We start from the raw sequence: 56,218 nt of genomic DNA on the forward strand, positions 1-56,218 counted from the left end.
TGATCGGGCTTATAGACCCCCTCCCTCAGCATAGTCAACACCCCAGTTGTAAAAATTCTGACATTTTTATACGTCATTGGTTTTAAAAGAGAATTTGTGATCCGTAGGGAAAAGGCGCCTCGACTTTCCCCAAAAGACCGCAAAATATTGTCCGATTGGTCAAAATTTTCGATTTGAAATGACAGACGCCCCGTTCCGGATCGGCAGGGATCGTGCCATTCCGTCATTCCGAAGCCAATTCATGGTCAATGAATCGTCTCTGTCAGCACCCGTCCTTAACCTTTTTACCTAGGCCAGGCCTCATAAAAGCCGATACTTTATATTAGATTTCTGCTATATAAAAAGACTGGGAGGACAGTATGGAAACAACAAGACCAGAGAGCATCATCGAAGTCAGCGTCGACAGCGCGACCGGACGCAGGGCACTCGGCATCATGAATATGCGCCAGGCATTGGATCTGCCTGACCTGCCGAGCTTCACCTATACGCATCCGGACCCGCAAAAGGCCGCCGCAGGCATCGTTGTTAGCCGGGAGGAACTGAAGCGCTTCCTCACTCGTCATTGAGCGGCAACGCGACAGATGGCATGCATCGCGCATTCGAGCGCGAACCCTTTGGCATGCCCAATTTCAGGCGGCGACACGAGTGCTCGTCGCAAGCGGCAGAAGCACGATCGCGTTAAGCCCGCCACCGTCGCGATCCTCCAGACAAAGTGCGCCATTATGCGCATCGAGGATCTGCCGGACGATCGTCAATCCCAACCCACTCCCCCCAAGATCGCGATTGCGCGATTCCTCCAGGCGGACGAAAGGTTCGAGCACATCCTTGCGCCGCTCCATCGGAATGCCCGGGCCGCGATCGCCGATGATGACGGCAGCACGATCGCCGCGGCGCTCAATGCAAATATCGGCCCTGCCGCCGTAGCGCAGTGCATTGTCGATCAGATTGTCCAGCACCCGAGCCAGCGCCGTCTGCGGCACCGTCACCGCCAATTCTTTTGCTCGCGACAGGAACGAGACGACGTCCGGCCTGTCCTGGCGCTCGGCAACAAGCGCGCAAACAGCGGCATCGAGATCGGCGATATCCCGCCCTCCGGAAACGACGGTGCTACGAGCAAAGCCCAGCGCATCCTCGACGAGGTGCTGCATGGCCTCGATATCGGCGATCGCCCGTTCGCGATGCGGCGTGTCCGGCATCATCTCCATGCGCAGGCGGAAGCGGGTGAGGTAGGTTCTGAGATCGTGGGATATCGCCCCGAGTATCAGGGTGCGATTGTTGATCAATGCGGCAATGCGCAACTGCATACCGTTAATGGCGCGGATCAGCATGCGCAGCTCGCAGGCGCCCCGTTCCGGAATTTCGATCGGCTGCAGGCCCTTGCCGATGGAATTGACCGTGCGGGACAACCGCGTCAACGGCCGGGTCTCCCGCGCCACGGCGACAATGGCGATCACCGCCACCAGCATGCCGAGAAGTCCGGCCATGAAGCCCACGGGAACGCCACGCAGCCGCACTGTCGGTGTATCGGCCAGGTTGAAGACGGCAATCTTGCCGCCGGCAATGCCGATCGACACTTCGATCGTGCGGTCGGGAGCGCCGACCGAAAACCAGTTCTGTGGCTGTTCCGGGAGCAAGCGCAGGCGGAAATAGTGATCGCCGAGCGCGATGCCGGCAAATTCATGGGCCAGCCGATGACCGAGAATCGGGTCGGCCGCGTCATTGTTTTGCGACGGCGGCGGAGCATCGACCAGGCGCAGGTCCAGACCGGCCGCAATCAGCGCGCGCACGGCCTGCTCCTGTGCCTCGGGTGGAACGGCATCAAGGAGGCGCACCGCCGACATAACCTGCATCGCCGGCGACAGCCGGTGGCCGAGCGGCGAATCCGGTTTCAAACTGGCGGCAACGAAGGCGGCAAGCTGGATGATGAACAGCGCGACCGCGACGATCATGATGATGCGGGAAACGAGACCGAGTTTCAGCATGGCTCAGACATCCCTCACGTCGACGGTCAGGAGATAGCCGGCATTGCGCACGGTGGTGATGACCTGAGCGCCATCCGGCAAATAGTGCGCAAGTTTGGTGCGCAGGCGCGAGACGGTAACGTCGATCGTACGATCGAAGGGGTCTGCACCGCGCCCGCGTGTCCAGTCGAGCAATTGGTCGCGCGACAGCACCCGGCGCGGACGCTCTAGAAAGCAGACGAGCAGATCGAACTCCGCGGTCGTCAGGCGCACCGGGCCTTCGCCTTCGATCTCGATCGCCCTTCCCTCAAGATCGACGATCAGGCCGGCAAAGCTCTTGCGCCGCCGCGGGCCACCGCCCTCCTCGGGGCGTTCGGGACCGGAACGGCGCAGGATGGCGCGGATGCGCGCTAGGAGCTCACGCGGATTGAAGGGTTTGCCGAGATAATCATCCGCGCCCATCTCCAGGCCGAGGATGCGATCGATATCATCGGATTTCGCCGTCAGCATCAGTATCGGCACCTGGTTGCGCGCCCGGATGCGGCGGCAGGCCGAAAGACCATCCTCGCCCGGCAGCATCAGATCGAGAATGATGAGATCGGGAAAACCCCTGGCGAGCGCACGATCCATGGCGGCCGCGCTTTCGACCGCCTCGACCGCAAAACCCTCACGGCTCAGGAACTCCTCCAGGAGCGCCCTAATTTCGCGGTCGTCCTCGACCAGAAGAAGCGATGCAGAAACCATGGCTATCCATGCGAGGCGAAGGGCGATTTTGACAACAGGGAAACGGCCGGCGTTACAAACTGTAACAAATTTCCGCTGTTCTGAAAAATCCCGGCAACAGATGCCATGCAGGTTTGCCGCGACGGCGCCCCCCTCCGGAGTGGCCCCTACCGGCGTAAACGGCAACAACGACCCCGGCGTCGCCGCACCCGACCCATCGCTGCTCCGGACCGCCGGCAGGGCTCGCGTTGAAAAAGCGCGGGCCCTGTCTGTCCTGTGTGTTTCCCTTGCCGCGATTTGCCTCGCAAGGTTCCTCGTGCGAAAGGATTGGCATTGTCAGCACCAGGATGAGGCAACAGGTGAGCCAAAGGCGTGCACCGCAGAGATCGGGCAAAGGGGCGAAAGGCCGGCAAGAGGCGGAGGGCAAACGCGTGACCCTGCCGCGGGCGCTGTCGAAGCTCGGTTATTGCTCGCGCGCCCAGGCGGAAGCGCTGATTGCCTCCGGCCGTGTCGCGGTCGATGGCCGCAAGATCACCGATCCGGCCGCCTGGATCGATCTCGATCGAGCGCGGATTGCCGTCGATGGCACAGAGATATCCGCGGAGAAAAAGCTCTGGTTCATGCTGAACAAGCCGCGCGGGCTGGTGACGACGCGCGACGATCCCGAGGGCCGGCCGACGGTCTATGACTGTCTGAGGGATATCGACGCCCGGCATCTGGCGCCGGTCGGACGGCTGGACAAGGCGAGCGAAGGGCTGCTTCTCTTCACCAATGACACGGTGATGGCCCAGGCGCTGCTCGATCCAGTAACCCATGTCGGCAAGATTTATCATGTCCAGGTCAATCGCATCATGGACGAGGAACTCCTGCACCGCATGGAACGCGGTATCGTCGACGACGGCGAGCTTCTGACCGCCATTTCCGCCCGCCTGCTGCGCAGCGGCGACCGCAATGGCTGGATCGAGGTCGAGCTCAAGGAGGGCCGCAACCGTCAAATCCGGCGAATGCTGGAGGCGCTCGACATCGAATGCCTGCGGCTGGTGCGCGTCTCATTCGGCAACATCACACTCGGCGATCTTCCGAAAGGCGCGGTCCGGGCACTGACGGAGGCGGAGATACTTGGGCTTCAGCGACAAGCGGGGATGGAAAAGAACGGACGAAATGGGCTGAAGGCGGGACGCAATGCAGCCTCATGATTTCTGGCAGGAGATTCATCCGCCGCAAAGCTTTTGCGCCACGGACGAATTCGGCGATTTCTTTGTGGCGGAACTGCCCGACGGACGGCAATTGCGCCTGCCGATCCGCGTGTTGGCCGATGGCGACCATGCACTGGCGTCACTGATCATCAATCAGGCAAGTTTTTCCGTGCAGGAGGCACTGGCCGAAGCACTCGCCGCGCGCATTGCCCCGTATGAGGTCGATGTCGTCGCCGGGCTGCCGACGCTTGGATTGACGCTGGCAAGTGCGGTCGCCCGGGCGCTCGGCCACCAGCGTTATGTTCCGCTCGGAACCTCCCGCAAATTCTGGTATCGCGAGGATCTGTCGGTTTCGCTTTCCTCCATCACCACGCCGAACCAGGAAAAAAGGCTCTACATAGACCCGCGAATGCTGCCGCTGCTGCAAGGAAAACGGGTCGCGCTGATCGATGACGTGATCTCGAGCGGTGCTTCAATCGTCTCCGGCCTGGAGCTTTTGGCCGCTTGTGATATCGAACCTGCCGTGATCGGGGCGGCCATGCTGCAATCCGAGCGCTGGCGCCAGCGGGTCGATGTCGCCGGCAAGCCATGGAGCGAGCGGATCGTCGCCGTGTTTTCGACGCCGATCCTTGAAAGGGATGGAAACGGCCGCTGGAAGAGGCCTGCCTGATGGTTGTTTTCTGCGGGACTGTACAGAAGCGGCGGGCTGGTTCATTCTAGATCCCGACGAATCTCCGGGGCCCACCCATGACATTCGAACAGGCATCCCTGCTGATCCTTTTGGGCCTGATGCTGGCGCTGTTTTGTCTTGACCGGTTCCGGATTGAGGTCGTTTCGATTGCCGGGGTGCTTGCCGGGTATATTCTCGGCCTCTATCCGGCGGAGGGCGTCTTTTCCGGCCTCGCGAGCCCGGTGGTGATCACCGTCATCGAAATCCTGCTGATCGTGCAGGTGCTGGCGCGATCGCAGCTTTTCGGCGCGCTGGTCGACCGCCTCCTTGCCGCAGACCCGCCGTCCTTTGTAACCATCGGAGCGCTGTCCGGGCTGACGGCCTTCATCTCGATCTTCATGAACAATATCGGCGCCTATGCCATTGCGCTGCCTGTGGCGCTGCGCATTGCCGATGTCACGGCCATCCCGCGGCGCCAATTGCTGATTCCGATTTCCTTTTCGGCCCTTCTCGGCGGATTGGTATCGCTGATCGGTACGCCGGCCAATCTTCTGGTCAGCGACGCCCTGCGCCGAGCGACCGGAAGCGGCTTCCATTTCTTCGATTTCGCCTATGTCGGCTTGCCGGTCGCCGTGGTCGGCGTGATTCTGATTGTCCCAACCGTACGGCGGCTATTTCCCAAATCAGGAGAAGAGGACGCGGCGCCGGGACTGGTCATGGACCGGCAGATGATTGCCGAACGCCGGGTGCCGCACGGCTCGCCTTTGATCGGACAAGGACTGGCGGATTGCCGGCGGGCTTTCGGTATCCAACCGCACGCCCTGATCCGCGGCAGCCGTTTCGTCTCATTGACCGAAGGTACCGTGATCGAGGCTGGTGATATTCTGCTCGCAGAAGGCTCGGACGTGGTATTCGACAGGCTGTCGGCAAAAGGCGTGCTGGTGCTCGAATCCCATTCCGACCCTTATGGATCGGATCTCATCCGCAGCGAAGCGGTCGTCATGCCGCAAAGCACGCTGATCGGTTCGCACATAGAATCGCTTGACGTTTTTCGCTCTCGCGGGATCGCGGTCACCGGGCTTTCCATGCGCTCGCCGCGCATCGAAGGGCGATTCGACGATCTCACTCTTTCGATCGGCGATATCCTCAAGCTCGAAGGGCCGAAACACGCGATCGCCGAGGCGCTGGAGGAATGCGAATGCCTGCCGCTGGCGGCAAGTCACGATCATACGCCGCCATTGCGCTCTTTCTGGCCTCTCTTGATTTTTGCCTGCGGCGTGTTCGCCGCCGCCACCGGCCTGCTGCGCCCCGAGATCGCTTTTGCCGGCGTCATTCTGGCGATGGCGCTGTTGGATTTCATAAACTTGCGCGCTGCCATCGCCGATCTCAACTGGCCGATCATCATCATGCTGGCGGCGATGATCCCGCTCGGCACGGCAGTGGCGACATCCGGGACGGCGGAAATGCTGGCGGGCGGGCTCGGCGCCGTCGTGCCGATCGCGCAGCCCGTTTTCGGCGTCGCACTTATCCTGTTTTTGGCGATGGCGATCACCCCCTTCGTCAACAACGCCACCGTCGCCATCGTGCTCACGCCGATCGCCTTTGAGCTGGCAGCCAAGGCCGGGCATTCCGCCAATGCCTATCTGCTTGCGGTGGCCGCCGGCGCATCGCTCGACTTCATCACGCCGTTCGGTCATCACAACAATACGCTGACCATGAGCATCGGCAATTATCGTTTCATCGATTTCCTGCGCGCCGGCTGGCTATTGACCATCGTCAGCTACGGCGCGGCGCTGGCCTTGATCGGCTGGTTCTGGATTTGAGAGCACAGCCGCTCTCAAGAGACGACGCGCAATCCCGCCCGAAAATCGATTCCGATTTCCGGTGTTATGCGTTAAGGGTCCAACAAGAAGCATCCGTCGGGCGGATGCACGAGCCTGCTGGTGACCATATTGCGAATTCTCGACGAAGCCCATTTTCCGGAACTGCCCAAATACTACCGCGGCAAGGTGCGCGAGAATTACGACCTGCCGGATGGCAGCCGCATCATCATCAGCACCGATCGGTTGAGCGCCTTCGATCGCATTCTCACCTGCATTCCCTATAAGGGCCAAGTGCTCACAGAGACGGCGCGCTACTGGTTCGAGGCGACGAAGGACATCTGTCCAAATCACGTGATCGCCTATCCCGATCCGAATGTCGTCGTCGGCAAGCGGCTGAACATCCTGCCGGTCGAGATTGTCGTGCGCGGCTATCTCGCCGGCACGACCGGCACATCGATCCTGACACTTTACAAGAAGGGTCAACGAGAGATGTACGGCATCACGCTGCCGGACGGCATGCGCGACAACCAGATCCTGCCGGCGCCGATCATCACGCCGACCAGCAAGGAATTCGACGGCGGCCATGATGAACCGCTGACACCGGCCGAGATCATCGAACGCGGGCTTCTGACTGAGAAGCAGTGGCAGACATTGTCGGATTACGCCTTGGCCTTGTTCGCGCGTGGCCAGGAAATTGCTCGCAACCGGGGCCTGATCCTCGTCGATACGAAATATGAGTTCGGCACCGACGAAAACGGCGCCATCACTCTTGCCGATGAAATTCATACCCCGGACAGCAGCCGCTACTGGTTGGCCGACAGTTACCAAGACAGCTTCGAAAAGGGTGTGCGGCCGGCAAGTTTCGACAAGGATTTCGTCCGGGCCTGGGTGACCGAGCGGTGCGATCCTTACAAGGACGAGATACCCGAAATTCCGCTCGAACTGATCGAACAGACGTCGAAGGTGTACATCCGCGCTTACGAAGCGATCACGGCTACGCCTTTCGTTCCCGACGACCGCGGTGCAACACCGCGCGACCGGGTTCGCGCAAGCCTCTCCCACTATTTCCCATAGGAAACCGTCCGAATGGTCATTCAGCTCATGCTACTCTGCTGGATGGCCGCCCTCAAGTTGCGCCAAAAATCGAATCGATTGGCACCTACTGCTTAAAGTAGCATGAGGGAGGGTATGTTTTTTGCAACACTTTATAATTTTTTTACTGAAACCCCTCTATTTGTCATGATCCCACACGTGTTCTGCCGCGAGAAATCGCAAAAGGCACTGTGCTATTGCAAAACTCGTTGCTAGATTGGCGCCGACTGCTTCGGGTCGTTAGTTGGTAATGCGTAGACAGGAGCACCGACACATATGGGGTCACGTTGACCCCATAAGATAGTGATCATGTAAATTGAATTGTGGGATAATCTGATGGTATCCATTCGTACTGCCGCCCCCGCCCTGCTGCTAGTTTTGGCAGGTTGTGTCAGCGGCCCCGATCATAAGCCACCGGAAATGCCGCTCGCGGCCAAATTCTCGGAGGGCGGTACGAAGGTCAACGGCGACGTCTCCGGTTCGCAATGGTGGACCGCTTTCGGCGACAGGAAGCTGAACGCGTTGGCTGAGCAAGGACTTGCAGAAAACCTTAGCATCCAGCAGGCGCTGGAACGCATCAATCAGTCGCAGGCTGAAGTCGTGACCGCCGGCGCCGGCGGACTGCCGAGCCTCCTTGCCTCCGGCGCGAATACGACCAGCGGCCAGAAGGGCAAGCTGCGCACGGAAACCGAAACGAGAAATACCACCAGCGGCGATCTCACCGCGTCATGGTTGCTCGACCTCTGGGGCCAATACCGCCGCGCAACGGAAAGCGCGAATGCATCGCTCGATGCAGCCTACTCCAGCGTCGACGTCTCTCGCCTGGCCTTTCTGCAGGACTTGGCTACCAGCTATGTCAACGTCCGCCTTTATCAGGCCCGCATTTCTATCGCACAGGATAACCTGAAGTCTCGCCGCGAGACGCTCGCGTTGACCAAGTTCCAGCTCGATGCCGGTGCTGCTTCCCGACTTGATGTTGTCCAGGCCGAAGGTCTCGTCAACCAGACGCTTTCGACAATTCCGAGCCTCGAAATTGCCTACCGTCAGGCAGTGCATCATATTGCAACCCTGCTCAGCGTACCGTCGGCGACCATTATCGCTCAGTTGGGCGGCGGCGGTAACCAGCCGGTGTTCCGGGGCCGCGTCGACACGGGCGTCCCCGCTGATCTCATCCGCAACCGGCCCGACATTCGTGTCGCGGAGCGGAACCTCGCTGCCGCGACCGCCCAGATCGGCGTGGCGGAAGCCCAGCTCTTCCCGACGATCACACTCAGCGGTGCGATCTCGCCGTCCTACATCCACACGTCGTCGGTTCATGGTAGCCTGACGACCTGGTCCTTCGGTCCGACGCTGTCGCTGCCGATCTTCGACGGTGGTCTGCTGCGGGCTAACGTGAAGATCGCCGAATCCACAAGCCGTCAACAGTATATCGCCTGGAAGCAGACCGTACTGTCCGGTGTCGAACAGGTCGAAAACGCCCTGTCGGCCGTCAGCCGCGATGCTCAGACTGTCGCCGCGCTGCGCGCGCAGGTGAAGTCCTATCAGGAAGCCCTCGAACTTTCGACGGCAAGCTATAAGGACGGTGCCTCCTCGCTGCTCGACGTTCTCGATGCACAGCGCAACGTTTCGGATGCGCAGAATAGTCTTGCCCAGGCCGTCTCACAGAGCGCCATTGACTACATCTCTCTGAACGTCAATATCGGCGCCGGTTATGTCCCGGCCAGAGCGCAAGTCGCCGAAAAGCCGGCCAAGGTCATCAAGGTGGCCGACAAGAAGGCCGCCAACTAAAAGACACCGCCCGGCTCTGCCGGGCGTTTCTTCGTGCAAAACCGCCGCAAGTGACTGCGGCGGTTTTTCTTTTGTCAAAGGCAAAAGGGACAAAATAAAAATGGCGCGCTCCGCTTCCGCAAAGCACGCCACCAGACAGTCAATAAACAAAAAAGGCCGGAACAAACCGGCCTTTCCTCATCCGTCCTCGCATCAGTGCCAGTACATCCGTGGTCAAGGGCAAGGCGGATACTGCAGCCAGATTGATCGCGAAAGGTTAACACTTGGTCAACGCCACTCCGCAATCTCCTGCGAATGAAACTAGCTCGCTATCAAGCGCGCCAAGCATTCTCCGACTGCATGACTGCAGGGTATATCGGCAGGGAGTGCGGCGATTTCAAGGCCGCGATAATTTTTCTTTCAACTAGCTTAGTGCGCGCGCCTCACTAAAACTGCAGTAACCCCGATATAGTAAGCAAGTCTTCCTAAAAATTTAGGCGCGTCCTGAGGGTTTTGCCGGTATCCGTTCAACCTGCATTCATGCAAACTCTCATAAAACTGCTGAAAAGATTGAAAGAATGGCCGCTGGATCCTACCAAATCCCGCGAATGCGCTATTTTTCACCTTATCGAAACTGGAAACGGTCTGCCGGGTCCTGTAATCAGGCCGCATGTCCCTTGCCGGTATGTCAAGCAAGTGGACAACAGCAATCAGCGCAGCCGCCGGGTGCCATGTCATGCCGGCGACGCGCAATGGGAGAGCATTTATGAGACATAAGCTTCTTGCCGCCATCACACTGACCGCACTTGTTGCGATCCCGGCGATTGCGGAAGCCGCAGAGGGTTTTGCCACCGCCAACGTCAACATGCGGTCCGGCCCGAGCACGCAATATCCCGCAGTGACCATGATCCCGGTCGGCACGCCGCTGGAAATCAATGGCTGCCTGAACGAAACGCCCTGGTGCGACGTCTCCTTCTTTGGTGGCCGCGGCTGGGTCGCCGGTCAGTACATTCAGGCAACCTATCAATCGCGCCGTATTTATGTCGGCCCGCAATATTACCGGCCGCTCGGCATTCCGACCGTCACCTTCAACTTGGACGACTACTGGGATCGCTATTATCGCGGCCGCGACTTTTACCACGACCGCGACCGTTGGCGGCGCGGGCCGGGCTGGGGTTACGGCCGCCCGGATGCGAATTGGGACCGCCGCCCCTACCGCAACCAGGATTGGAACAACGAACAGGACGGGAATTGGGATCGGCGCCCGGATCGTAACCGCGATTGGGGGCAGCAGGACGACAACCAGGATTGGGGCCGGCAACAGAATAACAATCGGGATTGGGGCCGGCAGCAGCCGGGCGACAACCAGAGTTGGGGCAACCAGCAGGACCGCCGGCGTGACAACAACCGCCAGGACAGCCAGCAGCGTCGTCCCCAACCGCAGCAGCCGCAGCCGCAGCCGCAGCAAACCCAAAACAATCCGCGGCCGAATGCCGGTTCCTCTGGACCATACAGTCCTGGCCATGTCGATCCGTGCCCGGCCGACCAGCCGAATTGCCTCATGACGCCTAGAGGCTCAAACCGGTAATATCGCCTTCATCAAGCAAAAAGAGTAAAAGCCAGCGACCTTCGTCGCTGGCTTTTTTCATAGGTTCATTCGCGCTTGGGCAATCGCTCATGCATCAGGAGACGGGGCAAAACCGGAATTGGTGATGTCGGAGAAGAGCGCTGCGCAAAGGCGCCCGGCATCCGCCGGTTCGGAAGGCTTGAACGATCAGACGGCGTCGGAGCGCCGCGCTGCCTCAATGGGTTTTTAAATGCGCTTCGCGGGTCGCCGAAATGAACATCTCGCGGGCTTCTTCAGCGGATTTCCGCCCGTCGATCGCGGCTCGGCAAACGCTTCTCGCAGCCACATAAAGCGGACCGCGCCGATCGGGCCAGAGATTGGCCATGCAATTCAGCGCCTCGGAGGGGCCGGTCACCGTCTGAGAACTGCCATGAGCGAAGCCGATCTCGATCGGATTGCTCCATTTGATATGTCGCATGAATACTCCTCCTCGCACGCTGCCACCCGATTGGGACCGTCCGCCAAGACGGTCACACAATGTCACTATATCCTCGATCAGAGCATTCGAAAATACGCAACATTACAAAGACCGCCCATGGAATTGAAGCAACCCAAAGAGGGTAAAACTGCCGGCCGAATGAAGCAGCCGGAGTTCAAGAGTCACACATAAGGATAAGTTTTCAGCGGCTGTAAGGTTCCAACGCGATTGCAGCAAATGTCATTTTGTCGCGGATATGGACATTTGGCCTTGGGGAAAAAATGGCCCGCGAAGCTGTCCGCCATCTGCGATCTCGACGACCGGAAGCCGGAACCCTCGGCCGGTTCGACAAGCCTTTGAGATCGCCGAAATGTTTCGGAAAGGCATGCGGCGATTTGGGCAACGGATCAATCAAGCTGTCGGAAGACTCCTGATCCAGGCCACTGAGAGCTCTTATTTCTCCTGCGCGATCCGCTTCGCATCGTCGGCTGAGAAACCAGCTCGGCGAGCGAGCCATTCCAGTCCGAAAATCCGATCAAGCTGATGGATCAGCCATAACTCAAAGCGCTTCCACATGATGAAGCCTCCCGGCGGTGGACCGACTGGTCGCCGCGGAACATCGCATCCGGCTTGCCCACCCCGCTTTAGCGAAACAGCAGCGGCCTCTGCGCGTTCGATAACAATTCCTGCTTGGTTGCGAAGTTGCCGAACAGCTTTTTCAGCCGGGCTTCCTCCTCCTTGCAAATCCTATGGCGCCGCACGAAATCCTCGACACTCCAGACTTCCTGCAGCTTATTCCCACCGACTTTCTCGATGTCGATATGTGAACTCATCTGCTCGCCCCTTATTTTTTGTCATGAGACAATGCGCGAGAGGATGAAAAGTTCCTGGAACAATTCTACCGTAGATGGACGAATGTTACTTTGTCGGTGCCGCACGCGGCCGTCTCTATCGCAGTTCTTTGTAGAAGGGGATTTCGGCCTCTTCGGCGGCAGCCACAAAGGCCCGAAGCGCATAATCGACTGAGACCCTCCCCTCATGAGCGTCGATCAATGCCTGCTTGGCAGCGTCGAAAGCCTCGCCGCGTTGCTCTGCCGGCCACTCGTTGAGCATGTATTCGGCCGCTCTTTCGGTACTGCTGATCGTGACGTATCGGCCGACGATTCGGCTCTCTATCGTGACATCCTCACTCCACCATTGGCGCGCCATGGTAAATCCTCTCGTCATGCAATGAAAATAAGAGCGGCCGGTTTCAGCTATGGGAGAAGGCAAAAAGGGCCCGCCACCCGAATTGGATGACGGGAAACTTGGTCCAACAGTGCCGCTCAGCGAACTAAGCCGAAATGAGCGACGGGCTGTCCAAGACAGTGGCTTAGCGTACTTGACATGAATAACACCGAATACGCTTTTAGGTTCCCGTCTAGGTAACGTGTCCTGCACCTTCCGCCCTAGGGGCCGGCTCTCCTTCAAGCGACGGCAAACTAAAATTTAATCCCTCCTTAAATCGCCGCATTTACAGTTCAACCCGGCACTTTGACGCCGAAGCGATTGCGTGCGACAGGCGGGCGTGTGGCGGCCCCGGCATGAGACATTGAAATATGGAACCATCGGGGGTACGACCGGTCCGCAATGGCAGGCAAAAGCAGATCACCCCAGAGGATAGAGCCCTCCTTTTCTAGCGGTCAGGAACGCGGCGATGATGGATTCAGCGCCGGCGAACGGATTGCCGGCGGCGGGCGCTCTTCCGGACGCGGTGGCGAGGATCCCCAGGAGGACAGGCCGCGCCGCGCCAAGAGCCGTCGCAAGCAGCCGCGGCGCGCGCGTGGCGGCGGCTTCTTCGGCTTCGTCCGCTCGGTGATCTATTGGGGCATCGTGCTCTGCATCTGGGCCGGCATCGGCGCCGCCGGCCTCGTGGTCTATTACGGATCGCGCATGCCAAACGCCAGCACCTGGGCCATTCCCGCCCGGCCGCCAAACGTGAAAATCGCCGATCTCGACGGCAGCATCATCGCCAATCGCGGCGCGACCGGCGGCGAGGCTTTGACGCTGAACGACATGTCCCCCTACATTCCCGAGGCGATCATCGCCATCGAGGACCGCCGCTTCTATTCGCATTTCGGCTTCGATCCGATCGGCCTCGGCCGTGCGGTGGTGACGAACGTGCTGACCGGCCATGCCGTCCAGGGCGGCTCGACGCTGACGCAGCAACTCGCCAAGAATCTCTTCCTGTCGCCGGAGCGCACGCTGGAGCGTAAGGTGCAGGAAGTCCTGCTTGCCATCTGGCTGGAGCACAAGTTCACCAAGGACCAGATCTTGGCGATGTACCTGAACCGCGTCTACTTCGGCGCGAACGCCTATGGCGTCGAGGCGGCGGCGCAGCGCTATTTCAACAAATCGGCCCGCGACGTGAATCTCGGCGAAGCGGCCATGCTCGCCGGCCTCGTCAAGGCGCCGTCGAAGCTGTCGCCGGCCCGCGATCCGGCGGCCGCCGAGGCCCGCGCCCAGCTCGTGCTGCAAGCGATGCGCGACCAGGGCTACATCAGCGAGGCCGACATCAAAACGGCGATGTCGCAGCCGCCGACGCGGTCGAAAAGCTATTGGAGCGGCGCGCAGAACTATATCGCGGACATGGTCATGGACCAGCTTCCCGGCCTGATCGGCGGCGATGTCAAAGAGGATGTGACCGTCGACACCACGATCGACATGCCGCTGGAACAGAAGGCCGAACAAGCGCTGAACGACGTTCTCGCCAAGGACGGCAAGAAACTCAATGCCTCGCAGGCCTCGCTCGTCTCCGTGGACGGGACAGGCGCCATCCGCGCGCTGGTGGGCGGCCGGGACTATGCGCAGAGTCAGTTCAACCGCGCCGTCACGGCCAAGCGCCAGCCGGGCTCCGCCTTCAAGCCTTTCGTCTATACCGCCGCGCTGGAGATGGGCCTGACGCCGAACTCGATCCGCAACGACGCGCCGGTGAAGATCGGCAATTGGGCGCCGGAGAATTACGAGCAGAAATATAACGGGCCGGTGACGCTCGCCACTGCCGTGGCCCATTCGCTGAACACAGTTGCCGCCCAACTTGCTATGGAAGTCGGACCGGAGCAGGTGGTCAAAGTCGCACATCGCCTTGGCATCGAATCCGACCTGCAGGCCAATGCCTCGATCGCGCTCGGCACATCGGAAGTCTCGCTGCTGGAGCTGACTTCAGCCTATGCCTCTTTCATGAACGGCGGCTACAAGGCGACGCCGCACGTCATCACCAAGGTGACGACTGCCTCCGGCAAGGTGCTCTACCAGGCGAATTTCGAAAGTCCGCCGCGGGTCCTGAACCCTGATGTCGTTACCAACATGAATAGCATGATGACCGGCGTCATCAATTTCGGTACCGGCAAGGCTGCGCGTATTCCCGGCTGGCAAGCGGCCGGCAAGAGCGGCACGACGCAATCCTTCCGCGATGCGCTGTTCGTCGGTTTCACCAGCCATCTGACAACCGGCGTCTGGTTCGGCAATGACGATGGCAAATCGATGAAAAAGGTGACCGGCGGTGGGCTACCGGCCAGGGCCTGGAAGGAATTCATGGTTGCCGCCCATAAGGGCCTGACGCCGACCCCGATCTTCGGCGGCGGCCAGGTTATCGACAATGGCGTGCCGGTGGCAGCATCCGCGCCGAATGCCCAACAGCCAACGACGATCGGCGCCATCATCTCCGGTGCGATCGGCGGCAACGGCGGGCAGGCTGCGCAACAGCAGAGCCAGCCGATGATCCAGCAACGGCCGGCGCAGCAACCGATCCGGCAGCAGCAACAGCCAGTCAATCAGGCAGCAGTGAACGACGAACCCGAAGACTTGCCGCCCGCGGGCCTCGCAGACAACAGCAATCCCTATAGCTCGAACACTTACGACACCGGGGATATCCCGCCTGCCGATATCGGCGATCCCGGCCCGACGACGGCGACGGTGCGGCGGCACCGCTCCTCGCTTCTGGATGTCATTCTCGGACAATAAGCAGCGATTCTTAGCATTGCCGCTTGCATGGCCGCGGCAAGGCTGATCTGATAGATGGTCGCGCGAATTCCACAGGCTCACAACCTGATTGTGACACTGTGGAATTTGCGCGACAAACCATTCGTTTTGCTGGATTCCGGATGATTTCCTGCCTTGCAGTCAGTAAAACCGCTACTTATATACGCGGCATCACCGCAGTCATGGCTGCGCAATCCTCAAGACCATCCCGTAAGGGGCTGTCAATGGAATGCCTGACAGGGGTTCCGATAGCTTGCTTCAAGGAGAGAATGACATGGCAAAAGTAATTGGTATCGACCTTGGAACCACGAATTCCTGCGTCGCCGTCATGGACGGCAAGGACGCGAAAGTGATCGAGAATGCCGAAGGCGCCCGCACCACCCCTTCCATGGTAGCCTTCACGGACGATAGCGAACGCCTCGTTGGCCAGCCGGCCAAGCGCCAGGCGGTCACCAACCCCACCAACACCCTCTTCGCTGTCAAGCGCCTCATCGGCCGCCGCTACGAAGATCCGACCGTCGAGAAGGACAAGCACCTCGTTCCCTTCAAGATCGTCCGCGGTGACAACGGCGACGCCTGGGTCGAGGCACAGGGCAAGGGCTATTCGCCCGCACAAGTTTCCGCAATGATCCTTCAGAAGATGAAGGAAACCGCCGAATCCTATCTCGGCGAAAAGGTCGAAAAGGCCGTTATTACCGTCCCCGCCTACTTCAACGACGCGCAGCGCCAGGCAACCAAGGATGCCGGCAAGATCGCTGGTCTTGAAGTCCTGCGCATCATCAACGAGCCGACCGCTGCCGCGCTCGCCTACGGCCTCGACAAGAAGGATGGCAAGACGATCGCCGTTTACGACCTTGGCGGCGGCACCTTCGATATCTCCATCCTGGAAATCGGCGACGGCGTCTTCGAAGTGAAGTCGACCAACGGCGATACCTTCCTCGGCGGTGAAGACTTCGACATGCGTCTCGTCGAATATCTCGTTGCCGAGTTCAAGAAGGACAACGGCATCGACCTCAAGGGCGACAAACTCGCTCTGCAGCGCCTGAAGGAAGCTGCTGAAAAGGCCAAGATCGAGCTGTCCTCTTCGCAGCAGACCGAAATCAACCTGCCCTTCATCACGGCAGACGCCACCGGTCCGAAGCACCTGACGCTGAAGCTGACCCGCGCCAAGCTGGAAAGCCTGGTCGACGACCTCGTTCAGCGCACCATCGCGCCTTGCAAGGCCGCTCTCAAGGATGCTGGCGTTACAGCTGCCGAGATCGATGAAGTCGTTCTCGTCGGCGGCATGAGCCGCATGCCGAAGGTTCAGGAAGTCGTCAAGCAGCTGTTCGGCAAGGATCCGCACAAGGGCGTCAACCCGGATGAAGTCGTCGCTCTCGGCGCTGCCATCCAGGCCGGCGTTCTGCAGGGCGACGTCAAGGACGTCCTGCTGCTCGACGTGACCCCGCTGTCTCTCGGCATCGAAACGCTGGGTGGCGTCTTCACCCGTCTGATCGAGCGTAACACGACGATCCCGACGAAGAAGTCGCAGACCTTCTCGACCGCCGACGACAACCAGTCGGCCGTGACCATCCGCGTTTCGCAGGGCGAGCGCGAAATGGCTGCCGACAACAAGCTGCTCGGCCAGTTCGACCTCGTCGGCCTGCCGCCGGCTCCGCGTGGCGTACCGCAGATCGAAGTCACCTTCGATATCGACGCCAACGGCATCGTCCAGGTTTCGGCCAAGGACAAGGGCACCGGCAAGGAACAGCAGATTCGCATTCAGGCTTCCGGCGGCCTCTCTGACGCCGACATCGAAAAGATGGTCAAGGACGCCGAGGCACACGCTGCCGAGGACAAGAAGCGCCGCGAAGGCGTGGAAGCCAAGAACCAGGCCGAAAGCCTGATCCACTCCAGCGAAAAGTCGCTGAAGGATTATGGCGACAAGGTCACCGAAGCCGACCGTAACGCGATCTCCGAGGCGATCGCAGCGCTGAAGGCCGCGACCGAAGCTTCCGAGCCGGACGCCGAAGACATCAAGGCCAAGACCCAGACGCTCATGGAAGTGTCCATGAAGCTCGGCCAGGCGATTTATGAAGCCCAGCAGGCGGAAGGCTCTACCGCTGATGCCTCGGCAGGCGGCCATGACGACGTCGTCGATGCCGACTACGAGGAAATCAAGGACGAGGACGACCGCAAGCGGTCTGCATAAAGCGAGCCTTAAGTGGTTTTGCTGAAACTTAGCTCCGGCTGCCTTCGGGCAGCCGGAAATACATTTCCGGGGTCGATTCCTTAATGGCAAAAGCGGACTTTTACGACACGTTGGGTGTCGCCAGAACGGCGGACGAAAAAGAGCTCAAGAGCGCTTTCCGCAAGTTAGCGATGAAATTTCATCCGGACAAGAATCCGGAGGATAAGGACGCCGAGCGAAAGTTCAAGGAAATCAACGAAGCCTACGAGACGCTCAAGGATCCGCAGAAGCGCGCGGCCTATGATCGTTATGGCCATGCGGCCTTCGAGCATGGTGGCATGGGCGGTGGCGGCGGTTTTGGCGGCGGCGGCTTCGGCGGCGGTGGCTTCTCCGACATTTTCGAAGATATTTTCGGCGAGATGATGGGTGGCGGACGCTCGCGCGGACGCTCCTCCGGCGGTCGCGAACGCGGCGCCGATCTTCGCTACAACATGGAAATCTCGCTGGAAGAGGCCTTTGCCGGCAAGACCGCGCAGATTCGCGTGCCGACCTCGATCACCTGCGACGTCTGTTCCGGCTCCGGCGCCAAGCCGGGCACGCAGCCGAAGACCTGCGGCACCTGCCAGGGTTCGGGCCGGGTACGCGCCGCGCAGGGTTTCTTCTCGGTCGAGCGCACCTGCCCGACCTGCCATGGCCGCGGCCAAATCATTCCCGATCCCTGCACCAAATGTCATGGCCAGGGCCGCGTAACCGAAGAGCGTTCGCTCTCGGTCAACATCCCGGCCGGCATCGAAGATGGCACGCGCATCCGCCTGCAGGGCGAAGGCGAGGCCGGATTGCGCGGCGGGCCTTCGGGCGATCTCTATATCTTCCTCTCCGTAAAGCCGCATGAGTTCTTCCAGCGCGATGGCGCAGATCTCTATTGCGCCGTGCCAATCTCAATGACGACCGCCGCTCTTGGGGGCACTTTCGATGTTGCCACGCTCGACGGCACGAAATCGCGCGTCACCGTTCCCGAAGGTACGCAGGTCGGCAAGCAATTCCGCCTCAAGGCGAAGGGCATGCCGGTGTTGCGCTCCAGCCAGGTCGGTGATCTGTACATCCAGATCCAGATCGAAACGCCACAAAAGCTCACCAAGCGCCAGCGCGAGCTGCTGCAGGAATTCGAACAGATCTCCTCGAAGGACAACAATCCCGAATCAACGGGCTTTTTCGCCCGCATGAAGGATTTCTTCGATACGTTCAGCGACTGAGCGGCGAATCAAATTGTTTCACATGAATCCGGCCGATGATTCGGCCGGATTTTTTGGGGGGCGAATCACCCGCCCTCGTGGTTCGAGACGGCCCTTTGGGCCTCCTCACCATGAGGGCTGATCCTCGCGCTCAGCTTGCGGTCCACTCCACCTTCAGCCTTGCAGGTTCGCTATGGTGTAAATTGTCGGCGTGACGAAGCTAAACCCACCCTCATCCTGAGCCTGTCGAAGGACGAGGGTGGCCCCTACAGTCGCTCCACCTGTCTTAGCCTTCGGCAAAAACCTTGCACTAAGGCAGGGTTCGGCATACCCCTCCCCTTCGACACGAATCCGGATGCCCGATGCCGCACAAGGTTTTCATCTCGCGCCTGAAGCTGACCGACTTCCGCAATTATGCGGCGGCGGCGCTTGCGCTTGACGAGCGGCATGTCGTGCTGACCGGCGACAATGGCGCCGGCAAGACCAACCTGATGGAGGCGGTCTCCTTCCTCTCGCCGGGGCGCGGCCTCCGGCGCGCAGCCTATACGGATGTCATTCGAGTCGGCGCATCCGGCGGCTTTTCGATCTTCGCGGAGCTGGAGGGTATGGACGGCGGGGTCGAAATCGGTACCGGCGTCGACGCGACCGACGAGGCGACGGCGCGCAAGCTCAGGATCAACGGCACGCCGGCCAAGACGGTGGACGAGTTGACCGACCATCTGCGCGTGCTTTGGCTGACACCGGCCATGGATGGGCTATTCACTGGCGGCTCTTCCGACCGGCGCCGTTTCCTCGACCGGCTGGTATTGTCGCTCGATCCGGCGCATGGCCGTCGCGCCAGCGATTTCGAGCGCGCCATGCGCAGCCGCAACAAATTGCTCGCCGAAGGCCGATTCGATCCGTCCTGGCTTGCCGCCATCGAGGAGCAGATGGCGAGCCTCGGCATCGCCATGGCGCTCGCCCGGCAGGAGATGCTCGGCCTTCTCTCGCGGCTGATCGCCGAAACACGTGAAGCGACGCCCTTTCCATCCGCCGCGCTCGAGCTCTCCGGCTTCCTCGACGGGCAATTCGATCGCCCGGCCGTCGATCTCGAGGACAGTTATGCGGAGATGCTGCGCGAGGGACGCTATCGCGACGCGGCCGCCGGACGCACGCTTGACGGTCCGCACCGGGCCGATCTCCTGGTGCTTCATCGAGAGAAACATATGGAGGCCGAGCGCTGCTCGACGGGCGAACAGAAGGCCCTGCTCGTCGGCCTTATCCTCGCCCATGCCCGCCTCGTCGGCAACTTGACTGGCCACGCGCCAATCCTGCTGCTGGACGAAATCGCCGCGCATTTGGACGAGGGCCGGCGCGCCGCTCTGTTTGACCTGATCGACGGGCTCGGCGGCCAGGCCTTCATGACCGGCACCGACAAGGCGATGTTTTCAGCGCTCGGCGAACGGGCGCAATTCTTTACTGTCGCGCATGGCGGTATTTCGAAGTCATAAGCGGAGAATTTTCCGCAGAGCGTGATAATATCATCGCCATGGATCCTTTGACCTCAGACGAAATCGCCCGCTATCAGCGCCACATCCTGCTCCCCGAAGTGGGTGGCGCTGGGCAGCAGAAACTTAAAGCGGCACGAGTTTTGGTGATCGGCGCCGGCGGGCTCGGTACACCGGTCTTGCAATATCTCGCCGCCGCCGGCGTCGGTACGCTTGGAATTGCCGATGACGACCGCGTCTCGCTCTCCAACCTGCAGCGGCAGGTGATCCACGATACCGGCACGATCGGCGAGCTGAAGACGCAAAGTGCGGCAGGCGCCATTGCGCGGCTGAACCCGCATGTGCGCACTATCCGATTCGAGGAACGTTTTTCCATCGAGACCGCCGCGCGACACCTCGCCGGGTTCGATCTGATCATCGACGGCTCCGACAATTTCGACACACGCTATGCCGCAGCCGACGCAGCCGAGTTGGCGCGCCTGCCGTTGGTGACCGGCGCAGTCGGCCGGTTCGACGGCTCGCTGACGACGTTGAAGCCTTACGAGACCAATTCCGACGGCACACCGAACCCTGGTTATCGCGACCTCTTCCCGACGCTTCCGCCCGAAGGCCTTATTCCCGCCTGCTCCGAGGCCGGTATCATCGGCGCGCTGACTGGCGTCATCGGCACGCTGATGGCGATGGAGGCAATCAAGCTCATCACCAGGATCGGCGAGCCGCTGATCGGACGCCTTCTGCTCTATGACGGGCTTGCCGCCCGCTTCGAGACCATCCGCTACCGTCGCAAACGCGCCCGAACCGCGGCCGAATGACCGATATCAGCTTTCAGCGTCTCGACGACAGCTTCGACCGCTGGGAGGAACTGCTTGAGCTCATTCTCGCTTCCTTCGCCTATATGACCGGATTGATCGATCCGCCCTCCTCGGCGCTGTCGCTGACCCCGCAATTCCTCAGAGAAAAAACGAGGAACGAAATTGCCTATGTCGCACTCGACGGAGACCGATTAGCCGGCTGTATATTTTGCCGTCTAGAGCCGAGCAGCCTTTATATCGGCAAGCTCGCTGTTTTGCCGGCCGCGCAGGGCAAGGGAATTGGCAGGCGCTTGCTGAAACTTGCGGAGACAACGGCACAGGAGCTCGGACTTGATGTGCTGCAACTGGAAACGCGGATCGAGCTCGTCGGCAACCATGCGACCTTTGCCAAGTGGGGATTCGCCAAAACCGCCGAGAGCCGCCATGCGGGTTTCGATCGCACGACGTCGATCGAGATGCGCAAGGTCCTGACTTAATTCAGCGAAACGGCAGGACGCGATTCGGCGGGCGATGGCCGTCGATGAAGGCGCGGATATTGATGATGACCTTGTCGCCCATATCGATCCGGCTTTCGAGGGTGGCCGAGCTCATATGCGGCAGTATCACGACTTTGCCCTCGTTGGCGAGCTTCACCAGCTTCGGATTGACGGCCGGTTCGTTTTCGAAGACGTCGAGGCCGGCGCCGGCGATCTTGCCCTCGCGCAGAATCTTGATCAGCGCCGTCTCGTCGATGACATCGCCACGCGCCGTGTTGACGATGTAGCTGGTCGGCTGCAGCAGCGCCAGACGGCGCGCCGAGATCAGATGAAAGGTCGCCGGCGTTGACGGGCAGTTGACTGACACGATGTCGACGCGGGCAAGCATCTGATCGAGGCTGTCCCAATATGTCGCCTCAAGCTCGTCTTCGGTCGTCATGCTGACGCGCTTGCGGTTGTGGTAGTGAATGGATAGGCCAAAGGCCTTGGCGCGGCGGGCGACAGCAGTGCCGATGCGGCCCATGCCGACGATGCCGATACGCTTGCCGTGAATGCGGCGGCCGAGCATCCAGGTGGGTGACCAGCCGGCCCATTCGCCGGGCTTGTCCGTCAGCACCCGCGCACCTTCGGCGAGGCGGCGAGGCACGGCGAGGATCAATGCCATGGTCATGTCGGCCGTGTCTTCGGTCAGAACATTCGGCGTATTGGTCACCGTGATTCCCCTGCGGGCAGCGGCTTCGACGTCGATATGATCCGTGCCGTTCGAAAAGCTGGCAATCAGCTTCATCTGCGGCCCGGCTTCCTCGATCAATGCGGCATCGATGCGATCCGTGACGGTCGGCACCAGCACATCGGCGGACCGGACGGCCTCGACAAGCTCGGCATGCGTGCGCGGCGTATCGTCAATGTTGAGTTCGGCATCGAAGAGTTCGCGCATCCGCGTCTCCACTGCATCCGGCAGTTTACGCGTGATATAGACCTTCGGTTTTTTCTTCGTCGTCATGGCGACCGGCGATGCCTTGTTCAGATGTTCTTAACCAAGAAGCAGGATAATTTTCCCGTTCCGAGCATTTCTACCAGACCCGCAGGCGAAGACAAATAAAACTCGTGGGCGCGGCGCAGGGATTTGCCGATAAACCGGAACGATACGCCGCCTTGGTCATGATGAGCGAACGGAAATCCCTATGCGTGGCAAAGTACTGAAGTCCTGCGCTGTTTTCGCGATCGGCCTGATGATGGCCGTCGCCACCGCCGATATTGCCGCGGCGCAGGCCGCCAAGGGCCCGAGCGGACTGCCGCTGCCGCGGTTCGTCACCCTGAAGTCGAAGCGCGTCAACCTGCGTGTCGGCCCGAGCGCGGATTATGCGGTGTCATGGCTCTATCTCAAGCAGGGATTGCCGGTCGAGATCATCCAGGAATACGACAATTGGCGCCGCGTGCGTGATGCCGACGGCACCGAAGGCTGGGTCAACCAATCGTTGTTGTCCGGCCAGCGCTCGGCCATCGCCGCGCCGTGGATGAAGGGCAAGGGCAAAGCAGTCTTCGTCAACATGCGCCGCGACGCGCAGCCGTCGAGCACCGTCATTGCCAAGCTCCAGCCGGGCGTGATGATGAATATCCGCGAATGCACCGGCGACTGGTGCCTGGCGACCGCCGACGGTACTGAAGGCTGGGTGGCGCAATCCGAAATCTGGGGCGCTTATCCCGGTGAAGCTTTCAAGTAAAAAGATAGTCCTCAAAATTCTATGGTAGCCGCGACTGCGTGACTTTTCCGACGCGACGATGCATCGGAGCATCAAAAGCGGAAAGCGGTGATCATGGATTATTTGTTCAGAACCCTCGGCATAGCCGTCGTCCTTTTTGCATCGACGAATGTCGATGATATTTTTGTGCTGCTCGGATTTTTTGCGGACCCCAAATTCCGCCCACGGCAGGTCGTCATCGGCCAGTATCTGGGCATTGCCGCCCTTTACGGCGCGAGCGTGCTGGCCTCTTTGATCTCTCTCATCATTCCCGCTGCCTATATGGGTCTCCTTGGCTTGATACCGATCTTTCTCGGCCTGCAGAAGCTGTGGACATTGCGGAAAGGCTCCGAAGCCGATGATGATCCTGAAGATCATGAAAAGGCGTCCGCCGGGCACGGCAAGATCGCCGCTGTCGCCGCGGTGACGATTGCGAACGGTGGCGATAACATCGGCATTTATACTCCAGTATTCGCCACGCGAACGATCGATCAGATTGCCATCGTCGGTATCGTCTTCACCCTGCTGACGGCTTTATGGCTCGGCGCAGCACACTTCCTGGTCAACCATCGCACGATAGGCGCACCGATCAGACGATTTGGACATCGGATCGTGCCGTTCATCCTCGTCGGCCTTGGAATACTCATCCTGCATGAGGCTGGAACCATCGAGCTCCTTAGCCGGCTTTGATTATCCAATAAAAAAGCCGCCCGCAACGGACTGCAGCGGGCGGCTTTCGATTCCAGCGTGGGCTAAGAGGTGGGCCTATTAAAGAAGCCCGAATTCCTTCGCGGCTTCCGAGAGTGACCGCATCGGCCGAGGGCCGATCTGCTCGATGACGATAGCTGCGGCGAGGTTGCCAAGCTTGCCGCAGTCTTCGAGGGTACGACCCTGCGTATAGCCGAACAGGAAACCAGCGGCGAAAAGATCGCCGGCGCCGGTAGTATCGACACGCTCCTCGATCGGATGGGCATCGACGACATAGCGTTCGCTGCCGCGCACGATGACGGCGCCATCCTTGCCCGTTGTCACGGCTGCGATCTTGCAATCGGCTGCAATCAGCTTCAATGCCTTCTCGAAATCATGCGTCTCATAGAGCGATAATGCCTCGTCGCGGTTGGCAAAGACGATATCGACGGTGCCGGAGCGCATGAGATCGAGGAATTCCTCGCGATAACGGCCGACGCAGAAGCTGTCGGACAGGGTCATCGACATTTCCCGGCCATTGGCGTGGGAAATGCGGGCGCATTCGCGAATCGCTTCCTTGGCGCGCGGCGGGTCCCAGAGATAGCCTTCGAAATAGGTGACCTTCGCGTCGGCAACGATATCGGCCTCGACGTCCTCCGGACCAAGCTCGACGCAAGCACCGAGATAGGTGTTCATCGAACGCTCGCCGTCCTCGGTGACGAAGATCATGGAACGGGCGGTCGGCGGGAACGTGCCCTTCGGCTTGGTTTCGTAGCGCACGCCCTGGGCGCGGATGTCGTGGGCGAAGATTTCCCCCAGCTGGTCTTCTGCCACCTTGCCGAAATAGGCCGCCCTGCCGCCGAAATTCGCAACGCCTGCTGCCGTATTGCCGGCGCTGCCGCCGGAGGCTTCGAGTGCCGGACCCATGCGCGAATAGAGTAACTCGGCCCGCTCGGCATCGATGAGGTTCATCGCGGCTTTGGTGATCTTATTATCGATCAGAAATTGATCATTGCAGCGGGAGATAATGTCGACGATAGCATTGCCAACAGTCAGTACATCGAAACGAGTCATCAAAAAGGGGGTCCCGGTATTGGTGATAGCCGGTATCCGGTATTAGCGGTTTTTCCGAAGTTTGGAAGGAAAATCGGCGTTCCATGCGGTAACTAAATCTCAACCAGTCATTTGGCTGTCACTTTCCATCTGTAAATACTTATCAAGTGATCTGGCATGGGATGCGGACAAGGCATCCACGCCAGTCCTGGGAAGGTATGATACCTTCCGCCTCACCGGTACGCGCGCCGACCACGGATGAACTGGCGGCTTGTGCACCGGGAGGACGTCGGCGGGAGCCGGGTGCGGAAAAGCGGGCGAGCCCCGCTTTTTTTGTTTTTGCCCGCTTTTCGGCTTCTCATGATGCGGCAAGCTGCTACAACTTCGGGATCACATCCCAAGTTCCCGCCAGTTTGCAGCTCCCTCGCCCGGCATGTCCGAAATCCTCTCCGATGTCCTGCCAATTTTCGTGCTGATCCTCATTGGCTGGGTAATCGTGCGCGCCGGCATATTGTCAGCCAGCGTCGGCGAGGCGATGAGCGAGTTCGTCTTCAAGGTCGCGGTGCCGCTGCTGTTGTTTCAGACTATTGCTGAAGCGGATTTTCATGGAGCCTCGCCGTTTCGGCTGTGGATCGCCTATTTTGCCGGCGTGACGGTCGCCTGGACAGCCGGCCACCTCGCGGCGACGCGGCTGTTCGGGCGCGACGCGCGAATCGGGGTGCTCGCCGGTGTCTCGTCCGCCTTCGCCAACAATATCTTCATTGGCCTGCCGCTGGTGGGCCGCGCCGTCGGTCCTGACGGTATCGTGGCAATGTCGATCCTGCTTGCCGTGCATCTGCCGGTCATGATGATCGCCGGTACGATGCTGATGGAGCAGGCCGAGCGGAAGCAGAACGGCGGTTCCGGGCGGAGCATAGCGGAGGTCCTGCAGCAGGTCGGCAGAAACCTGGTGCGCAATCCATTGGTCGTCGGGCTGTTCGCCGGCCTTGTCGTGCACCTTATCGGCATTTCATTGCCGACGACGCTCGGCACCGTGGTCGGTGACATCGCCAAAATCGCGGGCCCGGCTGCGTTGATTTCACTCGGCATGGCGCTGAGGCAATACGGACTTTCCGGCAATCTCGGCATTGCCAGCGTCACGTCCGCCTTCAAGCTCCTGTTGCTGCCGGCCTGCGTGCTTGCGGCCGGCTACCTTCTCGGCCTTAGCCCGGAATGGCGAAAGGCGCTCGTGCTCACCTCTTCGGTTCCAACAGGTGTGAACGCCTGGCTCATTGCCAATCGCTTCGGCGTCGGTCACAGTCTCGCTGCATCGACGATTACGCTGACGACAGCGCTCGGTGCACTCACAGTGTCACTTTGGGCCTATATGCTCGGCTAGGATATGATTTCCAAAAAGGCGCAAAGCGATCTTGCATGAGTTCGCCGCCCAAGCACCGCGACGATATATCTCCGCTCTTGGAGTAACAGGCAGGAAAATGGTCATATATTCGCGCAGTCCCGCCCTTAAGGTTGGAGCGCAGCAAAGGATGGCACCATGAATATTGCAGCTCCAGTCACCACCAATCCCGCTTCGGCCTATGCGCAAAGGGTCTTCGTCCTGCAGGGCGGCGGCGCTTTGGGCTCCTATCAAGCCGGCGCTTTCGAGGCGTTGAGGGAAGTCGACATCGAGCCGGATTGGATCGCCGGTATCTCGATCGGCGCGATCAACGCCTCGATTATGGCGGGCAACGTGCCAGGCCAGCGGCTGGAGAAGCTGCGTTCCTTCTGGAACAAGGTCAGCGTGCAGTTGCCAGTCGACCTCTTCATGGAAAGGCAGCGGGAAACCAACCATTTCTATCGCACGGTCAGCAGTTGGTGGGTGTCGACGTTCGGCGTACCCGGCTTCTTTTCTCCCTGGCAGATCCCTTCGTGGTTTCAGTCGCGGGGTTCGGCGGGCGCGACCAGCGTTTACGACACCGAGCAGCTGCGCCAGACCCTGCTCGACCATGTCGATTTCGACCGCATCAACCACGGCCCGGTGCGACTGAGCCTCGGTGCCGTCAATGTCCGAACGGGCAATTTCGCCTACTTCGACAACAGGGACATCAAGATCAAGCCCGAACACGTCATGGCAAGCGGTGCGCTACCGCCCGGCTTTCCGGCGATCAAGATCGGCAACGAATACTACTGGGACGGCGGACTGGTTTCGAACACGCCGCTGACCTATGTGCTGAGGAACGGCGCCGGTGTCGACACGGTCGTTTTCCAGGTCGATCTTTTCAGCGCTACCGGCCCGTTGCCGCAGGACCTCGAGGAAGTGGAGGAGCGGCGCAAGGACATTACCTATTCAAGCCGCACCCGACTCAACACCGATCTTTTTCTCGAACGGCACCAGCTGCGCCGCACGATCTCGGAGCTCTACGCGCGACTGCCCGAAGAGGCGAAGGCTGACCCGGAAATCCAGAAGCTGCAGGAAAATTGCTCCGACTACGGCGTCACGATCATCCACCTGATCTACCGCAACAAGCAGTTCCGCTCCCATTCGAAGGACTACGAATTTTCGGCTTTATCGATGCACGAGCATTGGCAGGCCGGCCTGCGCGACTGCCGCAAAGCGCTGATCTCCGAGGACTGGCGCATGCCGCCGAGCGTCGAGGACGGGCTCAAAGTCTTCGACCTCGATCAGAAGATGCGCACGCGCAAGCACGTCGCTTGAGTGGCTGAAATGCATGCAAAAGCCCGGCCGAGACGACCGGGCTTTTGCACGTGTTCTCTTGAGGCAGCTTAGTTCGTCGCTGCCGGCGCCGGGGCGTTCGCGTCAGGCAGCGGCTCGGGCGTGTCGGCCAGGGTGCGCAGATAGGCGATGACATTGGCGCGATCTTCTTCTTTCGGCAGACCGGCAAAGCCCATCGCCGTTCCTGGGATGAATTTCTTCGGAGCTTCGAGGAAATGGTAAAGATGATCGTAGGTCCACTTCTCGCTGCTGCCCTTGGAGAAATCCTTCATGGCAGAGGAATAGCCAAAACCTTCATGCGAGGCGACCGGACGATCGACCACACCAAAGAGATTCGGGCCGACCTTGTTCGGCCCACCCTTTGTGCCGTCATGACAGGCCTGACACTTCTTGAAGATCGATTCGCCGGCCTTGGCGTCGGCCTTTTGCAGCAATTGCGCGATCGGCGTTTCCTGCTTGGCGGCGGCTGCCTTGCCGCCTGCTGCAGCGGACGTATCTTCAGCGACGACAATTGCGAAGCCCGGCTTTTCCGGCGCTTCAGAATGGAAAATAAATCCCGACGCGAGCGACACGGACTTCAGCACAAAAAGTGTGGCTAGAAGTGCCCCGACACCCATGTTCACGTAGGATGAATTCATCTGCTATGCTCCCCTCGCCCCGGCAGCGGCTGCCGGCCCATCTTGAATTCGCGCGAAACCTATGTCTTTTGGCGGTTTGTTGCAACTCTCTATACGGTCTCCACCGTGAGACTTTTTGACACTTTTCCGGCGGGAATAGAAGGCCCAACAATGACAGATCCCAAGTTAGACAAGACGCTGGTGCTCATTCCTGCCCGGATGGCCTCCACCCGCCTGCCGGGCAAACCGCTCGCCGATATCTGCGGTCTGCCCATGATCGTACAGGTTGCCAAACGCGCACGCGAGGCGGCGATCGGTCGCATCGTTGTCGCCGTCGACCACGACGATACTTTCGCCGCGGTGGCCAAAGCCGGGTTTGAAGTCGTCATGACCCGCCAGGACCATCAATCCGGCTCCGACCGCATCTACGAGGCGCTGAAAGCCGTCGATCCCGATGGTCGCGCCGAGATCGTCATCAATGTCCAGGGCGATCTGCCGACCATCGATCCCGAGACTATCCGCGCTTCGCTGCGCCCGCTCGAAAATCCTGCCGTCGACATCGCGACACTTACCGTCGAGATCGCCGATGAAGAAGAGAAGACCAAGCCGAGCGTCGTCAAGGTGGTCGGCTCCGCTCTTTCGGACAAACGCATGCGCGCGCTTTATTTTACCCGTGCTACGGCGCCTTACGGCGCGGGGCCGCTTTATCATCACATCGGCCTTTACACCTATCGCCGCGCAGCGCTGGAGAAATTCGTCAGCCTCGGCCCTTCGCCGCTGGAAAAGCGCGAATCACTGGAGCAATTGCGGGCGCTCGAAGCGGGCATGCGCATCGATGTCGAGATCGTTGACACGATACCGCTCGGTGTCGATACTCCCGGCGACCTCGAAAAGGCCCGCCGCATCCTTTCCGGCGCCTCTCTCTGACGGAATTTCCCCCAAAGGCAGTCCCAATGATCACCAAGACCAACAGAATCTCTTTTCAGGGCGACTATGGCGCCAATTCCCATATGGCCAGCCTCGACATGTTCCCGACGATGGAGCCGCTGCCCTGCCAGACCTTTGAGGACGCCTTCACCGCCGTCGACAATGGCGAGGCCGATCTCGGCATGATCCCGATCGAAAACACGATCGCCGGCCGCGTCGCCGATATCCACCATCTGCTGCCCGAATCGCGGCTGCACATCGTCGGCGAATATTTCATGCCGATCCACTTCCAGCTCATGGTCCTGCCCGGCGTGAAGAAGGAAGAGATCCGCACGGTGCACAGCCACATCCATGCGCTTGGCCAATGCCGCAAGATCGTGCGCGCCAATGGCTGGAAGCCCATCATCGCCGGCGATACGGCGGGCGCGGCCAAGCTCGTGCAGGAAACCGGCGACCGCACCATGGCCGCCCTCGCGCCGCGGCTGGCGGCCGACCTCTACGGGCTCGAAATCGTTGCCGAAAATGTCGAGGACACCGAAAGCAACGTGACGCGCTTCGTCGTGCTGTCGCGAGACGAAAACTGGGCGCAGCGCGGCTCGCCCGAGGAAAAGATCGTCACCACCTTCGTCTTCAATGTACGCAACATTCCGGCTGCGCTCTACAAGGCGCTCGGCGGCTTCGCGACCAACGGCATCAACATGACGAAGCTCGAAAGCTATCAGCTCGGCGGCCGTTTTGTAGCGACGCAGTTCTATGCCGACATCGAGGGCCATCCGTCCGATCCGAATGTGCGCCGTGCGCTGGAGGAATTGCGGTTCTTTTCCGAAAAAGTCCGCATTCTGGGCGTCTACAGAGGTCATCCGATGCGGGGCGATCTTTAAGCCGGACTGTCTCGGAGGCCACCTCGTCCTTCGAGGCTTCCCTCTTCGAACTCCGCGCCTCAGGATGAGGCGGAGCAAACTATTTGGTGGGCGCATAAGATCAGCCCTCATGGTGAGGTGCGAAAGCCCAAAGGGCTGCAGCCTCGAACCACGAGGGCGGATGGCTAGGCCGCATTCACTTATCCGGCTCACAAACCCTCAACCGATGGCCGTCGGGATCGAGTACGACGAAGGTCGGGCCGAAATCGAGCGTCGTGAGCTCCTGCGCGATCGGCAGGCCGCGGGATTTCCAGTCCTTGTAATGCTCCGCGACTGCGCCTTCGCCCTCGACCATGAATGCGAGTTCGCCGCGGCTGCCGATGGCGGACGGCTGCGGCTCGACGCTGCTGCGGCGCCAGAGGCCGAGGGTGAAACCATTGTCAAGCGGGAAGGCAGCGAAATTCGGCGAGGCAACGGCTGGTTCGCAGCCGAGCAGGTCGCGATAGAAAGGCACGCTTTCAGCCGGATCTTTGACGTAGAAGATGATGAGATTCGGGCTTGTCATTTGGATATTCCTCTCGTTTCACAGGGATATAAGAGCATGAAGGATGCGGTCCGGCAGGCCAGGCGGAGCCTGCCGGTGATGGCATTGTCAGCGGATTGAATGCTTATGAGGATGCGTTTAGTGCATCCGTTCTTCCTCACGGTACGGCACACAGCCGTCCAGAAAGCCCAGATCGCGCTTCATAGCATCCGGCGCACCCTCGATATCGAGGCGATTCCGGCTGCCGGCAAAATAGTGAAGTGCGCCCCGCAGAAGGCGGAGCGGCCATGCCGACATTGAAAGATCTTTGCCTTTGCGCACCTCGTTGATGCCGCGATGCGCTTGTTTCGTGACGATGAAAGCGTGGCTTGCCATGATCGGTCCTCCTTCCTGTTTGGGATGGTGCCCATCATAGTCGTAGCTACTGACAGTTTCTGGCAGTAGCATTGCTCTTGAGGATCAATCGTGAAGCATGCCCTCCCGGGCATGCCATTCCCTTGCGAGCGTAACACGGCGGCGTGGGTAGCGCGCCTCGAGCACTGCAAAATCGATGATGCGGTCGGCGCGGAAATGGCGAAAATCCTGGCGCAGCTCGCACCAGGCCATGATGATGCGCGCATTGTCGAAATAACCGAGCGCGAAGGGCCAGATGCGCCTTGTCGAAATGGCGCCGTTCACGTCGCCATAGGTCAATTGCACCATGCGCTCGGTGCGGATTGCCTTGCGCATCAGAGAAAGATCGGCCTTATCCTCCGTTATGCGGCGTGTGGCGACGACCACGGCCGCCTGATCGACCGCCTCGCGCATTTCGGCGGGCAGCACGGCGGCGATCTTGGCAAGAGCGTCGGCTCCGGCTGCTGCCAGTCGCGAATCGGTTGCCCTTGCCACCCATCGCGACCCCAGCACCAGCGCCTCGATCTCGTCCTGCGAAAACATCATCGGCGGCAGCATGAAGCCGGGCTTCAGAACATAGCCGATGCCAGGCTCGCCTTCGATCATGGCGCCCTGCGTCTGCAGGCTGGCGATATCACGGTAAAGAGTGCGCAGGCTGACGCCGGTTTCGTCGGCGAGGGTCGCGCCGCTGACGGGACGTCGGTAGCGCCTGAGCGTCTGCAATAGGGTCAGCAGCCGTTCCGAGCGCGCCATGACGAGCGCCTATCGCTTCCATTCCACCCAGTCGCGCATCAGGCGATGTGCGATGGCGCCCTTGGGTGGAGACGTGTTGCCGGAAGCCGCGACGCGGTCGAGCATGGCGAGCGTCTCTTCCGGCGTAAACCAGCGGCAGTCATCAAGCTCAGCGACATCCATATGAATCTCTGTCGACTTCGCCTCGGCATAGCAGCCGATCATCAAGGAATGCGGCATCGGCCAGGGCTGCGAGGCATGATAGCGTACGCGGCCGATGTGAATGCCGGACTCCTCATGCGTTTCGCGGCGCACGGCATTCTCGATGGTTTCGCCCGGCTCGACGAAACCGGCGAGGCAGGAATACATGCCCGGCGCGAAATGATGGCTGCGGCCAAGCAGGCAGAGGTTTCTCTCCTCGTCGATCGTCAGCATGATGACGACCGGATCGGTGCGCGGGAAGATAATGTGTTCGCAGGCCGTGCAGACGCGCTTATAGCCGCCGATGCGGAGTTCCATGACCGAGCCACAGCGGCCGCAGAAGCGGTTGTCGCTGTTCCAGCGGATAAGGCTCATGCCTTGTGCCGCTTCCCCGAGGATTTCGCCTTCGAGCAGGAGATCGCGCCAAAGCGAGCGCATGTCGGCGGGCTTATAGTGGCTGGCGAGTTCGTCGGCATTAATGCGTACCGGAACGGCCAGCCGCGGCTCGCCGGTCTTGCGGTAGCCGAGCAGCACCGCCGCTTCCCAGTCCGGATCCAGCTCCTGCAGCTCGTAGCGCGCAAACAGCGGGTCGAGCACCTGGCCGTCATGTTTCAGGACCAGCTTGTCCTTGGCAAAGGCCAGGATATGCGTGCCTTCCTTGGCGAGCGCATGCACGATCGATTCCTCGTCGCGGTGCTCGGCATCCCGATCAAGCTGATTTTCCGCAAAGGCGGTGAGGCTGCTGGCTTCCGGGTGGGGGGCATCCGAAGAGAAGATGGAATGGTTCATTGTGAAAGCGTTTCCCGCAACTTGGCTATGAAGCTGTTCATGTCTTCGTCCGCATAGGGTTCTGCCCTGCCGTGACCCCATATCGGGCCGGGCCAGTTCGTGTCCCCTTCGAACCGCGCAATCACATGAACATGAAGCTGTCGGACGATATTTCCAAGAGCCCCGATGTTGATTTTTGTCGCTCCCGTCACCGTCTTCAAGGCAGCGCCGACCTTGTTGGTTTCGAAGGTCAGCAGAACCTGATCGAGCGGCGTCAGGTCGAAAATCTCCGATATGCCGGGCCGGCGGGGCACCAACAACAGCCATGGCCAGCGGCAATCCTTCATCAGCCGCACGTCGCAAAGGCCGGTAATCGTAACGGAAACGCTGTCATTCGCCAGACGATCGTCGAGCGCAAAATCCTGCAATGGGCTGTCCTCCAGTGTTTTATCAAATGTTTAGCAGTTTTTTTTGACCTTGGCTTGCTTTTGATGCCGATATTGCCGATATGTGCATCCGGGAGGTTGGTGGTGGACGAGCCACTCGCCAACCGGGTCAGGTCCGGAAGGAAGCAGCCCTAACGAGCCCCGGCACGGGTCATCGTGCCAGCCTCCCACCCTTTCCGAAAGCAAGGCCCGGCTTTCTGCGGGCAATAAGCAGGGCAATGAGCGACACCGAGCGACAAGCAAAAGATGCCGCTTCGACCGGCACCGGTTACCGGGTTCTGGCTCGCAAATACCGACCCAAGGATTTCACCGACCTGATGGTCGGTCAGGAGCCGATGGTTCGCACGCTGACCAATGCGTTCGAGACCGGCCGTATTGCCCAGGCCTATATGCTGACCGGCGTGCGCGGCGTTGGCAAGACGACCACGGCCCGCATCTTGGCGCGCGCCCTCAACTACAAGACCGCCGCGGTCGATCGGCCCACCATCGACCTGCGCGAACCCGGCGAACATTGCCAGGCGATCATGGAAGGCCGGCATGTCGATGTCATCGAGATGGACGCCGCCTCGCACACCGGCATCGACGATATCCGCGAAATCATCGAACAGGTGCGTTACCGTCCGGTCTCGGCACGCTACAAGGTCTATATCATCGACGAAGTGCACATGCTGTCGACTGCCGCCTTCAACGGGCTGCTGAAGACGCTGGAAGAGCCGCCGGAGCATGTGAAGTTCATCTTCGCCACCACCGAAATCCGCAAGGTACCAATCACGGTACTGTCGCGTTGCCAGCGTTTCGACCTGCGCCGCATCAGCGCTTCCGATCTCGTCGGCCTGTTTACCACCATCGCCGCAAAGGAAGGCATCGAGGCCGAGCCGCAAGCGCTCGCCATGATCGCCCGTGCCGCCGAAGGTTCGGCCCGTGACGGGCTGTCGCTGCTCGACCAGGCAATCGCCCATGGCAGCGGTGTGGTTGCGGCGGAAGCTGTGCGCTCGATGCTGGGACTCGCCGACCGCGCCCGCATCGTCGATCTCTTTCACCATATCATCAGGGGCGATGTCGCCGCCGCCTTGGCGGAGTTCAACAGCCAGTACGAAGCCGGCGCCAATCCCGTCGTCGTGCTGACCGACCTTGCCGATTTCACCCATCTCGTCACCCGCTTGAAATATGTGCCCGATGCCGCCAACGATCCGTCGCTGAGCGAGGTCGAGCGTACCAAGGCGGCCGAATTCGCGCAGGGCGTGGCGGTGACCACGCTATCGCGCTTCTGGCAGATGCTGCTGAAGGGTATTCCGGAGACTGAAAGCGCTGCCCGCACGGCCGGTGCCGCCGAAATGGTGCTGATCCGTCTGGCCCACGCCGCCCATCTGCCGGCTCCGGAAGATGCGGCGCGGCGGCTTGCCGAGCTTTCTGATGGCAATGGTGGCGCGCGTCCGTCGCCCGCTCCGTCAGCCGGCAACGGCGTTGGAACGCCGGTCTCCTACCAGGGCAATGTCATGGCACGCGCGGTCGAAACCGCGCAACCGCGGCCTGCGCCCACGCCACCGGCGCCGGTCGCCATGCTGCGATCAGTTCCGAATACTCAGCCGCAAACCACCCCGGCAGTCGGCCGCATAGAGTCAAAACCCGCCGAAGCGCCGAAGCCGCTGGTTCCCGTCAATTCGATGGCCGATATCGCCGAACTCGCCGGCCAGAAGCGCGATCCGAAACTGAAGGCGCTGGTGCGCAGCTTCGTTCGCCCGGTGCGGCTGGAGCCCGGCCGGCTCGACGTCAACCTGACGCCCGGCGCACCGGGAACGCTGCTGAACGAACTCGCCGTCAAGCTGAAGGAATGGACCGGCATCCATTGGATCGTCAGCCTCAGCCGCGACGAAGGCGAACCGACCCTGGTGGAAGCCGAGGTAAACGCGCAGCAGCAGCGGGTCGCCGATGCCCGCCAGGACCCCGATGTGGCGGCGATCCTATCGCAATTTCCGGGTGCCAAGATCATCGACGTGCGCGTTCGCGCGCCCGATGCGGAAGAAGAGGAACAAACCGCGGCTCCGGCAGCCGCCGAATCCGATGACGGCGACATCCTGCCGGGCGATGATATCGAATTCTAGAGCGACCTTTGTGCGTTCAAATGGACGCACGGCGCCCTAGGGATATGATACCGATCGACAGGCCGCATAAAGCGGTTTTCGAATTGGATTGTATCCAAGAAGACAAAGAGACGAGAAGAAGGACGAACGACGATGCGCGACATCATGGGCATGATGGGCAAAGTGAAGGAAATGCAGGCCAAGATGGAGAAGATGCAGGCGGAAATCGCCGACATCCGGGCCGAGGGTAAGGCCGGCGGCGGCCTCGTTACCGTCACTGTGAACGGCAAGGCCCAGATGCTGGCCATCAAGATCGATCCGTCGCTCTTCAAGGAAGACGACGTCGAAATCCTCGAGGACCTGATCGTCGCTGCAAGCAAGGACGCCCAGGAAAAGGCCGAGGCGCTGGCCGCCGAAAAGACCCGGGAACTGACGGCCGGCCTGCCGATCCCGCCCGGCTTCAAGCTGCCTTTCTGAGAAGCACTTCCTTCAAGCGCGCGGTCAACGCACCATCGTCTTGCGGATGAGTTCGCGGCCGATCAGTTTCGCCGGCTCGTTCCGCAACACCAGCGACGTGGTCACCGCGCCGTGGCGAGCGATGGAATCGACGATGGTTTCAAGGTCCGATGGTGTCGGCACCAGGACCTTGAGCAGGAAACAATCTTCACCGGTCAGCCGCAGGACCTCGATGATCTGCGGCATCTCCGAAAATTGCTTCAGGCAGGGGCGTATGTGCTCATGGGTCGTCCGCAGCCGGACGACGGCCATCATGCCGAGACCGACGGCAGCGGGATCGACGACGGCGCGATAGCCTGCGATAATGCCCCGCTCCTCCAGCCGTTTCAGGCGTTCCGAAGCGGCAGGCTGCGAAAGCCCTACCCGGCGGCCGAGTTCCGATACGGAAATCCGCCCATCCTCCTGCAGAATCTCGATCATCGACAGATCAGTCGGGTCCAAGTCTTTCTCAAAGCTTTCCATTCTTGCACCTTGAATTCATCGGCGTGCGCAAGTTTTGCCCGATGGATTGCAATGTCAATCTGCCACGCGACATGCCAGTTTCGATCGGTCAACGGACTGCGGAAGGATAATCATGAGCGATATCATCACCCTGCCCGGCCTCGGTGGGTCGGGCGAAGGCCACTGGCAAACTCTGTGGGAACGACGGGATTCGCAGATGCGCCGTTTCCAGCCGGCGAGCTGGAACAAGCCCGAATTGGCGGATTGGATCGCGGCGCTCGATCGGGAAATCAGCCGCGCGAAGACGCCGCCGATCCTCGTCGCCCATAGCCTCGCCTGCCAGTTGGTCGCGCATTGGGCCGCCTCCACCGCGGCAAGAATCCTCGGCGCCTTCCTCGTCGCGGCACCCGATCCGACAGGCGAGGTCTATCTGGCCGAGGCCCCGAGCTTCGCCAATCCGCCGCGCCGGAGACTGTCCTTTCCATCGCTCCTCGTTGCCAGCACCGATGATCCCTTCGGCTCGTTCGACTATGCGAAGGAAAGCGCCGCGGTCTGGGGCAGTAAATTGATCGATGTCGGTGCGCTCGGCCACATCAATGCGAATTCCGGAATCGGCGAATGGCCGGAAGGCTACGCACTTTTCGGAGATTTCCGCGTCGGACTTACCTGAGGCGATGCAGCGCGTTTGGAAAATGCGCGACAGGATGGTATGTGGGGAACACATCGGACTGCCTTTTTCGTCCGCGACTATCCGAACATCCGAGAGAACGTCATGAGCCTGACGACATTGCTTGTTTTTGCCGGCGCGCTGTTTGTCGCTGCCGGTTCGCCGGGGCCAAGCGTTGCCGCGCTTGTCGCCCGCGTGCTGACCAAGGGCGCGCGCGACGTGCTGCCGTTCCTTGCCGCCATGTGGATCGGCGAAGGGATCTGGCTGACCTGTGCGGTCGCGGGACTGGCGGCCATCGCCGAGACCTTCCATTGGGCATTCGTCGCCATCAAATGGGCCGGCGTGGCCTATCTGCTCTATCTCGCCTGGAAAATGTGGTTCGCCGCTGCCGATGCGACCGAGGAAAAGCTGCCGGACGCGCAATCGCCGCTCCGCCTCTTCTTCGCCGGCCTGACGGTGACGATGGGCAATCCCAAGATCATGATGTTCTATGTGGCGCTGCTGCCGTCGATCATCGACATCCATGCCGTCACCCTGACCGGCTGGGTCGAGCTGGTGGCGACGATGTTCGTCGTGCTGGCAGTTATTGATCTGAGCTGGGCCTTTTTTGCCGCCAAGGCCCGTGGCTTCCTGAAAAGCCGCCGCGCCGTGCGGATGGCCAATCGCGCCAGCGCCGGCACCATGGCGGGAGCGGCCGTCGCCATCGCCATGCGGTAGCTTCAGGCATCGACGGATTCGTCGTCGAGCAGTGCACGGAGCTTGTAATGAATGGGTGCGGAGAGATAACGCGCCCGGTCCTCAGGCGACAATCGTCTGCCGAAGGTCGCCATCATTTCCGGCATGGTGACCTTGGCGCCGGCATAGGGAATATAGCTCACCGGTGTTCCGGCGGTGGCGGTGCCGTTTTTGATGACGCGGCAATAGATGCCTGGGCGGCCCGCTTTCGTATAGCGCTTGACGAATTTCGGATCGCCCATTTTCGCCGCAAAAGTCGAGCAGGGAATGCGGGCAGAAGTCACCTCCAGAACTAAATCGTCGGCTATGAATCTGTCGCCAACGGCGACCTCGCGATTGTCGAGCCCTTCGATGACGATATTTTCGCCAAATGTCCCGGGCTCCAGCCTGCGCCCCAGCTCGTTCGACCACCAGTCCAGAGTCAGCGACCCTTCGACATAAACGGCCTGATCGCGTCCGCCGTGATATTCGCTGTTGCAGACGGCATCACCGATAACGCCCTCGGCGTCGATCATGACCGTACCGCCGACCGCACGCTTGTTGATGCCGGTCCTGTAGCTCTTGCCGGGCAGTGTTTCGGCATCGCCGATGCAGACGGCCAGAATTTTCATAGGGCGATCATCCTTCCGCGATTTCGTTCCTGCAGCATATGAGCTAAAAGCCTCCCATGGCAAAGCGAGTTACCGGTCCCGAAATTGAAAAACTCATCCAGCTTCTGGCAAAAGTGCCGGGCCTCGGCCCGCGCTCGGCGCGCCGTGCTGCATTGCATCTGATCAAGAAGAAGGACCAACTGCTCGGCCCGCTCTCCCATGCCATGGGCGATGCCTATGACAAGGTGAAGATCTGCTCGCGCTGCGGCAATGTCGATACCGTCGACCCCTGCACCGTCTGCACGGACGATCGGCGCGATCAATCCGTTATCATCGTTGTCGAGGATGTCGCCGACCTCTGGGCGCTGGAGCGTGCCGGCGCGATGAATGCCGCTTATCATGTACTCGGCGGCGTGCTGTCGCCGCTCGACGGCGTCGGTCCTGACGACCTCAATATCCGCGGCCTGATCGAGCGCGTCAGCGAAGGCGGCGTCCGCGAAACCATCATCGCGGTCAACGCCACAGTCGAGGGGCAGACCACAGCACACTATATAACCGACCAGCTCGCCGGCCTGGACGTAAAGATCACCCGCCTCGCCCACGGCGTACCGGTCGGCGGCGAACTCGATTATCTCGATGAAGGCACGCTGACGGCGGCGTTGCGGGCGCGGACGGCGATTTGAGGGAGGAAAACGAATTGGCGCAAGGATATTGCCTTTCGCTCGTGCTCAAGGCGCTCGTCGCACGCTCTCCTCGCAACCCCCCTCTGCCCTTTCGGGCATCTCCCCCGCAAGGGGGGAGATTGGTAACCTGGGGCACGGCCAATCCTCAAACTGAGATTATCTCCGTAGATGCTGAAGCGTATCGGGCCGGCGAAAGGTGCGGCCAACTCCCAACAATCTCCCCCCTTGTGGGGGAGATGTCGCGAAAGCGGCAGAGGGGGGTATCGCAGGTGCGGCACTTGCTTTCCTTGCTCTTCATCGTCCTCCTCACTCTCCTTCCCTTCCCCGCCCTCGCCGCCTCCAAGGCCGATGTCGAGGCGCAATTCCAGACCTGGGTCCAACAGAACCTCTGGCCGGAAGCGAAGAAGGACGGCATTTCAGAAAAGACCTTCAAGGCGGCTTTTTCCGGCGTAATGCTGAATTGGGACTTGCCCGATCTCGTCCCGCCGGGTTTTCCAAAGCCCAAGGAACAGCCGCAGACGCAGGCGGAATTTTCCTCGCCCGCGCCCTATTTCAACGAAGCACGACTGCAGAAGCTTGCGGCGACCGGGCGCAGCTTTGCTTCGCAATATGGCCCGACGCTGAAGAGGATCGAAAAGGTCTATGGTGTGCCCGGCCCGATCGTTCTTGCCATCTGGGGCCGCGAGACCGGCTTCGGAGCGGCGAAACTGCCGAATTCCGCGATCCAGGTACTGGCGACCAAAGCCTTCATGTCGACGCGCAAGGAGATGTTCCGCACCGAACTCATCGCCGCACTCGGCATTCTGGAACACGGTGATGTAACGCCCGACCAGTTCCTGGGCTCTGTGGCCGGCGCGCTCGGCCAGCCGCAGTTCATGCCAACCAGTTACCTGAAATATGCGGTCGATTTCGATGGCGACGGTCATCGCAACATCTGGAATTCGGTGCCGGATACGCTCGCTTCCATAGCCAACTATCTGGTTCAGAAGGGCTGGCAGCGCGGCCGCGGCTGGGGTTACGAAGTGACGATCCCGGAAAGCGTTTCCTGCGCGCAGGAAGGACCGGATCTCGTCAAGCCGATTTCGCAATGGAGCTCGCTCGGGATCGCCAGGATTTCCGGCAAGGCTTTTCCGTCCGACGAGCTGCGCGCCGACGGCATGATGCTGGTGCCGGCCGGCCGTGACGGCCCGGAATTCATCGTCACGCCGAATTTCTACGTCATCAAGGAATATAATAATTCCGACCTCTACGGCCTCTATATCGGCAATCTCGCCGACCGCATCGCTAATGGTTCCGGCGCCTTCAAGGGCCAATGGGGCGATGTCGGCAAAATGCTGCGCTCCGACGTCGCCGGCATGCAGGTGACACTGGAGCGCAAGGGATACGATGTCGGCGGCACGGACGGATTACCGGGCTACAAGACCCGGCGGTCGATCGGCCAATGGCAGGAAAAGAGCGGCCGCAAGCCCACCTGCTATCCCGACAGCTCTATGCTCGGCCTGCTGAAATAGGTGGATTTCGATAGCGCTGCCGCGTTTGGGCCGAAGCGGACATACGCCTACTCGCCGTCACGGTACGCGTAAGGAACTCGAATCTTCTCCAAAGCCGTCTAAACCCGTTTGACCCCGGCGATATGATGACAAAATTCAATACCAGCCGTCAGCCATCGACGCCTTGCGCCTAGCCATGAAATCGCACAGGGCTTCGTCGACTGCGATATCGAGCGGCGGTTCCTCGTAATTTTCGAGCGTTCTTTTCCACTGCCCGTTGGCGCGGGTTGCAATGTCGGTGGAACCACCTTCCTCGCTCCATTTTTCGAAGGGCTCGTTGTCCGAAAGCGTCGAATCCCAGAATGCGGTCTGATAGTTCCGCATCGTATGGGCCGAGCCCAGGAAATGGCTGCCGGGGCCGACCTCTTCGAAGGCGTCGAAAGCGAGCGTATTGTCGTCGACCGTGACGCCCGCGAGGTAGGAGTGCAATGCCCCACATAGGTCGGCGTCCATCACAAACTTCTCGTAGGACATGGCGAGCAATCCATCCAGGAAACCGGCCGAATGCAGGATGAAGTTCGCCCCGCAATGGATGGCCGACAACATGGACATCAGCCCCTCCTGCATGGCCTGCCCGTCCGGCAGCTTGGAATTGGAGAAGTTGCCGGCACATCTCAGTGGAAGATTAAGCCGCCGCGCGAGCTGCCCGACGACCATCGAGCCGATGGCGGGCTCTGGCGTGCCGAAGGTGGGCGACCCTGAACGCAGCGACATGGAGGATAGGAAATTTCCGAAGATGACCGGAGCGCCCTTGCGCTCGAGCTGCGTAAGGGCGCAGCCGGCCAGCGTTTCGGCATAGGACTGGGCAATTGCTCCCGCATTGGTAACGGGACCCATGGCGCCACCGAGGATGAAGGGCACGATGACGGCAGCCTGATTGGCGCGTGCATAGGCTCGCAACGACTTCGTCATCGTTCCATCCCAGACGAGCGGAGAATTGACGTTGACGTTGCCGAGAATAACGCAGTTTCGGTCGACGAAATCGGCACCGAACAGAATTCGCGTCATCTCAATCGAATCCTCGGCGCGCTCCTCGGCCGTTACCGAGCCCATGAATGCACGGTCGGAATACTTGATGTGGCTGTAGACCATGTCGAGATGGCGCTTGTTAACGGGCACGTCGACCGGCTCGCAGATCGTGCCGCCGGAATGATGCAGCCAAGGGCTTGCCTGGGCTAGCTTGATGAAGTTTCGAAAGTCTTCGATCGTGCCGTAGCGGCGCCCCTTGTCGAGGTCCATGACGAAAGGCGAGCCGTAGGCGGGCGAGAAGACGACCTTCGCTCCGCCGATCTGCACGTTGTTCGCAGGATTGCGGGCGTGCTGGGTGAATTCACGCGGTGCGGAAGCGACGATCTCCTGCAGCATGCCGGGTTCGAACCGGACGCGAACGCCGTCGACGCGGGCTCCGGCCCGCTTCCAGTGATCCACGGACACGGGGTCGTCGCGGAACTCGATGCCGATCTCGGCGAGGATACGATCGGCTGTCCGCTCGATCTTCTGGAGGTTTTCCTCAGAGAGGATGTCGTAGGTGGGTATGTTGCGGACGATATAGGGAACGCCGCGCGGCTTGGTGGTCCCTTCTCGACGAGCGGAACGGCCTCCGCGTCCCCGTCTGCCAGACTTTTCGTCGACCATTGCCTCGCTCATACCGACCTCCCTGATCCCGATGAAGGCTAAGACGACTTCGGGTTTCTGTAACGCTGGAAAAAACTTGGTATCTGTATAAGCTGAGCTTATGGAAACCTTTCGAAGGCTACTGCCATCTGCCTCGGCACTCATCATCTTCGAGGCTGCCGGACGGCATCAGAATTTTAGTCGTGCCGCCGAGGAGCTGGGCATGAGCCAGGCTGCTGTTTCATTGGCCGTTCGAAAGCTCGAAGATCAGCTTGGCGTGCCGCTCTTCCACCGCGAGCGTCGAAATGTTGAACTGACCGACGTCGGGGAGCGCTTCCACGCGGACGTTACTGTAGGCTTGTCGCGCATCCAGAAGTCGGCAGAGGACATTCGAACGAAGGGTCGGGAATCCAATGTTACGCTGGCAGCTTCGACTGCCTTCGGTTCCATGTGGATGCTGCCGCGCCTCGCGCGTCTGCGGGCAGACCTTCCGGATATCGATCTGCGCATCCAGACGAGCGTGCGTGATCTCGACCTGGACGAGGAACCAATTCCACTTGGGGTTCGAGGTGGCGATCCCGCGAATTGGCCGCGTTATCATTCCGCGATGCTGGCGCCGGAGATCGTGTTTCCCGTGGCCAGCCCGCGTTTCATAGAAAAGCGACGGCGCCCGGACCGTCCTGAAGACCTGCTGGGGCTGCCATTGATCCATCTCGAAGAGCCGGTCCGGGCTGCGTGCGACTGGTCCGAATGGTTTGCGAACGCCGGAGTACGGTATGTCCCGCAGCCCCGGCGGCTGACGATCAATGACTATGTCCTCGTCATGCAGGCCGTTTTGGCAGGCGAAGGCATCGCGCTTGGCTGGCAACATCTTATCGAAGAACAGCTTCGATCTGGGGCGCTGGTCGCTGTCGGCGGGCATGTCCTGAATACCAATATGGCGTTCCATGTCGTTTGGCCGCGATCGAGGGAACTCAACACACAGGCGCAGCGTGTACGCGATTGGCTTATCGAAGAAGGAAGACGGAGTCGCGAAGAGGACAAGGCGCTTCGGTCCGCCTAACCGCTCGCGGCGATATGTCCGCTTCTGATGCAAAGTTCCCTTCAATGATGCTGCGCTCCGACGTCACCGGCATGCAGGTGACCTTGGAGCGCAAGGGATGCGATGTCGGCGGCATCGACGGACTGCCGGGCTACAAGACCCGGCGATCGATCGGCCAATGGCAGGAAAAGAGCGGCCGCAAACCCACCTCCTATCCCGACAGTTCAATGCTCGCCGACCGGACTGAAAGAACTGACCCAAACGCGCGGTCTGCTTTGTCCACATCCCGTAAGCGAATGGCCGAAGCGCAAACAGCCAGATATTTCCCTAAGCTTTAACGTCTTTTCGGTGATATTCTGACGCGCCGGAGGCCCCACCATGAAAATGCAAAAGCGGGAGGATGAAATGACGACACTGTTTGTGAGGCACGATGTTTCAGACTACGCGGCCTGGCGTAAAGTATACGATGAGTTTCGGCCCGTGCAGAAGGCAAACGGGGTTACAGCAGAGGCGGTCTATCAAGCCACCGACAATCCCAACGACGTTACCGTCATCCATGAGTTCGCCACGATTGAAGCAGCTCAAGCCTTCGGTAAGCTGGAAGAGCTAAAGGCGGCGATGCGCAGGGGAGGCGTGTTGGGCGCGCCGACGGTGTGGTTCACCAACAAGGCCTGAAAACCTGTTAAGATGACTTTCGCAGGGCAAGGCTTTGCTGCTTTGCTGCCTGTCGTTTGGTGCGACGCCGGTTACGTCCGCTATCGGGCGTGAAGCTATCATTGTGGTCGGCCGTGCAACACCGTACCGCCGCGGGGAAATGGCGACAAGAATCGGCCCCGCCGGCGCCGCTCCAGCTTGGAAATTAAGTGCCACGCGTCCTTTTCGCGTCATAATAATCGGCTGACAATACGTTCCAGCCCAACTACGGTCCACGACAGGCGTGCGTCTCGCCTTACTATTGACGGCCCGCACTGCTGATCAAAGCACCAAGTCGTGGCGTGCGCGTGGTACGGAGACTCGTCGAAAATGCGAGACCGCACGTGGCGCAGGACAGGCGCGGCTTTCTGCCAAATCTATTGGGCTACGCGCCACGGCAATTCATAGTGCTTTAGCGACCTTCGTGCGTCTGGTGAGACACACGGTGCTGTAAAGCGGCTAACGTAAGTACCGTCTCGCTGGAAGAGCGGCTTGATCACCTCGCCTGCCTACGGAAGTTCGATTTCGCCGTCCACCACGTGGTTGAGGCCGGTGCCTTCCGCCGTCAATGTAATGCGGACCTTCAGCTTTTTGCCTCCGATCTGCCCGTCGCGCACCGTCTCCTCGATCTTGCGCTGTGAGGTTACGCCGACTTCCTTCAGGAATTTGCGGATCGACATGTTGAAGGCGTCTTCGCTCATGGTGGAGTCCTCTGCATCCGGAAGGGATTGTAAGGAAAGGCGAGCGGTCAGGAAAGCTGGAATGGAGGCGCGGCGCCAAAATTCAACCCGAGCCGGGAGATCGGTCAATGGCAGGAAAAGGACAGTCACGAGCCCGCCTGTCATCCCGACAGCTCGATGCCCAGGGGGGGCTGAAATAGGCCGAATTCGGTAACAGTTGCCATCAGCGGCTGCTTTCAGCCCTAAGCGGACGGCACACGCCATCCTCGAGGGAAACCATCGTAGGCATCCCAATGGCCGCAAATGGCGCAAAGTTGTCGTCAATGATGCTTCGGAAGACTTGGTGGCACCTGCTGCAGAATTCCGGAAATAGGCGGCGAAGCCTGGTTTCGGTGTGAAGACCTTGCAATTTGACGGGAACGGGCTTATATCCGTATCAAATTCTTGATCGTGCGATGAAGAGTGGGCCGCAAGGACCCGCTCTTTTTTATTAGCTCGATCTCCAAATGCATCGACAATGCAGGAGTGAACGCTTGTCGGAAGAGACAAACGCAGACAACGCCAACGAACCGCGGCTGATCGTCGAAACCGGCCTTGACCAGCGCATTGCCGCCATCATCGAGCCCGTGCTCGTCGGCATGGGCTTCCGTTTGGTGCGTGCGCGCCTCCTCAATCAGAACGGCCTGACATTGCAGATCATGACCGAGCGCAACGACGGCACCATGACCGTCGAGGATTGCGAAGAGGTCTCGACGGCGATTTCGCCGGTGCTGGATGTGGAAGATCCGATTGATAAAGCGTATCATCTGGAAGTGTCTTCGCCCGGTATCGACCGCCCGATGGTGCGCAAATCGGATTTCAGCCGCTGGATCGGCCATCTCATCAAGTGCGAGACCTCGATCCTGGTGGATAACCGCAAGCGGTTCCGCGGCAAGATCGCCGATGTCAGCGCCGATGGTTTTACGATCGAGCGCGACCAGGTCGCTTACGGCGAAGAGCCGAAGGTGACCATTCCGTTCAGTACGCTGGCTGACGCCAAGCTGATCCTGACGGACGATCTCATCCGCGATGCGCTGCGCGCCGACAAGCTGGCAAAAGCCCAGGCTGCGAACCAGAACGAAGCGGACGAAGAAGAATAACCGATCAACGAACCGCTCTACGGGACGGGAACCCCTGGGCAGGAAGACGGAGACTAAAGACAATGGCAGTCAGTGCGAACCGGCTAGAACTTCTGCAGATCGCAGATGCAGTGGCGCGCGAAAAGGTCATCGACCGCGAGATCGTGCTTGCCGCGATGGCGGACGCGATCCAGAAGGCCGCGCGTTCGCGTTATGGTACGGAATCGAACATCCGCGCCGACATCAACCCGAAGACCGGCGAAATCCGCCTGCAGCGCCTGCTCGAAGTCGTCGAAAAGGCCGAGGACTATTCCACGCAGATCCCGCTGGAACTCGCCCGCGACCGCAACCCGGATGCCGTTCTCGGCGATTTCATCGCCGATCCGCTGCCGCCGATGGATTTCGGCCGTATCGCGGCCCAGTCGGCCAAGCAGGTCATCGTGCAGAAGGTGCGCGAAGCCGAGCGTGACCGTCAGTTCGACGAATTCAAGGATCGCGTCGGCGAAATCGTCAACGGCACCGTTAAGCGCGTCGAATACGGCAACGTCATCGTCGACCTCGGCCGCGGCGAAGGCATTATCCGCCGCGACGAGATGATCCCGCGCGAGAACTTCCGCTATGGCGACCGCGTCCGCGCCTATGTCTACGACGTGCGCCGCGAACAGCGCGGCCCGCAGATCTTCCTGTCACGCACGCATCCGCAGTTCATGGTCAAGCTCTTCACCATGGAAGTGCCTGAAATCTACGACGGCATCATCCAGGTGAAGTCGGTTGCCCGCGATCCGGGCTCGCGCGCCAAAATCGCCGTCATTTCGAACGACTCGTCAATCGATCCGGTCGGCGCCTGCGTCGGTATGCGCGGTTCGCGCGTTCAGGCCGTCGTCGGCGAACTGCAGGGCGAAAAGATCGACATCATCCCGTGGTCCAGCGAGCCGGCGAACTTCGTCGTCAACGCGCTGCAGCCGGCCGAAGTCGCCAAGGTCGTTCTCGATGAAGATGCCGAGCGCATCGAAGTCGTGGTTCCGGACGAACAGCTGTCGCTCGCCATCGGCCGTCGCGGCCAGAACGTCCGCCTCGCTTCGCAGCTGACCGGCTGGGACATCGACATCATGACGGAAGCGGAAGAATCCGAGCGCCGTCAGAAGGAATTCAACGAGCGCACCAACCTGTTCATGGATGCACTCGATGTCGACGAGATGGTCGGCCAGGTTCTTGCTTCCGAAGGCTTTGCCGCAGTCGAGGAACTGGCTTACGTCGATCTCGACGAAATTTCGTCCATCGACGGTTTCGATGAAGAGACCGCCCAGGAAATCCAGGATCGCGCCCGCGAATATCTGGAACGACTGGAAGCCGAAATGGACGAGAAGCGCAAGGCGCTCGGCGTCTCCGACGAGCTGCGCCAGATCAACGGCATGACCGCGCAGATGATGGTCGCCCTCGGTGAGGACGGCATCAAGACGATCGAGGACTTCGCCGGCTGCGCCGCGGACGATCTCGTCGGCTGGACCGAGCGCAAGAACGGCGAAACGAAGAAGTTCGAAGGCCTGTTCTCCAAGCTCGAAGTCTCGCGCGTCGAAGCTGAGCAGATGGTCGTGCAGGCCCGCCTGCTGGCCGGCTGGATCACCGAAGCCGATCTCGCCACTGAGGCCGAAGAGGCCACGGAGGATGAGGCCGAGCAAGAAGCATGATGAGCACCGGGGAGCCGGACGCACCGCCTGAGGACGATGATCTCGGGGGTGGCGACGTGAACGGCCGGATGTGCATCGTAACACGCGAAAGCGGATCGCCCGACGAGCTGATCCGCTTCGTCGCCGCTCCGGACGGAACCGTGGTTCCCGATCTGAAGCGGCAACTGCCGGGACGCGGCTGCTGGGTCAAACTCGACCGGGCGCTGGTGGACAAGGCAGTGGCGAAGAAGATGTTTTCCCGCGCCCTGAAGGCGGAGGTGACGGCACCGAGCAATCTCGGCGCCACCGTCGACCGGCTTCTTGCGGCGCAGCTTGCCGGGATGATGAACATGGCGCGCAAGGCGGGCCAGTTCGTCAGCGGTTCGTCGAAGGTCGATGGCGCGGTTCGCAACGGCTCGGCACTTGCCGTGTTCCATGCGATGGATGCCGCCGCCGACGGCGTTCGCAAGATCGATCAGGCTCGAAAGGCCTGGCATCTCGGGATGGAGACTGAAAAGGAAATACCGTCATTCCGTGTCTTCACGGAGGCGGAAATGGAAGAACTGATGGGCCAGAACGCTTTTATCCATGCCGCAGCGCTTGCAGGGCAGGCAGGTGAGGGTGTAGTGAAGCGCGCAAACCTGCTCGAACGGTACCGCAACGGCGGTCAGTCCCGGGCAACGGGCGGCGCTGGCCGGCGAAAACAATGACGCGGTCACCGGCCGATGCCGGACGCCTCATTAAGGTACATGCATTGAACGACAGGGTGTGACGGACGATTCCGTACCCTGTCCGAAGGAACGGGAACGGAATGACCGACAATAAAGACGACAAGACGCTGAGTGTTTCGGGTAAGAAGACCCTCACCCTGAAGCCCTCAGGCGTGAACCAGGGCACCGTGCGCCAGGACATGGGCCGCGGTCGCACCAAGGCGGTCGTGGTCGAGACTCGCAAGCGTCGCCCGCTACGCCCTGAAGACGAAAAGCCGATGACCACCCCGACGACGACGGCTGCCGCGACGGCATCCGTGACGCGTGTCGCCGAACCGACACCGCAGCCGCCGCGCCCGCCGCAGCCGGCTCCGCGCATTCATCAGCCGGGTGGCCAGCAGCAGCGGCCGCAGCAATCCAGTCAGAACAACCAGCAGCGCCCGCAGCAGGACCGTTCATCGCGACCGGTGGTTCTGAACCATCTGTCGGCCGGCGAAATGGATGCGCGCCGCCGTGCGCTTGCCGAAGCCCAGGCGCGTGACGCCGCCGATGCGGTCCGCCGCGCCGAGGAAGAGGCCCGCCGCCAGCAGGAAGAGGAAGCCCGCCGCATCGCGGAGCAGGCTGAAGCAGCCCGCCTCGCCGCGGAAGAGGCTGCCCGCGCCGCCGAGGCCAAGGTCGTGGAGGCAGCTCCCGCGCCGGTCGAAGCCAAGGTGGAAGCACCGAAGCCGGCCGAACAGCCGGCCGCAGCCCCTGTTGTTGCCCGTCGCCCGGATACAGCTCCTCAGCCTGCGCGCCCCGGCGCTCCTGCCATGGAAACGCCGGCCAACCGCCGCCGTCCTCTCAATCAAGAAGACGACGATCGCGGCCCGCCCCGTGGCGCTCCGGCACGCGGCAAGGTGGTGCGCCCCGAACCGGCAAAGCCGGTCACCACGCGTCCGAAGACCGACGAAGAGCGCCGCCGCGGCAAGCTGACGGTAACGACGGCCGATGTCGACGAAGACGGCAACGCCCGTGGTCGCTCGCTTTCGGCCATGCGCCGCCGCCAGGAAAAATTCCGCCGCAGCCAGATGCAGGAAACGCGCGAAAAGATTTCGCGTGAAGTCGTGCTGCCGGAGACCATCACTATCCAGGAACTGTCGCAGCGCATGTCCGAACGCGCCGTCGACGTCATCAAGTTCCTGATGAAGGAAGGTCAGATGATGAAGCCGGGCGACGTCATCGACGCCGACCTAGCCGAGCTCATCGCCGGCGAATTCGGCCACACGGTCAAGCGCGTCTCGGAATCCGATATCGAACAGGGCATCTTCAACGTTGCCGACGAGGATGGCGAACTGGTTTCCCGTCCCCCCGTCGTCACCATCATGGGCCACGTCGACCACGGCAAGACCTCGCTGCTCGATGCCATCCGCCATGCGAACGTGGTAGCCGGCGAAGCCGGTGGCATCACCCAGCATATCGGCGCCTATCAGGTCGAACAGAACGGTCAGAAGATCACCTTCATCGACACGCCCGGCCACGCCGCCTTCACGGCAATGCGTGCTCGTGGCGCCCAGGCGACCGACATCGCGATCCTGGTGGTAGCAGCCGACGACAGCGTGATGCCGCAGACGATCGAATCGATCAACCACGCCAAGGCGGCGGGTGTTCCGATCATCGTGGCCATCAACAAGATCGACAAGCACGAAGCCAATCCGCAGAAGGTCCGCACGGAACTGCTGCAGCACGAGGTCTTCGTCGAATCCATGGGCGGTGAAGTGCTCGACGTGGAAGTCTCCGCGAAGAACGGCACCAACCTCGACAAGCTGCTCGAAGCCATCCTGCTGCAGGCGGAAATCCTTGACCTCAAGGCCAATCCGAACCGCACGGCGGAAGGTACCGTCATCGAAGCCCAGCTCGACCGCGGCCGTGGCTCCGTGGCCACTGTCCTGGTGCAGAAGGGCACGCTTCGTCCGGGCCAGATCGTCGTTGCCGGCGATCAGTGGGGCCGCGTGCGTGCACTGGTCAACGACAAGGGCGAACACGTGAAGGAAGCGACGCCGGCAACGCCGGTCGAGGTTCTCGGTCTGTCGGGCACGCCGGCGGCAGGCGATAAGTTCGCGGTCGTCGAAAGCGAAAGCCGCGCCCGCGAGATTTCCGAATACCGCCAGCGTCTGGCGCGCGACAAGGCGGCTGCCCGTCAGTCCGGTCAGCGCGGCTCGCTCGAACAGATGATGACCCAGCTTCAGGCTGTCGGCGTGAAGGAATTCCCGCTGGTGATCAAGGGCGACGTGCAGGGCTCAATCGAAGCCATTGCCGGCGCGCTCGACAAGCTTGGCACCGACGAAGTTCGTGCCCGTATCGTCCACTCGGGCGCAGGCGGGATCACCGAGTCGGATGTATCGCTTGCCGAAGCGTCCAATGCGGCCATCATCGGCTTCAACGTCCGCGCCAACGCCCAGGCACGTACGTTCGCCGAGCGCCAGGGTATCGAAATCCGCTACTACAACATCATCTACGATCTCGTCGATGACGTGAAGGCGGCGATGTCGGGCCTCCTGTCTCCGGAACGGCGCGAAACCTTCCTCGGCAATGCCGAAATCCTCGAGGTGTTCAACATCACGAAGGTCGGCAAGGTCGCAGGTTGCCGTGTCACCGAAGGCAAGGTCGAGCGCGGCGTCGGTGTCCGTCTGGTGCGCGACAACGTCGTCATCCACGAAGGCAAGCTCAAGACGCTCAAGCGCTTCAAGGATGAAGTCTCCGAAGTCAATGTCGGCCAGGAATGCGGCATGGCGTTCGAGAACTACGAAGACATTCGCATCGGCGACACGATCGAGTGCTTCCGCGTCGAGCACATCACCCGCACGCTGTAAGGCAAGACAGATTGAAACATTGGGACGGGCGCCGGAACATCCAGTCCGGCGCCCGAACCTTTTGGGACCAAGACAAATGGCAACAAGACCAACTTCTTCCGCGCCATCGCAGCGCATGCTTCGCGTCGGCGAGCAGGTACGCGCCGCGATCACGCAGGTTCTGCAGCGCGGCGAGGTGCGCGACGACCTGATCGAGCGCACCGTGATCTCCATTTCCGAGGTGCGCATGTCGCCGGATCTGAAGATCGCCACCGCCTATGTGACGCCGCTCGGCGTCGCCGACCACCAGACGGTCATCGAAACGCTCAATCGCCATGCGAAATTCATCCGCGGCCGCCTTGGACCGCAGCTTAGGCAGATGAAATACATGCCGGAGATCCGCTTTCGCGACGACACAAGCTTCGACAACTACCAGAAGATCGATGCGCTGCTGCGCTCGCCGGAGGTCCAGCGCGACCTCGAAGATGGCGATACCGACACCGACAAAGACTGATAACAGAGACAGAGAATGTCCAAACCACGCAAGCCCAAAGGCCGCCCGATTTCCGGCTGGCTGATCCTCGACAAACCGGTGGACTTCGGCTCGACAGAGGCCGTTTCCAAGATCAAATGGCTGTTCAAGGCACAGAAGGCGGGCCATGCCGGCACGCTCGATCCGCTTGCCTCCGGCATGCTGCCGATCGCACTTGGCGACGCCACCAAGACCGTTCCCTACGTCATGGACGGCCGGAAGATCTATGAATTCACCGTCACCTGGGGCGAGGAACGCGCCACGGACGACCTCGAAGGCGAGGTGACCGCGACTTCGGACAAGCGTCCGAGCGAAGAGGATATTCGCGCACTGCTGCCGAAATATACGGGCGTCGTCCACCAGATCCCACCGCAGTTTTCCGCAATCAAGATCGCCGGCGAGCGCGCCTATGATCTTGCCCGTGACGGTGAAACGGTCGAAATCCCGTCGCGCGAAGTGGAGATTTTCCGCCTGACGCTGCTCGCATGCCCGGATGCCAACACGACGCATTTCGAAGTGGAGTGCGGCAAGGGCACCTATGTTCGCGCACTCGCCCGCGATTTCGGCCGCGATCTCGGCTGTTACGGCCATATTTCCGGCCTGCGCCGCAGCTTCGTCGCCCCCTTCGCCGAGGAGGCGATGGTGCCGCTCGCTGATCTCGTCGCGCTCGAGGTAATCGAGGATGCGGACGAACGGCTCGCCGCTCTCGACGCGCTGCTGATCGACACGGCGGAAGCGCTGTCGGCCCTGCCCCACCTCGTCATCAACGATGATCAGGCCCATCGCCTGAAGATGGGCAATCCCATACTCGTGCGCGGGCGCGATGCGCCGGTTGCCGAGACTGAGGCTTATGCCACGGCACGCGGCAAGTTGATCGCCATCGGCGAGATCGGCCAAGGCGAGTTCCGGCCCAAGCGAGTTTTTGTGTAAGAATCACCTTCGCCACCAGAGGGGAAGGCAAAAACACGATGCTCTTCCCTTTGCAGCCCAAATAGTCTATAGGCAGCGCCAGCATCGGGCCTGCCCGATTGCATTCGCGGCCAATGCTGGACGACATCCCGGCGTTTGGCGACATTATTTCCTCTCATAGAAAGGACCATCCGATGTCGATTACTGCTGAGCGCAAGGCTGCGCTGATCAAGGAATACGCTACCGCCGAAGGCGACACCGGTTCTCCGGAAGTCCAGGTTGCGATCCTGACCGAGCGCATCAACAACCTCACCAACCACTTCAAGGACCACAAGAAGGACAATCACTCCCGCCGTGGCCTCCTGACGATGGTTTCCAGCCGGCGCTCGCTTCTTGATTACCTCAAGAAGAAGGACGAAGGCCGTTATACCAAGCTGATCTCCAGCCTCGGTATCCGCCGCTAATCGAATTTTCCGGCGGGCGTTCGCGTGAACGTCCGCCGGATGCTTATGAAGGGTTTGAAACCCGACAAACTTGTTTCCGTCGCGCGTTTCCGTTTGCGCGATGTGAGACGGCCGGCAGGCCGGATGGGCCGGTTCTGCCAATTACAACCGTTGACCTGTCATGGGGCAGGATTGCCGGATGCTTTCAGCCGAAGCTTCATGCTTCGGCCGATCCTTGAAAGCCTCTCGTTGTCTTGCCCGTGATGCGTCACACTTCGTGCGGTTGAAGACGCGCCTGCCGATCCATGGGTAACGGCGCTTTTTCCCGCACCACGCAAGGACAAGATATGTTCGATATCCATACCGTCGAAATCGAGTGGGCCGGCCGCCCGCTGAAGCTCGAGACCGGCAAGATCGCCCGCCAGGCTGATGGCGCCGTCATCGCAACCTACGGCGAGACTGTGGTTCTCGCCACCGTCGTTTCCGCCAAGTCGCCGAAGCCGGGCCAGGATTTCTTCCCGCTCACCGTCAACTACCAGGAAAAGACCTATGCAGCCGGCAAGATTCCCGGCGGCTATTTCAAGCGCGAAGGACGTCCGAGCGAAAACGAAACCCTCGTTTCCCGCCTGATCGACCGCCCGATCCGTCCGCTTTTCCCGGAAGGCTACAAGAACGACACGCAGGTCGTCGTCACCGTCATCCAGCATGACCTCGAAAACGATCCGGATGTGCTGTCCATGGTCGCCACCTCGGCTGCGCTGACCCTTTCCGGCATTCCGTTCATGGGCCCGATCGGCGGCGCCCGCGTCGGCTACATCAACGGCGAATACGTGCTCAACCCGCATCTCGACGAAATGGATGAATCGACCCTCGATCTCGTCGTCGCCGGCACGCAGGAAGCCGTTCTGATGGTTGAGTCCGAAGCGAAGGAACTGCCGGAAGACGTCATGCTCGGCGCCGTCATGTTCGGCCATCGCGGCTTCCAGCCGGTGATCGATGCGATCATCAAGCTCGCAGAAGTCGCCGCCAAGGAACCGCGCGATTTTACGCCGGACGATTTCTCGGAACTCGAAACCGAAATGCTCGGCCTTGCCGAAGCCGAACTGCGCGAAGCCTACAAGATCACTCAGAAGGCTGATCGCTACGCCGCCGTCGACGCCGTGAAGGCCAAGGTCAAGGCCCACTTCCTGCCCGAGGAAGGCGAAGCCAAATACACCGCCGAAGAAGTCGGCGCCATCTTCAAGCACCTGCAGGCAAAGATCGTTCGGTGGAACATCCTCGACACCTCCAGCCGCATCGATGGCCGCGACCTGCAGACGGTTCGCCCGATCGTTGCCGAAGTCGGCCTGCTGCCGCGCACGCACGGTTCCGCTCTCTTTACCCGCGGTGAAACGCAGGCGGTTGTCGTTGCCACGCTCGGCACCGGCGAAGACGAGCAGTATGTCGACAGCCTAACCGGCATGTACAAAGAAAACTTCATGCTGCACTACAACTTCCCGCCCTACTCGGTCGGCGAAACCGGTCGCATGGGTTCTCCGGGCCGCCGCGAAATCGGCCATGGCAAGCTCGCATGGCGCGCCATCCACCCGATGCTGCCGTCGGCGGAGCAGTTCCCCTACACGCTGCGCGTCGTCTCGGAAATCACCGAGTCCAACGGCTCGTCCTCGATGGCCACCGTTTGCGGCACCTCGCTGGCGCTGATGGATGCCGGCGTACCGCTGGCAAAGCCGGTTGCCGGTATCGCCATGGGCCTGATCAAGGAAGAAGAGCGCTTCGCGGTTCTCTCCGACATCCTGGGTGACGAAGATCACCTCGGCGACATGGACTTCAAAGTTGCCGGCACGGAAGCCGGTATCACCTCGCTGCAGATGGACATCAAGATCGACGGCATCACCGAAGAGATCATGAAGGTGGCCCTGAACCAGGCGAAGGGCGGCCGTCTGCACATCCTCGGCGAAATGGCCAAGGCCATCTCCGAAAGCCGTGGCCAGCTCGGCGAATTCGCCCCGCGCATCGAAGTCATGAACATCCCGGTCGACAAGATCCGCGAAGTCATCGGCTCCGGCGGCAAGGTCATCCGCGAAATCGTCGAAAAGACCGGCGCGAAGATCAACATCGAAGACGACGGCACGGTCAAGATCGCTTCGTCCTCCGGCAAGGAAATCGAAGCCGCCCGCAAGTGGATCCATTCGATCGTCGCCGAGCCGGAAGTCGGCCAGATCTACGAAGGCACGGTCGTCAAGACCGCGGACTTCGGCGCTTTCGTCAACTTCTTCGGCGCACGCGACGGTCTCGTCCACATCTCGCAACTCGCCTCCGAGCGCGTCGCCAAGACGCAGGATGTCGTCAAGGAAGGCGACAAGGTCTGGGTCAAGCTGCTCGGCTTCGATGAGCGCGGCAAGGTCCGCCTGTCCATGAAGGTCGTCGATCAGGCGACCGGCAAGGAAATCGCTGCCGAAAAGAAGAAGGACGACGCGGCCGAATAAGCCCCGCCTTTACTCACGTTCCGGGGCGCGGGATCTTTTCCGCGCCCTTTTTAATTGAATGCCTTCGGTCTGGCCCAATTTCGCTGAACCTGCGTCCCCGGCCCCTCACCCTAGCCCTCTCCCCGTCCCAAGGAGAGGGCTAGGGTGAGGGGCAAGCATGAGGTAGAAAATGGCGCGCATAGCCGACGAGCGAAACCCATTCCCACTGACGAGACCATGCCTATGAGCCGCGATGCCCTGAAGACCCTGTTCCACCCCCTTGCCTCCGGCACTGTCGACGTGCCCGGCGAAGGCGAGCGCATCCTGTTTCTCGGAGCTGAAGCGGGCTTTTCGCTGCCGGACGGTTTTGCGGCATCGCTTTCCGCCGTCCAGGGGTTCAGGCCCTTCTTTCGCCAGCTTCAGGCGCAACGCATCGATGTGACGCCGGAGATCGAAGGTGCGGATTATGACGGCGCACTGGTGCTTTGCACTAAGCACAAGGGTGAGAATGAAGATCATATCGCCCAGGCGCTTTCACGTGTGAAGGAAGGCGGCCTCATCGTCGTCGCCGGCGGCAAGGAAGATGGCATTCAGCCGCTGCGCAAGCGCATCGAAGGTCTTGGCCTGGATGTCGGCCATATGCCGAAATATCACGGCGTTGCTTCCTGGTTTGCGCGTCCGGCCGATATCAGCGTCCTGACGGCGCAATTGGCGAAACCGGCCATGCGCATCGACGGCCGCTTCACCACCGCTGCCGGGATGTTCTCGCACGACCGCTTCGACGCCGGCTCGGAACTGCTGGCATCGCGCCTGCCAACTGATTTTTCCGGCGACGCCGCCGATTTCGGCGCGGGCTGGGGCTATCTCTCGGTGGAACTGGCGACCAAGTCACCGAGGATCGCGCGTCTGGACCTCTACGAGGCCCACTACGAAGCGCTGGAGGCGGCCCGCGCCAATCTCCTGGAAAACTGCCCGAAGGTCGCTCAGCGCTTCTTCTGGCACGATCTGGCGAGCGAGCCGATCAAGGATAAATACGATCTGGTGATCATGAACCCACCCTTCCATCAAGGCCATGCCGCCGAGCCTTCGCTCGGCCA

Annotated in this window: 53 protein-coding genes, 1 other RNA gene and 1 pseudogene (1 of these 55 cut by a window edge); 38 read left to right on the forward strand and 17 right to left on the reverse strand. The window is 60.8% G+C overall.

Annotation, left to right across the window (positions count from 1 at the left end; translation table 11 throughout):
• Positions 1 to 359 precede the first annotated feature (359 nt).
• A complete protein-coding gene (locus PY649_RS21580; RefSeq protein WP_285870726.1) occupies positions 360 to 566 on the forward strand; it encodes a hypothetical protein in 207 nt (68 codons plus the stop codon).
• A 63-nt stretch (positions 567 to 629) separates the two neighbouring features.
• Here the strand turns inward: PY649_RS21580 and PY649_RS21585 are convergent, their stop codons facing one another.
• Complete coding sequence (locus tag PY649_RS21585; RefSeq protein WP_285870727.1) at positions 630 to 1,982, reverse strand: ATP-binding protein; 1,353 nt, start codon at positions 1,980 to 1,982, stop codon at positions 630 to 632.
• A gap of 3 nt (positions 1,983 to 1,985) precedes the next feature.
• A complete protein-coding gene (locus PY649_RS21590) occupies positions 1,986 to 2,705 on the reverse strand; it encodes a response regulator (protein WP_285870728.1) in 720 nt (239 codons plus the stop codon).
• 338 nt (positions 2,706 to 3,043) lie between these two features.
• Between PY649_RS21590 and PY649_RS21595 the strand changes: the two genes are divergently transcribed.
• From PY649_RS21595 to PY649_RS21620, 6 genes are all read left to right on the forward strand, one after another.
• Positions 3,044 to 3,880, forward strand: a complete 837-nt coding sequence (locus tag PY649_RS21595; RefSeq protein ID WP_285870729.1) for a pseudouridine synthase — start codon at positions 3,044 to 3,046, stop codon at positions 3,878 to 3,880.
• Positions 3,867 to 4,550 (forward strand): phosphoribosyltransferase, encoded by a 684-nt coding sequence (locus PY649_RS21600; protein ID WP_285870731.1) that lies wholly within the window; start codon positions 3,867 to 3,869, stop codon positions 4,548 to 4,550. Before PY649_RS21595 ends, PY649_RS21600 begins: the two co-directional genes overlap by 14 nt.
• Positions 4,551 to 4,627: 77 nt before the next feature.
• Positions 4,628 to 6,373, forward strand: coding sequence for an SLC13 family permease (locus PY649_RS21605; protein ID WP_285870732.1), 1,746 nt, complete (start codon positions 4,628 to 4,630; stop codon positions 6,371 to 6,373).
• 129 nt (positions 6,374 to 6,502) lie between these two features.
• Positions 6,503 to 7,447 carry a phosphoribosylaminoimidazolesuccinocarboxamide synthase gene (locus tag PY649_RS21610; protein WP_285870849.1) on the forward strand — a complete coding sequence of 315 codons (945 nt, stop codon included), beginning with the start codon at positions 6,503 to 6,505 and terminating at the stop codon, positions 7,445 to 7,447.
• Between the two features lie 354 nt (positions 7,448 to 7,801).
• Positions 7,802 to 9,253: an efflux transporter outer membrane subunit gene (locus PY649_RS21615; protein ID WP_285870733.1), complete on the forward strand. Its 1,452-nt coding sequence runs from the start codon at positions 7,802 to 7,804 to the stop codon at positions 9,251 to 9,253.
• A 745-nt stretch (positions 9,254 to 9,998) separates the two neighbouring features.
• On the forward strand, positions 9,999 to 10,820 hold the full coding sequence (locus tag PY649_RS21620; protein ID WP_285870734.1) for an SH3 domain-containing protein: 822 nt from the start codon (positions 9,999 to 10,001) through the stop codon (positions 10,818 to 10,820).
• Positions 10,821 to 11,034: 214 nt separating this feature from the next.
• Here PY649_RS21620 and PY649_RS21625 read toward each other — a convergent pair whose 3' ends face one another.
• The 3 genes from PY649_RS21625 to PY649_RS21635 form a co-directional block, all read right to left on the reverse strand.
• Positions 11,035 to 11,277, reverse strand: coding sequence for a DUF982 domain-containing protein (locus PY649_RS21625; protein WP_120702623.1), 243 nt, complete (start codon positions 11,275 to 11,277; stop codon positions 11,035 to 11,037).
• Positions 11,278 to 11,921: 644 nt separating this feature from the next.
• Positions 11,922 to 12,110 carry a hypothetical protein gene (locus PY649_RS21630; protein WP_285870735.1) on the reverse strand — a complete coding sequence of 63 codons (189 nt, stop codon included), beginning with the start codon at positions 12,108 to 12,110 and terminating at the stop codon, positions 11,922 to 11,924.
• Between the two features lie 115 nt (positions 12,111 to 12,225).
• A complete protein-coding gene (locus tag PY649_RS21635; RefSeq protein WP_285870737.1) occupies positions 12,226 to 12,486 on the reverse strand; it encodes a DUF982 domain-containing protein in 261 nt (86 codons plus the stop codon).
• 420 nt (positions 12,487 to 12,906) lie between these two features.
• Between PY649_RS21635 and PY649_RS21640 the strand changes: the two genes are divergently transcribed.
• From PY649_RS21640 to PY649_RS21665, 6 genes are all read left to right on the forward strand, one after another.
• The gene (locus tag PY649_RS21640; RefSeq protein WP_285870739.1) at positions 12,907 to 15,279 is read left to right on the forward strand and encodes a transglycosylase domain-containing protein; all 2,373 of its coding nucleotides are present in this window, start codon (positions 12,907 to 12,909) and stop codon (positions 15,277 to 15,279) included.
• A 292-nt stretch (positions 15,280 to 15,571) separates the two neighbouring features.
• Positions 15,572 to 17,488 (forward strand): molecular chaperone DnaK, encoded by a 1,917-nt coding sequence (dnaK, locus tag PY649_RS21645; protein WP_285870740.1) that lies wholly within the window; start codon positions 15,572 to 15,574, stop codon positions 17,486 to 17,488.
• Positions 17,489 to 17,571: 83 nt separating this feature from the next.
• Positions 17,572 to 18,720 carry a molecular chaperone DnaJ gene (dnaJ, locus tag PY649_RS21650; RefSeq protein ID WP_285870741.1) on the forward strand — a complete coding sequence of 383 codons (1,149 nt, stop codon included), beginning with the start codon at positions 17,572 to 17,574 and terminating at the stop codon, positions 18,718 to 18,720.
• A gap of 341 nt (positions 18,721 to 19,061) precedes the next feature.
• Complete coding sequence (gene recF / locus PY649_RS21655; RefSeq protein WP_285870742.1) at positions 19,062 to 20,189, forward strand: DNA replication/repair protein RecF; 1,128 nt, start codon at positions 19,062 to 19,064, stop codon at positions 20,187 to 20,189.
• Between the two features lie 38 nt (positions 20,190 to 20,227).
• A complete protein-coding gene (locus PY649_RS21660) occupies positions 20,228 to 20,998 on the forward strand; it encodes a molybdopterin-synthase adenylyltransferase MoeB (protein ID WP_285870743.1) in 771 nt (256 codons plus the stop codon).
• Positions 20,995 to 21,474: a GNAT family N-acetyltransferase gene (locus tag PY649_RS21665; protein WP_285870744.1), complete on the forward strand. Its 480-nt coding sequence runs from the start codon at positions 20,995 to 20,997 to the stop codon at positions 21,472 to 21,474. Before PY649_RS21660 ends, PY649_RS21665 begins: the two co-directional genes overlap by 4 nt.
• Position 21,475: 1 nt before the next feature.
• Here PY649_RS21665 and PY649_RS21670 read toward each other — a convergent pair whose 3' ends face one another.
• Positions 21,476 to 22,477, reverse strand: a complete 1,002-nt coding sequence (locus PY649_RS21670) for a 2-hydroxyacid dehydrogenase (protein ID WP_285870745.1) — start codon at positions 22,475 to 22,477, stop codon at positions 21,476 to 21,478.
• A 181-nt stretch (positions 22,478 to 22,658) separates the two neighbouring features.
• Here PY649_RS21670 and PY649_RS21675 point away from each other — a divergent pair, with 181 nt between their 5' ends.
• Together PY649_RS21675 and PY649_RS21680 are read left to right on the forward strand one after the other, a co-directional pair.
• A complete protein-coding gene (locus PY649_RS21675; protein WP_285870746.1) occupies positions 22,659 to 23,198 on the forward strand; it encodes an SH3 domain-containing protein in 540 nt (179 codons plus the stop codon).
• 93 nt (positions 23,199 to 23,291) lie between these two features.
• Positions 23,292 to 23,906: a cadmium resistance transporter gene (locus PY649_RS21680; RefSeq protein ID WP_285870747.1), complete on the forward strand. Its 615-nt coding sequence runs from the start codon at positions 23,292 to 23,294 to the stop codon at positions 23,904 to 23,906.
• A 78-nt stretch (positions 23,907 to 23,984) separates the two neighbouring features.
• Here the strand turns inward: PY649_RS21680 and PY649_RS21685 are convergent, their stop codons facing one another.
• Complete coding sequence (locus tag PY649_RS21685; RefSeq protein ID WP_285870748.1) at positions 23,985 to 24,977, reverse strand: adenosine kinase; 993 nt, start codon at positions 24,975 to 24,977, stop codon at positions 23,985 to 23,987.
• Between the two features lie 412 nt (positions 24,978 to 25,389).
• Here PY649_RS21685 and PY649_RS21690 point away from each other — a divergent pair, with 412 nt between their 5' ends.
• Together PY649_RS21690 and PY649_RS21695 are read left to right on the forward strand one after the other, a co-directional pair.
• Entirely contained in the window at positions 25,390 to 26,334 is a 945-nt protein-coding gene (locus PY649_RS21690; protein ID WP_285870749.1) for an AEC family transporter, read from the forward strand.
• Between the two features lie 156 nt (positions 26,335 to 26,490).
• A complete protein-coding gene (locus PY649_RS21695; RefSeq protein WP_285870750.1) occupies positions 26,491 to 27,651 on the forward strand; it encodes a patatin-like phospholipase family protein in 1,161 nt (386 codons plus the stop codon).
• 68 nt (positions 27,652 to 27,719) lie between these two features.
• Here PY649_RS21695 and PY649_RS21700 read toward each other — a convergent pair whose 3' ends face one another.
• The gene (locus tag PY649_RS21700) at positions 27,720 to 28,307 is read right to left on the reverse strand and encodes a c-type cytochrome (protein WP_285870751.1); all 588 of its coding nucleotides are present in this window, start codon (positions 28,305 to 28,307) and stop codon (positions 27,720 to 27,722) included.
• Between the two features lie 150 nt (positions 28,308 to 28,457).
• On the opposite strand from PY649_RS21700, the gene PY649_RS21705 reads away from it, so the two are divergent.
• Together PY649_RS21705 and PY649_RS21710 are read left to right on the forward strand one after the other, a co-directional pair.
• Positions 28,458 to 29,213: a 3-deoxy-manno-octulosonate cytidylyltransferase gene (locus tag PY649_RS21705; protein ID WP_285870752.1), complete on the forward strand. Its 756-nt coding sequence runs from the start codon at positions 28,458 to 28,460 to the stop codon at positions 29,211 to 29,213.
• Between the two features lie 26 nt (positions 29,214 to 29,239).
• Positions 29,240 to 30,094: a prephenate dehydratase gene (locus PY649_RS21710; protein ID WP_285870753.1), complete on the forward strand. Its 855-nt coding sequence runs from the start codon at positions 29,240 to 29,242 to the stop codon at positions 30,092 to 30,094.
• Between the two features lie 175 nt (positions 30,095 to 30,269).
• On the opposite strand, the gene PY649_RS21715 is transcribed toward PY649_RS21710, so the two are convergent.
• From PY649_RS21715 to PY649_RS21735, 5 genes are all read right to left on the reverse strand, one after another.
• Complete coding sequence (locus PY649_RS21715) at positions 30,270 to 30,638, reverse strand: VOC family protein (RefSeq protein ID WP_285870754.1); 369 nt, start codon at positions 30,636 to 30,638, stop codon at positions 30,270 to 30,272.
• A gap of 117 nt (positions 30,639 to 30,755) precedes the next feature.
• Positions 30,756 to 30,992, reverse strand: coding sequence for a hypothetical protein (locus PY649_RS21720; RefSeq protein ID WP_285870755.1), 237 nt, complete (start codon positions 30,990 to 30,992; stop codon positions 30,756 to 30,758).
• 84 nt (positions 30,993 to 31,076) lie between these two features.
• The gene (locus PY649_RS21725; protein WP_285870756.1) at positions 31,077 to 31,763 is read right to left on the reverse strand and encodes a helix-turn-helix transcriptional regulator; all 687 of its coding nucleotides are present in this window, start codon (positions 31,761 to 31,763) and stop codon (positions 31,077 to 31,079) included.
• Between the two features lie 9 nt (positions 31,764 to 31,772).
• Entirely contained in the window at positions 31,773 to 32,732 is a 960-nt protein-coding gene (gene nudC, locus PY649_RS21730) for an NAD(+) diphosphatase (protein WP_285870757.1), read from the reverse strand.
• Entirely contained in the window at positions 32,729 to 33,139 is a 411-nt protein-coding gene (locus tag PY649_RS21735; RefSeq protein WP_285870758.1) for an HIT family protein, read from the reverse strand. The genes nudC and PY649_RS21735 overlap by 4 nt, the downstream gene beginning before the upstream one ends.
• Before the next feature lie 91 nt (positions 33,140 to 33,230).
• Here PY649_RS21735 and ffs point away from each other — a divergent pair.
• From ffs to PY649_RS21750, 3 genes are all read left to right on the forward strand, one after another.
• Positions 33,231 to 33,328, forward strand: an RNA gene (gene ffs / locus PY649_RS21740) — signal recognition particle sRNA small type.
• 47 nt (positions 33,329 to 33,375) lie between these two features.
• The gene (locus PY649_RS21745; RefSeq protein ID WP_285870759.1) at positions 33,376 to 35,259 is read left to right on the forward strand and encodes a DNA polymerase III subunit gamma/tau; all 1,884 of its coding nucleotides are present in this window, start codon (positions 33,376 to 33,378) and stop codon (positions 35,257 to 35,259) included.
• A 132-nt stretch (positions 35,260 to 35,391) separates the two neighbouring features.
• The gene (locus tag PY649_RS21750) at positions 35,392 to 35,715 is read left to right on the forward strand and encodes a YbaB/EbfC family nucleoid-associated protein (RefSeq protein WP_285870760.1); all 324 of its coding nucleotides are present in this window, start codon (positions 35,392 to 35,394) and stop codon (positions 35,713 to 35,715) included.
• Between the two features lie 24 nt (positions 35,716 to 35,739).
• Here PY649_RS21750 and PY649_RS21755 read toward each other — a convergent pair whose 3' ends face one another.
• Entirely contained in the window at positions 35,740 to 36,216 is a 477-nt protein-coding gene (locus PY649_RS21755; RefSeq protein WP_285870761.1) for an Lrp/AsnC family transcriptional regulator, read from the reverse strand.
• Positions 36,217 to 36,328: 112 nt separating this feature from the next.
• Here PY649_RS21755 and PY649_RS21760 point away from each other — a divergent pair, with 112 nt between their 5' ends.
• Both PY649_RS21760 and PY649_RS21765 read left to right on the forward strand, forming a co-directional pair.
• Positions 36,329 to 36,865 carry an RBBP9/YdeN family alpha/beta hydrolase gene (locus PY649_RS21760; protein ID WP_285870762.1) on the forward strand — a complete coding sequence of 179 codons (537 nt, stop codon included), beginning with the start codon at positions 36,329 to 36,331 and terminating at the stop codon, positions 36,863 to 36,865.
• A 102-nt stretch (positions 36,866 to 36,967) separates the two neighbouring features.
• Positions 36,968 to 37,579 carry a LysE family translocator gene (locus PY649_RS21765; RefSeq protein ID WP_285870763.1) on the forward strand — a complete coding sequence of 204 codons (612 nt, stop codon included), beginning with the start codon at positions 36,968 to 36,970 and terminating at the stop codon, positions 37,577 to 37,579.
• Between the two features lie 2 nt (positions 37,580 to 37,581).
• Here PY649_RS21765 and PY649_RS21770 read toward each other — a convergent pair whose 3' ends face one another.
• On the reverse strand, positions 37,582 to 38,208 hold the full coding sequence (locus PY649_RS21770) for an MOSC domain-containing protein (RefSeq protein ID WP_285870764.1): 627 nt from the start codon (positions 38,206 to 38,208) through the stop codon (positions 37,582 to 37,584).
• Positions 38,209 to 38,264: 56 nt separating this feature from the next.
• On the opposite strand from PY649_RS21770, the gene recR reads away from it, so the two are divergent.
• A complete protein-coding gene (recR, locus tag PY649_RS21775) occupies positions 38,265 to 38,870 on the forward strand; it encodes a recombination mediator RecR (RefSeq protein WP_285870765.1) in 606 nt (201 codons plus the stop codon).
• A 236-nt stretch (positions 38,871 to 39,106) separates the two neighbouring features.
• Positions 39,107 to 40,381, forward strand: a complete 1,275-nt coding sequence (locus PY649_RS21780; protein ID WP_285870767.1) for a lytic murein transglycosylase — start codon at positions 39,107 to 39,109, stop codon at positions 40,379 to 40,381.
• 135 nt (positions 40,382 to 40,516) lie between these two features.
• Here PY649_RS21780 and PY649_RS21785 read toward each other — a convergent pair whose 3' ends face one another.
• Positions 40,517 to 42,067, reverse strand: a complete 1,551-nt coding sequence (locus PY649_RS21785) for a trimethylamine methyltransferase family protein (RefSeq protein WP_285870769.1) — start codon at positions 42,065 to 42,067, stop codon at positions 40,517 to 40,519.
• 88 nt (positions 42,068 to 42,155) lie between these two features.
• On the opposite strand from PY649_RS21785, the gene PY649_RS21790 reads away from it, so the two are divergent.
• The 3 genes and pseudogenes from PY649_RS21790 to PY649_RS21800 all read left to right on the forward strand — a co-directional run bounded on the left by PY649_RS21790 (position 42,156) and on the right by PY649_RS21800 (position 43,751).
• On the forward strand, positions 42,156 to 43,097 hold the full coding sequence (locus PY649_RS21790) for a LysR substrate-binding domain-containing protein (protein ID WP_285870770.1): 942 nt from the start codon (positions 42,156 to 42,158) through the stop codon (positions 43,095 to 43,097).
• A 47-nt stretch (positions 43,098 to 43,144) separates the two neighbouring features.
• Positions 43,145 to 43,309 (forward strand): annotated as a pseudogene (locus PY649_RS21795) (peptidoglycan-binding protein); the annotation flags it as partial.
• Between the two features lie 172 nt (positions 43,310 to 43,481).
• Positions 43,482 to 43,751 (forward strand): antibiotic biosynthesis monooxygenase, encoded by a 270-nt coding sequence (locus PY649_RS21800; protein ID WP_285870850.1) that lies wholly within the window; start codon positions 43,482 to 43,484, stop codon positions 43,749 to 43,751.
• A gap of 527 nt (positions 43,752 to 44,278) precedes the next feature.
• On the opposite strand, the gene PY649_RS21805 is transcribed toward PY649_RS21800, so the two are convergent.
• Positions 44,279 to 44,470 carry a DUF6494 family protein gene (locus PY649_RS21805; protein WP_285870771.1) on the reverse strand — a complete coding sequence of 64 codons (192 nt, stop codon included), beginning with the start codon at positions 44,468 to 44,470 and terminating at the stop codon, positions 44,279 to 44,281.
• 512 nt (positions 44,471 to 44,982) lie between these two features.
• Between PY649_RS21805 and rimP the strand changes: the two genes are divergently transcribed.
• The 9 genes from rimP to PY649_RS21850 all read left to right on the forward strand — a co-directional run.
• A complete protein-coding gene (gene rimP, locus PY649_RS21810; protein ID WP_285870772.1) occupies positions 44,983 to 45,588 on the forward strand; it encodes a ribosome maturation factor RimP in 606 nt (201 codons plus the stop codon).
• A gap of 62 nt (positions 45,589 to 45,650) precedes the next feature.
• The gene (nusA, locus tag PY649_RS21815) at positions 45,651 to 47,255 is read left to right on the forward strand and encodes a transcription termination factor NusA (RefSeq protein WP_285870773.1); all 1,605 of its coding nucleotides are present in this window, start codon (positions 45,651 to 45,653) and stop codon (positions 47,253 to 47,255) included.
• A complete protein-coding gene (locus PY649_RS21820) occupies positions 47,252 to 47,944 on the forward strand; it encodes an RNA-binding protein (RefSeq protein WP_285870774.1) in 693 nt (230 codons plus the stop codon). Before nusA ends, PY649_RS21820 begins: the two co-directional genes overlap by 4 nt.
• Positions 47,945 to 48,045: 101 nt before the next feature.
• Entirely contained in the window at positions 48,046 to 50,793 is a 2,748-nt protein-coding gene (gene infB, locus PY649_RS21825; protein WP_285870776.1) for a translation initiation factor IF-2, read from the forward strand.
• Between the two features lie 76 nt (positions 50,794 to 50,869).
• Entirely contained in the window at positions 50,870 to 51,286 is a 417-nt protein-coding gene (rbfA, locus tag PY649_RS21830; RefSeq protein ID WP_285870777.1) for a 30S ribosome-binding factor RbfA, read from the forward strand.
• Positions 51,287 to 51,301: 15 nt separating this feature from the next.
• Positions 51,302 to 52,234, forward strand: a complete 933-nt coding sequence (gene truB / locus PY649_RS21835) for a tRNA pseudouridine(55) synthase TruB (RefSeq protein WP_285870778.1) — start codon at positions 51,302 to 51,304, stop codon at positions 52,232 to 52,234.
• Between the two features lie 173 nt (positions 52,235 to 52,407).
• Entirely contained in the window at positions 52,408 to 52,677 is a 270-nt protein-coding gene (rpsO, locus tag PY649_RS21840; protein ID WP_104821516.1) for a 30S ribosomal protein S15, read from the forward strand.
• Between the two features lie 326 nt (positions 52,678 to 53,003).
• Positions 53,004 to 55,142 (forward strand): polyribonucleotide nucleotidyltransferase, encoded by a 2,139-nt coding sequence (gene pnp / locus PY649_RS21845; RefSeq protein ID WP_285870780.1) that lies wholly within the window; start codon positions 53,004 to 53,006, stop codon positions 55,140 to 55,142.
• A 222-nt stretch (positions 55,143 to 55,364) separates the two neighbouring features.
• A protein-coding gene (locus PY649_RS21850) for a class I SAM-dependent methyltransferase (RefSeq protein WP_285870782.1) crosses the window boundary here: on the forward strand, positions 55,365 to 56,218 show its 5' portion. The gene runs 163 nt beyond the window's last position; 854 of the gene's 1,017 nt are visible here — the first part of the coding sequence; its start codon is at positions 55,365 to 55,367; the stop codon falls past the right edge of the window.

The organism is Rhizobium mayense, assembly GCF_030272705.1.
In the GTDB taxonomy this organism is placed as follows: domain Bacteria; phylum Pseudomonadota; class Alphaproteobacteria; order Rhizobiales; family Rhizobiaceae; genus Rhizobium; species Rhizobium mayense.

Excerpts from the sequence above, each read along its gene's own strand:
- PY649_RS21580 (WP_285870726.1), top strand. The coding sequence starts at position 360 with ATGGAAACAACAAGACCAGAGAGCATCATCGAAGTCAGCGTCGACAGC.
- rpsO (WP_104821516.1), top strand. The coding sequence starts at position 52,408 with ATGTCGATTACTGCTGAGCGCAAGGCTGCGCTGATCAAGGAATACGCT.
- PY649_RS21800 (WP_285870850.1), top strand. The coding sequence starts at position 43,482 with ATGACGACACTGTTTGTGAGGCACGATGTTTCAGACTACGCGGCCTGG.
- PY649_RS21745 (WP_285870759.1), top strand. The coding sequence starts at position 33,376 with ATGAGCGACACCGAGCGACAAGCAAAAGATGCCGCTTCGACCGGCACC.
- PY649_RS21700 (WP_285870751.1), bottom strand. The coding sequence starts at position 28,307 with ATGAATTCATCCTACGTGAACATGGGTGTCGGGGCACTTCTAGCCACA.
- PY649_RS21760 (WP_285870762.1), top strand. The coding sequence starts at position 36,329 with ATGAGCGATATCATCACCCTGCCCGGCCTCGGTGGGTCGGGCGAAGGC.
- PY649_RS21665 (WP_285870744.1), top strand. The coding sequence starts at position 20,995 with ATGACCGATATCAGCTTTCAGCGTCTCGACGACAGCTTCGACCGCTGG.
- PY649_RS21720 (WP_285870755.1), bottom strand. The coding sequence starts at position 30,992 with ATGGCAAGCCACGCTTTCATCGTCACGAAACAAGCGCATCGCGGCATC.
- PY649_RS21685 (WP_285870748.1), bottom strand. The coding sequence starts at position 24,977 with ATGACTCGTTTCGATGTACTGACTGTTGGCAATGCTATCGTCGACATT.
- recF (WP_285870742.1), top strand. The coding sequence starts at position 19,062 with ATGCCGCACAAGGTTTTCATCTCGCGCCTGAAGCTGACCGACTTCCGC.
- PY649_RS21630 (WP_285870735.1), bottom strand. The coding sequence starts at position 12,110 with ATGAGTTCACATATCGACATCGAGAAAGTCGGTGGGAATAAGCTGCAG.
- PY649_RS21820 (WP_285870774.1), top strand. The coding sequence starts at position 47,252 with ATGATGAGCACCGGGGAGCCGGACGCACCGCCTGAGGACGATGATCTC.
- PY649_RS21750 (WP_285870760.1), top strand. The coding sequence starts at position 35,392 with ATGCGCGACATCATGGGCATGATGGGCAAAGTGAAGGAAATGCAGGCC.
- PY649_RS21625 (WP_120702623.1), bottom strand. The coding sequence starts at position 11,277 with ATGCGACATATCAAATGGAGCAATCCGATCGAGATCGGCTTCGCTCAT.
- PY649_RS21690 (WP_285870749.1), top strand. The coding sequence starts at position 25,390 with ATGTCCGAAATCCTCTCCGATGTCCTGCCAATTTTCGTGCTGATCCTC.
- PY649_RS21770 (WP_285870764.1), bottom strand. The coding sequence starts at position 38,208 with ATGAAAATTCTGGCCGTCTGCATCGGCGATGCCGAAACACTGCCCGGC.
- rbfA (WP_285870777.1), top strand. The coding sequence starts at position 50,870 with ATGGCAACAAGACCAACTTCTTCCGCGCCATCGCAGCGCATGCTTCGC.
- PY649_RS21670 (WP_285870745.1), bottom strand. The coding sequence starts at position 22,477 with ATGACGACGAAGAAAAAACCGAAGGTCTATATCACGCGTAAACTGCCG.
- PY649_RS21615 (WP_285870733.1), top strand. The coding sequence starts at position 7,802 with ATGGTATCCATTCGTACTGCCGCCCCCGCCCTGCTGCTAGTTTTGGCA.
- PY649_RS21590 (WP_285870728.1), bottom strand. The coding sequence starts at position 2,705 with ATGGTTTCTGCATCGCTTCTTCTGGTCGAGGACGACCGCGAAATTAGG.
- PY649_RS21765 (WP_285870763.1), top strand. The coding sequence starts at position 36,968 with ATGAGCCTGACGACATTGCTTGTTTTTGCCGGCGCGCTGTTTGTCGCT.
- nusA (WP_285870773.1), top strand. The coding sequence starts at position 45,651 with ATGGCAGTCAGTGCGAACCGGCTAGAACTTCTGCAGATCGCAGATGCA.
- pnp (WP_285870780.1), top strand. The coding sequence starts at position 53,004 with ATGTTCGATATCCATACCGTCGAAATCGAGTGGGCCGGCCGCCCGCTG.
- recR (WP_285870765.1), top strand. The coding sequence starts at position 38,265 with ATGGCAAAGCGAGTTACCGGTCCCGAAATTGAAAAACTCATCCAGCTT.
- PY649_RS21705 (WP_285870752.1), top strand. The coding sequence starts at position 28,458 with ATGACAGATCCCAAGTTAGACAAGACGCTGGTGCTCATTCCTGCCCGG.
- dnaK (WP_285870740.1), top strand. The coding sequence starts at position 15,572 with ATGGCAAAAGTAATTGGTATCGACCTTGGAACCACGAATTCCTGCGTC.
- PY649_RS21620 (WP_285870734.1), top strand. The coding sequence starts at position 9,999 with ATGAGACATAAGCTTCTTGCCGCCATCACACTGACCGCACTTGTTGCG.
- PY649_RS21680 (WP_285870747.1), top strand. The coding sequence starts at position 23,292 with ATGGATTATTTGTTCAGAACCCTCGGCATAGCCGTCGTCCTTTTTGCA.
- PY649_RS21585 (WP_285870727.1), bottom strand. The coding sequence starts at position 1,982 with ATGCTGAAACTCGGTCTCGTTTCCCGCATCATCATGATCGTCGCGGTC.
- PY649_RS21790 (WP_285870770.1), top strand. The coding sequence starts at position 42,156 with ATGGAAACCTTTCGAAGGCTACTGCCATCTGCCTCGGCACTCATCATC.
- PY649_RS21805 (WP_285870771.1), bottom strand. The coding sequence starts at position 44,470 with ATGAGCGAAGACGCCTTCAACATGTCGATCCGCAAATTCCTGAAGGAA.
- PY649_RS21605 (WP_285870732.1), top strand. The coding sequence starts at position 4,628 with ATGACATTCGAACAGGCATCCCTGCTGATCCTTTTGGGCCTGATGCTG.
- PY649_RS21725 (WP_285870756.1), bottom strand. The coding sequence starts at position 31,763 with ATGGCGCGCTCGGAACGGCTGCTGACCCTATTGCAGACGCTCAGGCGC.
- PY649_RS21695 (WP_285870750.1), top strand. The coding sequence starts at position 26,491 with ATGAATATTGCAGCTCCAGTCACCACCAATCCCGCTTCGGCCTATGCG.
- PY649_RS21640 (WP_285870739.1), top strand. The coding sequence starts at position 12,907 with ATGGCAGGCAAAAGCAGATCACCCCAGAGGATAGAGCCCTCCTTTTCT.
- PY649_RS21675 (WP_285870746.1), top strand. The coding sequence starts at position 22,659 with ATGCGTGGCAAAGTACTGAAGTCCTGCGCTGTTTTCGCGATCGGCCTG.
- dnaJ (WP_285870741.1), top strand. The coding sequence starts at position 17,572 with ATGGCAAAAGCGGACTTTTACGACACGTTGGGTGTCGCCAGAACGGCG.
- PY649_RS21785 (WP_285870769.1), bottom strand. The coding sequence starts at position 42,067 with ATGAGCGAGGCAATGGTCGACGAAAAGTCTGGCAGACGGGGACGCGGA.
- PY649_RS21600 (WP_285870731.1), top strand. The coding sequence starts at position 3,867 with ATGCAGCCTCATGATTTCTGGCAGGAGATTCATCCGCCGCAAAGCTTT.
- PY649_RS21710 (WP_285870753.1), top strand. The coding sequence starts at position 29,240 with ATGATCACCAAGACCAACAGAATCTCTTTTCAGGGCGACTATGGCGCC.
- PY649_RS21780 (WP_285870767.1), top strand. The coding sequence starts at position 39,107 with ATGTCGCGAAAGCGGCAGAGGGGGGTATCGCAGGTGCGGCACTTGCTT.
- PY649_RS21635 (WP_285870737.1), bottom strand. The coding sequence starts at position 12,486 with ATGGCGCGCCAATGGTGGAGTGAGGATGTCACGATAGAGAGCCGAATC.
- truB (WP_285870778.1), top strand. The coding sequence starts at position 51,302 with ATGTCCAAACCACGCAAGCCCAAAGGCCGCCCGATTTCCGGCTGGCTG.
- PY649_RS21755 (WP_285870761.1), bottom strand. The coding sequence starts at position 36,216 with ATGGAAAGCTTTGAGAAAGACTTGGACCCGACTGATCTGTCGATGATC.
- infB (WP_285870776.1), top strand. The coding sequence starts at position 48,046 with ATGACCGACAATAAAGACGACAAGACGCTGAGTGTTTCGGGTAAGAAG.
- nudC (WP_285870757.1), bottom strand. The coding sequence starts at position 32,732 with ATGAACCATTCCATCTTCTCTTCGGATGCCCCCCACCCGGAAGCCAGC.
- PY649_RS21715 (WP_285870754.1), bottom strand. The coding sequence starts at position 30,638 with ATGACAAGCCCGAATCTCATCATCTTCTACGTCAAAGATCCGGCTGAA.
- PY649_RS21660 (WP_285870743.1), top strand. The coding sequence starts at position 20,228 with ATGGATCCTTTGACCTCAGACGAAATCGCCCGCTATCAGCGCCACATC.